46 protein-coding genes (1 of these 46 only partly in view) are annotated in these 57,235 nt (G+C 71.7%); 17 read left to right on the top strand and 29 right to left on the bottom strand.

Features of this window, described 5'->3' with window-relative positions; all coding sequences use genetic code 11:
• Positions 1–421 carry the end of an RDD family protein gene (locus ACFYZA_RS36255; protein WP_388494660.1) on the top strand. 608 nt of this gene lie to the left of the window's left edge, so only the last 421 of its 1,029 coding nucleotides appear in the window; its start codon lies beyond the left edge, outside the window; it ends in the stop codon at positions 419–421.
• A gap of 21 nt (positions 422–442) precedes the next feature.
• On the opposite strand, the gene ACFYZA_RS36250 is transcribed toward ACFYZA_RS36255, so the two are convergent.
• Together ACFYZA_RS36250 and ahcY are read right to left on the bottom strand one after the other, a co-directional pair.
• The gene (locus ACFYZA_RS36250; protein WP_388494659.1) at positions 443–1,063 is read right to left on the bottom strand and encodes a hypothetical protein; all 621 of its coding nucleotides are present in this window, start codon (positions 1,061–1,063) and stop codon (positions 443–445) included.
• Positions 1,064–1,613: 550 nt separating this feature from the next.
• Complete coding sequence (gene ahcY, locus ACFYZA_RS36245) at positions 1,614–3,077, bottom strand: adenosylhomocysteinase (RefSeq protein WP_382599570.1); 1,464 nt, start codon at positions 3,075–3,077, stop codon at positions 1,614–1,616.
• 414 nt (positions 3,078–3,491) lie between these two features.
• On the opposite strand from ahcY, the gene ACFYZA_RS36240 reads away from it, so the two are divergent.
• Entirely contained in the window at positions 3,492–5,585 is a 2,094-nt protein-coding gene (locus ACFYZA_RS36240; RefSeq protein WP_388494658.1) for a fructose-specific PTS transporter subunit EIIC, read from the top strand.
• Between the two features lie 376 nt (positions 5,586–5,961).
• On the opposite strand, the gene ACFYZA_RS36235 is transcribed toward ACFYZA_RS36240, so the two are convergent.
• The 6 genes from ACFYZA_RS36235 to ACFYZA_RS36210 form a co-directional block, all read right to left on the bottom strand.
• Positions 5,962–6,921 carry a cation diffusion facilitator family transporter gene (locus ACFYZA_RS36235; RefSeq protein ID WP_388494657.1) on the bottom strand — a complete coding sequence of 320 codons (960 nt, stop codon included), beginning with the start codon at positions 6,919–6,921 and terminating at the stop codon, positions 5,962–5,964.
• A gap of 79 nt (positions 6,922–7,000) precedes the next feature.
• A complete protein-coding gene (gene manA / locus ACFYZA_RS36230) occupies positions 7,001–8,167 on the bottom strand; it encodes a mannose-6-phosphate isomerase, class I (RefSeq protein WP_382599565.1) in 1,167 nt (388 codons plus the stop codon).
• Between the two features lie 136 nt (positions 8,168–8,303).
• Positions 8,304–9,431 (bottom strand): SIS domain-containing protein, encoded by a 1,128-nt coding sequence (locus tag ACFYZA_RS36225; RefSeq protein WP_388494656.1) that lies wholly within the window; start codon positions 9,429–9,431, stop codon positions 8,304–8,306.
• Between the two features lie 63 nt (positions 9,432–9,494).
• Positions 9,495–9,677, bottom strand: a complete 183-nt coding sequence (locus ACFYZA_RS36220; RefSeq protein WP_053723767.1) for a Trm112 family protein — start codon at positions 9,675–9,677, stop codon at positions 9,495–9,497.
• Between the two features lie 224 nt (positions 9,678–9,901).
• Positions 9,902–11,263 (bottom strand): phosphomannomutase/phosphoglucomutase, encoded by a 1,362-nt coding sequence (locus ACFYZA_RS36215; protein WP_382599561.1) that lies wholly within the window; start codon positions 11,261–11,263, stop codon positions 9,902–9,904.
• A 169-nt stretch (positions 11,264–11,432) separates the two neighbouring features.
• On the bottom strand, positions 11,433–11,852 hold the full coding sequence (locus ACFYZA_RS36210; protein ID WP_382599559.1) for a DUF3499 domain-containing protein: 420 nt from the start codon (positions 11,850–11,852) through the stop codon (positions 11,433–11,435).
• A 243-nt stretch (positions 11,853–12,095) separates the two neighbouring features.
• Between ACFYZA_RS36210 and ACFYZA_RS36205 the strand changes: the two genes are divergently transcribed.
• Positions 12,096–12,635, top strand: coding sequence for a metallopeptidase family protein (locus tag ACFYZA_RS36205; RefSeq protein WP_382599558.1), 540 nt, complete (start codon positions 12,096–12,098; stop codon positions 12,633–12,635).
• Between the two features lie 24 nt (positions 12,636–12,659).
• Here the strand turns inward: ACFYZA_RS36205 and ACFYZA_RS36200 are convergent, their stop codons facing one another.
• The 3 genes from ACFYZA_RS36200 to ACFYZA_RS36190 all read right to left on the bottom strand — a co-directional run bounded on the left by ACFYZA_RS36200 (position 12,660) and on the right by ACFYZA_RS36190 (position 18,556).
• Entirely contained in the window at positions 12,660–14,213 is a 1,554-nt protein-coding gene (locus tag ACFYZA_RS36200) for a DUF5719 family protein (protein WP_388494655.1), read from the bottom strand.
• Positions 14,210–18,031 carry a glycosyltransferase gene (locus ACFYZA_RS36195; protein ID WP_388494654.1) on the bottom strand — a complete coding sequence of 1,274 codons (3,822 nt, stop codon included), beginning with the start codon at positions 18,029–18,031 and terminating at the stop codon, positions 14,210–14,212. The genes ACFYZA_RS36200 and ACFYZA_RS36195 overlap by 4 nt, the downstream gene beginning before the upstream one ends.
• Before the next feature lie 261 nt (positions 18,032–18,292).
• The gene (locus ACFYZA_RS36190; protein WP_053723761.1) at positions 18,293–18,556 is read right to left on the bottom strand and encodes a WhiB family transcriptional regulator; all 264 of its coding nucleotides are present in this window, start codon (positions 18,554–18,556) and stop codon (positions 18,293–18,295) included.
• 718 nt (positions 18,557–19,274) lie between these two features.
• Here ACFYZA_RS36190 and ACFYZA_RS36185 point away from each other — a divergent pair.
• Genes ACFYZA_RS36185 through ACFYZA_RS36175 form a run of 3 tightly spaced genes read left to right on the top strand, consistent with a single transcriptional unit; the run spans position 19,275 to position 22,037 of the window.
• The gene (locus ACFYZA_RS36185; protein WP_382599551.1) at positions 19,275–19,778 is read left to right on the top strand and encodes a cysteine dioxygenase; all 504 of its coding nucleotides are present in this window, start codon (positions 19,275–19,277) and stop codon (positions 19,776–19,778) included.
• 13 nt (positions 19,779–19,791) lie between these two features.
• On the top strand, positions 19,792–20,748 hold the full coding sequence (cofD, locus tag ACFYZA_RS36180) for a 2-phospho-L-lactate transferase (protein WP_382599549.1): 957 nt from the start codon (positions 19,792–19,794) through the stop codon (positions 20,746–20,748).
• Entirely contained in the window at positions 20,745–22,037 is a 1,293-nt protein-coding gene (locus tag ACFYZA_RS36175) for a coenzyme F420-0:L-glutamate ligase (protein WP_382599547.1), read from the top strand. The genes cofD and ACFYZA_RS36175 overlap by 4 nt, the downstream gene beginning before the upstream one ends.
• A 25-nt stretch (positions 22,038–22,062) precedes the next feature.
• On the opposite strand, the gene ACFYZA_RS36170 is transcribed toward ACFYZA_RS36175, so the two are convergent.
• The 3 genes from ACFYZA_RS36170 to ACFYZA_RS36160 form a co-directional block, all read right to left on the bottom strand.
• On the bottom strand, positions 22,063–23,031 hold the full coding sequence (locus ACFYZA_RS36170; protein ID WP_388494653.1) for a DNA-3-methyladenine glycosylase family protein: 969 nt from the start codon (positions 23,029–23,031) through the stop codon (positions 22,063–22,065).
• Positions 23,032–23,378: 347 nt separating this feature from the next.
• A complete protein-coding gene (locus tag ACFYZA_RS36165; RefSeq protein WP_382599543.1) occupies positions 23,379–24,461 on the bottom strand; it encodes a sugar phosphate nucleotidyltransferase in 1,083 nt (360 codons plus the stop codon).
• A gap of 105 nt (positions 24,462–24,566) precedes the next feature.
• A complete protein-coding gene (locus ACFYZA_RS36160) occupies positions 24,567–25,826 on the bottom strand; it encodes a peptidoglycan recognition protein (protein ID WP_382599541.1) in 1,260 nt (419 codons plus the stop codon).
• A 128-nt stretch (positions 25,827–25,954) separates the two neighbouring features.
• On the opposite strand from ACFYZA_RS36160, the gene ACFYZA_RS36155 reads away from it, so the two are divergent.
• The 4 genes from ACFYZA_RS36155 (at position 25,955) to ACFYZA_RS36140 (ending at position 32,127) form a co-directional block, all read left to right on the top strand.
• The gene (locus ACFYZA_RS36155; RefSeq protein ID WP_388494652.1) at positions 25,955–26,707 is read left to right on the top strand and encodes a TIGR03089 family protein; all 753 of its coding nucleotides are present in this window, start codon (positions 25,955–25,957) and stop codon (positions 26,705–26,707) included.
• Between the two features lie 196 nt (positions 26,708–26,903).
• A complete protein-coding gene (locus tag ACFYZA_RS36150; protein WP_388494651.1) occupies positions 26,904–28,325 on the top strand; it encodes an LCP family protein in 1,422 nt (473 codons plus the stop codon).
• A 229-nt stretch (positions 28,326–28,554) separates the two neighbouring features.
• The gene (locus tag ACFYZA_RS36145; RefSeq protein ID WP_388494650.1) at positions 28,555–30,291 is read left to right on the top strand and encodes an LCP family protein; all 1,737 of its coding nucleotides are present in this window, start codon (positions 28,555–28,557) and stop codon (positions 30,289–30,291) included.
• A 99-nt stretch (positions 30,292–30,390) separates the two neighbouring features.
• Entirely contained in the window at positions 30,391–32,127 is a 1,737-nt protein-coding gene (locus tag ACFYZA_RS36140; RefSeq protein ID WP_388494649.1) for an LCP family protein, read from the top strand.
• 97 nt (positions 32,128–32,224) lie between these two features.
• Here ACFYZA_RS36140 and ACFYZA_RS36135 read toward each other — a convergent pair whose 3' ends face one another.
• Positions 32,225–33,241: a glycosyltransferase family 2 protein gene (locus ACFYZA_RS36135; protein ID WP_382597214.1), complete on the bottom strand. Its 1,017-nt coding sequence runs from the start codon at positions 33,239–33,241 to the stop codon at positions 32,225–32,227.
• A gap of 204 nt (positions 33,242–33,445) precedes the next feature.
• Between ACFYZA_RS36135 and ACFYZA_RS36130 the strand changes: the two genes are divergently transcribed.
• Entirely contained in the window at positions 33,446–34,861 is a 1,416-nt protein-coding gene (locus tag ACFYZA_RS36130; protein ID WP_382597301.1) for an LCP family protein, read from the top strand.
• Between the two features lie 106 nt (positions 34,862–34,967).
• On the opposite strand, the gene ACFYZA_RS36125 is transcribed toward ACFYZA_RS36130, so the two are convergent.
• Entirely contained in the window at positions 34,968–35,492 is a 525-nt protein-coding gene (locus ACFYZA_RS36125) for an acyl-CoA thioesterase (RefSeq protein ID WP_388494648.1), read from the bottom strand.
• Between the two features lie 118 nt (positions 35,493–35,610).
• Between ACFYZA_RS36125 and ACFYZA_RS36120 the strand changes: the two genes are divergently transcribed.
• Together ACFYZA_RS36120 and ACFYZA_RS36115 are read left to right on the top strand one after the other, a co-directional pair.
• On the top strand, positions 35,611–36,918 hold the full coding sequence (locus ACFYZA_RS36120) for an LCP family protein (RefSeq protein ID WP_388494647.1): 1,308 nt from the start codon (positions 35,611–35,613) through the stop codon (positions 36,916–36,918).
• Positions 36,919–37,237: 319 nt separating this feature from the next.
• Positions 37,238–38,515: an LPXTG cell wall anchor domain-containing protein gene (locus ACFYZA_RS36115; protein ID WP_388494646.1), complete on the top strand. Its 1,278-nt coding sequence runs from the start codon at positions 37,238–37,240 to the stop codon at positions 38,513–38,515.
• A gap of 74 nt (positions 38,516–38,589) precedes the next feature.
• Here ACFYZA_RS36115 and ACFYZA_RS36110 read toward each other — a convergent pair whose 3' ends face one another.
• The gene (locus ACFYZA_RS36110) at positions 38,590–39,765 is read right to left on the bottom strand and encodes an acyl-CoA dehydrogenase family protein (protein WP_267895393.1); all 1,176 of its coding nucleotides are present in this window, start codon (positions 39,763–39,765) and stop codon (positions 38,590–38,592) included.
• A gap of 192 nt (positions 39,766–39,957) precedes the next feature.
• Here ACFYZA_RS36110 and ACFYZA_RS36105 point away from each other — a divergent pair, with 192 nt between their 5' ends.
• On the top strand, positions 39,958–41,283 hold the full coding sequence (locus ACFYZA_RS36105) for a UDP-glucose dehydrogenase family protein (protein ID WP_382597222.1): 1,326 nt from the start codon (positions 39,958–39,960) through the stop codon (positions 41,281–41,283).
• Between the two features lie 9 nt (positions 41,284–41,292).
• On the opposite strand, the gene ACFYZA_RS36100 is transcribed toward ACFYZA_RS36105, so the two are convergent.
• The 4 genes from ACFYZA_RS36100 to ACFYZA_RS36085 all read right to left on the bottom strand — a co-directional run bounded on the left by ACFYZA_RS36100 (position 41,293) and on the right by ACFYZA_RS36085 (position 45,981).
• Positions 41,293–42,438 (bottom strand): dipeptidase, encoded by a 1,146-nt coding sequence (locus tag ACFYZA_RS36100; RefSeq protein WP_382597224.1) that lies wholly within the window; start codon positions 42,436–42,438, stop codon positions 41,293–41,295.
• A gap of 581 nt (positions 42,439–43,019) precedes the next feature.
• Complete coding sequence (locus tag ACFYZA_RS36095) at positions 43,020–44,216, bottom strand: dipeptidase (RefSeq protein ID WP_388494645.1); 1,197 nt, start codon at positions 44,214–44,216, stop codon at positions 43,020–43,022.
• A 5-nt stretch (positions 44,217–44,221) separates the two neighbouring features.
• Positions 44,222–44,755, bottom strand: coding sequence for a 5-(carboxyamino)imidazole ribonucleotide mutase (gene purE / locus ACFYZA_RS36090; protein WP_388494644.1), 534 nt, complete (start codon positions 44,753–44,755; stop codon positions 44,222–44,224).
• Complete coding sequence (locus ACFYZA_RS36085; RefSeq protein ID WP_382597230.1) at positions 44,752–45,981, bottom strand: 5-(carboxyamino)imidazole ribonucleotide synthase; 1,230 nt, start codon at positions 45,979–45,981, stop codon at positions 44,752–44,754. The genes purE and ACFYZA_RS36085 overlap by 4 nt, the downstream gene beginning before the upstream one ends.
• 79 nt (positions 45,982–46,060) lie before the next feature.
• Here ACFYZA_RS36085 and ACFYZA_RS36080 point away from each other — a divergent pair, with 79 nt between their 5' ends.
• On the top strand, positions 46,061–46,564 hold the full coding sequence (locus ACFYZA_RS36080) for a GtrA family protein (protein ID WP_382597232.1): 504 nt from the start codon (positions 46,061–46,063) through the stop codon (positions 46,562–46,564).
• Between the two features lie 31 nt (positions 46,565–46,595).
• Here the strand turns inward: ACFYZA_RS36080 and ACFYZA_RS36075 are convergent, their stop codons facing one another.
• Complete coding sequence (locus ACFYZA_RS36075; RefSeq protein ID WP_382597234.1) at positions 46,596–47,867, bottom strand: ATP-binding protein; 1,272 nt, start codon at positions 47,865–47,867, stop codon at positions 46,596–46,598.
• A gap of 13 nt (positions 47,868–47,880) precedes the next feature.
• Positions 47,881–48,558 carry a response regulator transcription factor gene (locus tag ACFYZA_RS36070; protein WP_053725082.1) on the bottom strand — a complete coding sequence of 226 codons (678 nt, stop codon included), beginning with the start codon at positions 48,556–48,558 and terminating at the stop codon, positions 47,881–47,883.
• A 469-nt stretch (positions 48,559–49,027) separates the two neighbouring features.
• Between ACFYZA_RS36070 and ACFYZA_RS36065 the strand changes: the two genes are divergently transcribed.
• Positions 49,028–50,548 (top strand): peptide MFS transporter, encoded by a 1,521-nt coding sequence (locus tag ACFYZA_RS36065; RefSeq protein WP_388494643.1) that lies wholly within the window; start codon positions 49,028–49,030, stop codon positions 50,546–50,548.
• Between the two features lie 72 nt (positions 50,549–50,620).
• Here ACFYZA_RS36065 and ACFYZA_RS36060 read toward each other — a convergent pair whose 3' ends face one another.
• From ACFYZA_RS36060 to ACFYZA_RS36035, 6 genes are all read right to left on the bottom strand, one after another.
• Positions 50,621–52,039 (bottom strand): hypothetical protein, encoded by a 1,419-nt coding sequence (locus ACFYZA_RS36060; RefSeq protein WP_388494666.1) that lies wholly within the window; start codon positions 52,037–52,039, stop codon positions 50,621–50,623.
• A 41-nt stretch (positions 52,040–52,080) separates the two neighbouring features.
• Positions 52,081–53,163, bottom strand: coding sequence for a hypothetical protein (locus ACFYZA_RS36055; RefSeq protein WP_388494642.1), 1,083 nt, complete (start codon positions 53,161–53,163; stop codon positions 52,081–52,083).
• Positions 53,160–54,098, bottom strand: a complete 939-nt coding sequence (locus ACFYZA_RS36050; protein WP_388494641.1) for a hypothetical protein — start codon at positions 54,096–54,098, stop codon at positions 53,160–53,162. Before ACFYZA_RS36050 ends, ACFYZA_RS36055 begins: the two co-directional genes overlap by 4 nt.
• A gap of 86 nt (positions 54,099–54,184) precedes the next feature.
• Positions 54,185–54,850: a peptidase gene (locus ACFYZA_RS36045; protein WP_382597242.1), complete on the bottom strand. Its 666-nt coding sequence runs from the start codon at positions 54,848–54,850 to the stop codon at positions 54,185–54,187.
• 279 nt (positions 54,851–55,129) lie between these two features.
• Positions 55,130–55,639: an ATP-binding protein gene (locus ACFYZA_RS36040; RefSeq protein ID WP_382597244.1), complete on the bottom strand. Its 510-nt coding sequence runs from the start codon at positions 55,637–55,639 to the stop codon at positions 55,130–55,132.
• A 64-nt stretch (positions 55,640–55,703) separates the two neighbouring features.
• Positions 55,704–56,072 carry an STAS domain-containing protein gene (locus tag ACFYZA_RS36035; protein WP_382597246.1) on the bottom strand — a complete coding sequence of 123 codons (369 nt, stop codon included), beginning with the start codon at positions 56,070–56,072 and terminating at the stop codon, positions 55,704–55,706.
• A gap of 245 nt (positions 56,073–56,317) precedes the next feature.
• Between ACFYZA_RS36035 and ACFYZA_RS36030 the strand changes: the two genes are divergently transcribed.
• Positions 56,318–57,220 (top strand): RNA polymerase sigma factor SigF, encoded by a 903-nt coding sequence (locus ACFYZA_RS36030; protein ID WP_382597248.1) that lies wholly within the window; start codon positions 56,318–56,320, stop codon positions 57,218–57,220.
• The last annotated feature ends 15 nt before the right edge of the window (positions 57,221–57,235 follow it).

The following is a 57,235-nucleotide window of genomic DNA, read 5'->3' as shown; positions in this document are numbered from 1 at the left end:
GACGATGTCGGTCCGCCTTGCCGAGGACATGGTGGCCTGTACGGGGGCGCCGCTCCCGGAGGGTGTGCCGCCTGCCGCGTACCTGGCCGGCGTGGTGGGTGAACGTCAGGCCCGTGAAGCGCGGCGGGCGTTCGGGGAGCACGGGCCGGCTGTGGGCATTCCGTCGGGGGCTCGGGGCGCGGGTCCTGGGTCGGCTTGTCCGCCGGTCCACGGGCCCGTTCACCACCCCGCTCACGGCCCGATGCACGGCCCTGCTGAGGGGCCGGTGCACAGCCCGGCTCAGGGCCCGGTGAGCAGTCCCGCTCAGGGCTCGGCGCAGGGGCGGATTCACGAGCCGGTGCATGGTCCCGCCGCGGCTCCGGCTGCCGGGGCCGCGCCTGCGGAACCGGTGCGTTCGACCGGGTTCGCGCCGCCCGCCTAGGCCTGACGGCCCGTCAGCCAGCTACGGCGTGGGGAACGTCGAGGGCGGGGATTCCAGGGACTCCAGCTCGATTCCCGGGGCCGCGAGGACCACGTCGCCGGCGATGTGCACGGTGTGCTGCTCCCCCGTGTCCAGGGCGCTGACCTGGTACTCGTCCACCGTCAGGGGGCCGTTGTCAGTGGCGTGCGCTTCACTTTTCAGCAGGGCCCAGGACTGGTCGATCGTGCGGGGGGCGAGGACCGGGTCCGTGAAGGTGACGAGGCGGACGCGCGTCGTCGTGGACTGGGGGGTGAGGCGGAGCAGACGGGAGGTGGCGACGAGAAAAGCGGGGGAACTGCCGGCGAAGGCGTGGGCGCGCACATTGCCTTCGGTGGCGTGGGTCCCGGAGGGGTCCGTACGGACCCAGGTGACGCCGTCGATCGCGGCGCCTCGTACCTGCCAGGCGGCGGCGTGGAGTTCGAGGCGGATCGGGCGGCCGAGTTCGTCCAGTGCGAGGTCTACGGAGCCCGCGTGGTCTCCGGAGGGGGTGGTGGTCTGGGAGACGTAGCGCCAGCCGGAAGGTCCCGGCGCGCAGTGGAAGTGTTCTTCGCCGAGAGGGGTGTGGTCGTGGGGATCGTGAAGCGAATATCGGCCGCGGGGCATGGGATCTCGGGGTCCTCGGGAGTCAGGTGCTGACTCGGTGTGGAGCGGTAGGAGCAGGCCCCCGTCACGGGGGTGCGGGGGCCTGCCTCAGTACCGATGTCGTGCCGGGTGCCGGTGCCGTGCCGAGACCGAGAGAGCCCGAGCGCCGGCCGGAGCCGCGTGCTCATGCGCCGGCCTCCACGGGCGCCCGTGGAGGCCCGGATGCCCCGGCGGCGCTGCGCGCTCCGGGAGGATGCGCGCTCCGGCCGATGCTGGATGCTCGCGCGGAAGCCCCTCGCTCCGAGCGAAGCGTCTCGCTCCGGTCGGAGCTGCGAGGCTCGGCTGGCGGGCGGTCGCTCCGGCCGGAGTTGAGGGGGCTCGGCTGACAGGCGGTTACTCCGGTCGCAGCTGGGCGCCCCGGCGGAAGCCGCTTGCTGCGGCTGACGCCGGGTGCTCCCGGTGCGGCTGGGTTGCCGGTCGGTGCCGTGCCGGACGCTTGGCGGCCGCGCCGTCAACTCCGGGACTACAGGGGCCAGTTGGGCCCGACGCCCTGTAGTCCTCGGGGTTCGGCTCAGTAGCGGTAGTGGTCCGGCTTGTACGGGCCGTCGACCTCGACGCCGATGTACGAGGCCTGCTCCGGGCGGAGCTCGGTGAGCTTCACGCCCAGCGAGTCCAGGTGCAGGCGGGCGACCTTCTCGTCGAGGTGCTTGGGCAGCACGTAGACGTCGGTCGGGTACTCGGACGGCTTGGTGAACAGCTCGATCTGGGCCAGGGTCTGGTCCGCGAAGGAGTTGGACATCACGAAGGACGGGTGACCGGTCGCGTTGCCGAGGTTCAGCAGACGGCCCTCGGACAGGACGATCAGGACCTTGCCGTCGGCGAAGGTCCAGGTGTGCACCTGGGGCTTGACCTCGTCCTTGACGACGCCAGGGATCTTGGCCAGGCCGGCCATGTCGATCTCGTTGTCGAAGTGGCCGATGTTTCCGACGATGGCCTGGTGCTTCATCTTGGCCATGTCGGCGGCCATGATGATGTCCTTGTTGCCGGTCGTGGTGACGAAGATGTCCGCCTTGTCGACGACCTCGTCCAGGGTCGTGACCTGGTAGCCGTCCATCGCCGCCTGGAGCGCGCAGATCGGGTCGATCTCGGTGATGATCACGCGGGCGCCCTGGCCGCGCAGGGACTCGGCGCATCCCTTGCCGACGTCGCCGTAGCCGCACACGACCGCCGTCTTGCCGCCGATGAGGACGTCGGTGGCGCGGTTGATGCCGTCGATCAGGGAGTGGCGGCAGCCGTACTTGTTGTCGAACTTCGACTTCGTCACGGCGTCGTTCACGTTGATCGCCGGGAAGAGGAGGTCGCCGTCGCGCATCATCTCGTACAGGCGGTGGACACCGGTGGTGGTCTCCTCCGTCACACCACGGATCTCGGAGGCCAGCTGCGTCCACTTCTGGGGGTTCTCACCCAGGGTGCGGTTGAGCAGGGTGAGGATGTGGGCGTACTCCTCGGAGTCGGCCGTCGCCGGGTCCGGGGCCGCGCCGGCCTTCTCGAACTCGACGCCCTTGTGCACCAGGAGCGTGGCGTCGCCGCCGTCGTCCAGAATCATGTTCGGGCCGCCGGTGGGGGTGTTCGGCCAGGTCAGCGCCTGCTCCGTGCACCACCAGTACTCCTCGAGGGTCTCGCCCTTCCAGGCGTAGACCGGGACGCCGGCGGGGGCGTCCGGGGTGCCGTTCGGGCCGACCGCGATGGCGGCGGCGGCGTGGTCCTGGGTCGAGAAGATGTTGCAGGAGGCCCAGCGGACCTCGGCGCCGAGGGCGACCAGGGTCTCGATCAGCACGGCGGTCTGCACGGTCATGTGTAGCGAGCCGGTGATGCGGGCGCCGGCCAGCGGCTGCGTGGCGGCGTACTCCTTGCGGATCGACATCAGGCCGGGCATCTCGTGCTCGGCGAGGTTGATCTCCTTGCGGCCGAAGGCGGCGAGGGAGAGGTCGGCGACCTTGAAGTCCTGGCCGGCGCCGGTGGCGTCAGTCGTCATGGTGAGCTGCTCCTCGTGGGTTGGTTTCGAGGGTGGGTACGGCCGGTCTGCGGGCGCGGCGATGGGCATGGGAGTGCCCGAACGCGCTCGCAGCGCAGTCCGTCGGAGGCCCTCTCTCCCTCGGCCGGATCCACACGGGACCGACCGACCGCCATCAGCAGCGACGTCTGGCTCTGGTCACGAATCTACACCGATCGGCCGAGTGAACCCATGTGTGCCTGGTGAAAGGCACCACCGGAAAACAGCCGGGAGTCGGGACCACAGTCCGGGCCAAACCGGGCCTTACGGACTTTTGATCTGACCCTTACCTCAGGGAAGATGCTTGGGTCGGCCGCGCTCGGGAAACGAGCCGACCGTACGCACCATCCGCGTGACGAGGCGCGAACGAGGCGCGAAGCGTTAGGAGACCCCCACGTGACCAGTCCGGCTAGCGACGGGCAGCGGAAGTTGAAGCTGCTCGCGGTGACCGCCTGTCCGACGGGCATCGCCCACACCTATATGGCCGCCGAGAAGCTGGCCCAGGCAGCGGCGGCGCTCGGCATCGAGATGAAGGTGGAGACGCAAGGTTCCATCGGGGCCGAGAACGTGCTCGATGACAACGATGTCAGAGAGGCCGACGGGATCATCATCGCGGCCGACAAGGACGTCGCGCTCGATCGGTTCGCCGGCAAGAAGGTGCTGAGCGTGCCGGTCGCCGACGGCATCCACCGGCCCGAGGAGCTCATCGAGCAGGTGCGGAGCGCGCCCGTGCACGAGGGCGGCGCGGCCGGCGGTGGGGGCGCCGGGAGCGGCGGCGGGGGTGGCAAGGAGCGCAGTGCCGCGTACAAGGCGCTGATGAACGGTGTCTCGCACATGATCCCGTTCGTGGTGGTCGGCGGTCTGCTGCTGGCCGTCTCGATCGCGCTGGGCGGGCACACGACGGCGAAGGGGATCGAGTTCGACAAGGACTCGTTCTGGTTCTACGTCAACGCGCTCGGTGGGCTCGGCTTCAAGCTGATGCTGCCGATCTTCTCCGGGTACATCGCGTTCGCGCTCGGCGACCGGCCCGCGCTGGTGCCGGGCATGATCGGCGGGTTCCTCGCGTACGACGGGGTCAACATCTACGGTGCCGACGCCAACGCGGGGTTCCTCGGGGCCATCGCGACCGGCTTCCTCGCCGGATACCTGGTGGTGTGGATCCGCAAGGTCAAGGTGCCCAAGTTCGTCCAGCCGATCATGCCGATCATCGTGATCCCGATCCTGTCGACGCTGGCGCTGGGCCTGTTCTACATCTACGTGATCGGGCAGCCGATCTCCTGGCTGTTCACGCATCTCACCAGCTGGCTGAACGGCATGACGGGGTCGAGTGCGATCGTGCTCGGTGCGCTGATCGGTCTGATGATCGCGTTCGACATGGGCGGACCTGTCAACAAGACGGCGTTCCTTGTCGCCGTGGGCCTGATCGGCACGAACAACGCGGTCATGGGTATGGCCGCGGCGGCGATCCCGGTCATGCCACTCGGTCAGGGGCTTGCCACGTTGCTGCGGCGCAAGCTGTACAGCGACCAGGAGCGGGAGACCGGTATCGCGGCGCTGTTCATGGGCTTCTTCGGCATCTCGGAGGGTGCCATCCCCTTTGCCGCGGCGCGGCCCGCTCAGGTCATCCCCGCGAACATGCTGGGTGGCGCGGTGGCCGGTGCGGTCGCGGGCGTGGCCGGGGTGACGGATTCCGTTCCGCACGGCGGACCGATCGTCTCGCTGTTCGGGGCCGTCGGAGGCGCGGCGATGTTCTTCCTCGCCATCGCCATCGGTACGGCTGTCACCGCGTTGACCACGAACGCGTTGATCGACCTCAAGGGGCGCAAGGCTTCTCGACGGGGTGACGTCGCGGTCGCGGCGGGTGCCGGCTCCGTTGCGGGTGGCTCTGCCGGTGGTTCGTCGGTTCCCGAGCCGGTTCTGGCGGGGGTCGGTTCTGGGGCTGGGTCCGGGTCGGGTGTCGGGGCGGGAGCGCTCGCCCCTGTCGCGGAGCCTTCCGCGGAAGCTTCCGCCGAGCCGTCCAGTGCGGTCGCGCCCGAGGTGCTGTCCGGGTATCTGACCGAACGGACCGTCAGGGTTCGGCTCGCCTCGCACGACAAGGAGGCCGCGATTCGGGAGATGGCCGAGATGCTGGCCTCCACCGGGAACGTGCGGGACGTCGACGAGCTCGTACGGGTCGCGCTCGCGCGGGAGGCTCAGGGGACGACCGGGCTCGGCGAGGAGATCGCCATTCCGCATGCCAAGACGGATGCGGTGTCGTCGCCGACGGTGGGGTTCGCGCGGTCCGCCGAGGGCATCGAGTGGGGGTCCCTCGACGGGACTCGGGCCAAGCTCATCTTCATGATCTCCGTACCGGAGGCCGCGGCGGGGGACGAGCATCTGCGGATCCTGGCGTTGCTGTCGCGGAAGCTGATGGATCCGGGGTTCCGGGGGCGGCTGGTGGAGGCGCCGGACTCGGCGGCGGTCCTGGAGGTGCTGGGCGAGATTCGGTAGGGGCCGAGGTGGGGGTGGGGAGTTCTTTGCCCCACCCCCGCCCCGCCCCGCCCCTTCCCTGGACCCTTCGGGGAATGGTGGGCTCCCGGGGAAAGGTGGGGGCCTTCCCGGAGATTGTCGGGCGGGCTCCGCCCGGTGGTCCCAGGCGGGTGGGAGCCCCGGCAGCGATCGGGCGGAGCCCCCATTCGCACACCCACCGGGCGAAGCCCCGGCCCAGCACCCCCTGAGGGACCGTCTCCGGCCCCCGGAGGGCAGGGCGGCCCCCGGAGCCGGTTCCGGAAATGCCGACGGGCCCGGGCTCTTCCGGCGCTTGCCGGTCGGGCCCGGGCCCGTCAATGCGTCGGGCCCCAGGCCCGTCGAGGTGCTGCTCGGAGGGTCACTGGCCGCCGGGGGTTGCCTTCGGGTCGGGGCCCGCCGCTGCTTCTTCCGCGCTGTAGATGTCCGGTTCCAGGTAGATGACGCGCGCGATCGGGACCGCCTCGCGGATTCGGGTCTCCGCCGCGTTGATCGCCGTGGCCACCTCCTGGGCCGTGTCGTCGTGCTGGACGGCGATCTTGGCGGCCACCAGGAGTTCCTCGGGGCCGAGGTGCAGGGTGCGCATGTGGATCAGCGAGGTCACCGTGTCGCCGTCCACGATGGCCGCCTTGATCTTCTCCACGTCGTCCGCGCCGGCCGATTCGCCGAGCAGCAGGGACTTGGTCTCCGCCGCCAGGACGAGGGCGATGAGGATCAGCAGGATGCCGATGCACAGCGTGCCGATGCCGTCCCAGACGCCGTCGCCGGTGGCCAGCGCGATGCCGACGCCCGCGAGGGCGAGGACCAGACCGACCAGGGCGCCGAAGTCCTCCAGGAGGACCACCGGGAGTTCGGGGGCCTTGGCCCGGCGGATGAACTGCTTCCAGGAGAGGCCGCCCCTGGTGACGTTCGACTCCTTGATCGCCGTACGGAAGGAGTAGCCCTCCGCGATGATGGCGAAGACCAGCACGCCGACCGGCCAGTACCAGGCCTCGATCGCGTGCGGGTGCTTGATCTTCTCGTAGCCCTCGTAGACGGCGAACATGCCGCCGATCGAGAACAGGACGATCGAGACCAGGAACGCGTAGATGTAGCGCTCGCGGCCGTAGCCGAAGGGGTGTTGGGGCGTCGCCTCGCGCTTGGCCTTCTTGCCGCCGAGCAGCAGCAGGCCCTGGTTGCCGGAGTCGGCGACCGAGTGGACGCTCTCCGCGAGCATCGACGACGAACCGCTGAACAGGAACGCCACGAACTTCGCCACCGCGATGGCGAGGTTGGCGCTCAGCGCCGCCACGATGGCCTTGGTTCCGCCTGACGCGCTCATGGAGTTGCCGTCTTCCCTTCGTCGGTGGCCGTCTGCGGGGGCCGGCCAACGCCGGACCCCGCGGCGGCACATTGTTACATCAGGCAACCACGGTGGCGCGGAACACCGTTCCCGTACCGGACAGTTCGGACTTTTCCTCTGCTGGCACGAATACGGCCGCGCCCGGGGTCAGTGTCAATCCCCCGACCGAGGGGCTGCCCGCGGTGCACAGGACGATCTGCGGGGTCGCCGCGGTCAGTTCGGTGGGCGCCGCGCCTTCCGCCCGTACGAACCGGGACAGGCGGAACTCGTCGATCGGGGTCTCGTACAGCTCCTCTCCCGACGGCGAGGCCTCGGGGCGCAGCACGCCCGGGTCGGTCGGCTCGAAGCGTACGACGCGCAGCAGTTCGGGTACGTCGACGTGCTTGGGGGTCAGGCCGCAGCGCAGCACGTTGTCGGAGTTGGCCATGATCTCCACGCCCATGCCGCTGAGGTAGGCGTGCGGCACTCCGGCGCCGAGGAACAGGGCCTCGCCAGGCTGGAGTTGGACGTAGTTGAGCAGCATCGCCGCCAGGACGCCCGGGTCGCCGGGGTAGTGGTGCGCGAGGGAGGCGTACGCGCTGTACTGGGCGCCGCCGAGGCGTTCGCACGCGGCGGCGGCCTCGGCCACCGTCGCCGCCATCTCCTCGCGGTCCGCGGTCAGTACGGCGGTGAGGACCTCGCGCAGGGCCGCCTCCACGGGGTGGGCGAGCAGCAGGTCGGCGTACGGCTTGAGCGAGTCGACATCGAGGGCGGCGAGGGTGCGCGCGGCCTCCTCCGGGGTGCGGAAGCCGCACAGGCCCTCGAACGGCGTGAGCGCGCAGATGAGTTCGGGCTTGTGGTTGGCGTCCTTGTAGTTGCGGTGCGGGGCGTCGAGGGGGACCCCTGCCCGCTCCTCGGCCTCGTAGCCCTCCTTGGCCTGCGCGAGGTCGGGGTGGACCTGGAGGGAGAGGGGGGCGCCGGCGGCCAGGAGCTTGAGGAGGAAGGGCAGCCGGGGGCCGAACCGGGCCACCGCGGCGCGGCCGAGCTCGCCCGCCGGGTCCGCCGCGATCACGTCCGACAACGATGTCGCGCCCTGGCCGCGGTCGAGCCGCGAGGGGGCTCCGGGGTGGGCACCCATCCACATCTCGGCCTGCGGCTCGCCGGTGGGATCGGTGCCGAGGAGGTCCGGGATCAGGGTGGTGGAGCCCCAGGCGTAGGGACGGATGGTGTTGGTGAGACGGTCCATGGGTCGTCCTGTGTTCGCTTTCAGTTTCCGGTTCGTCCGGTTCATCCGGTTCGGTTCGCGTCGGCTCGGACTGAACCGTTCCGGTTCGGACCGAACCCGGCCCCGCCCGGTTCGCGCGAGCGGGGCCGGATCGACGTCAGGTCGACGCGATGGTCAGATAGACCGTCGCGAAGTCGGTGATGGCGAGGAGTTCGGCGAGGCATTCGAGCTCGGTGCCCTCCTCGGGTTCGAGCTCGCTGATCGGGGTGTCATGGCTCAGCGCGAGTTCGCGGGCGGCCGGGGCGGCGGAGAGGCCGCCGGTGGGGCGGTCGCGCAGCAGGACGACCCGGGCGTGCAGCCGCTCGCGCTCGTCGACGCGGTCGCGGAAGAAGTCGTCCGGGTCGGCGCCGGCGGCGAGCGAGCCCGCGAGCAGCACTCCGTGCGCGGGCAGCGCCTCGGGCAGTGCGGCGGCGAGCGCGGCGTGGCCGGACAGCTCGCTCAGCACGGCGGCGAACCGGCGTCCGGCCGGGGCCGCGCCCACGCCCTCGGTCCAGATCAGCGGCAGCGACTCGGCGAGCTCGAAGGCGAGCATCTTCGCGGGGTTGCTGTACATGGCGATCGCCGGGCCGCAGCGCTCGGCGGTGCGGTCGAGGCGGGCGGCGATCTTCTCGATGGTCTCGGGGGGCGCGCTCAGCAGGCCGACCCGGTCGAGCAGCGCGAGCAGGGGGGTGAAGAGCGACCACAGCGCGCCCGGGCTCGCGGCGGACATCTCCGCCTCGTCGGGCTCGAAGGGCGCCGACGCCATGGGGACGACCAGGCCGTGCACACCGTCCACGGCCTCCGCGAGCGGGGAGCGTCGGGGGGCCACGGCGACGACGTTGCAGCCCCTGCGGTAGGCCTGCTCGGCGAGGAGGGCGAGGCCCGGTTCGCTGCCGTCGGTGGTGGTGACGAGCAGCAGGTCGACGGAGCCGGCCCAGCCCGGCAGGGTCCAGCGCAGGGCGCCTGCGGCGGGCGCGACGCCGGTGGATTCGAGGCGGGTGACCGGGGCCGAGGCGCCCGCGAGCGCCGTGACCAGGTCGGCCACGCCGGCCGCCGCGGTGCCGGGTCCTGCGATCAGTACGGACCGGGGGCGGCCCTCCGGCTTCAGCTCGGCGATACCGGCCTCCGCCGCGTGCCGGGCCGCGGTGCGGACGCGGGCGCCCGCCTCCGCGGCGCCGCGGAGCAGTCCACGGCGGTCGGCCCGTGCGAGGGCTTCCGGATCGTCGAGCAGCGACTCGTCGAGCATGGGGGTCGGCCTCCGGCTCTGCTGGGGTGTACCGGGACTGCGCGGGCGGGGCTCGTACCCGGCTCAGGCGGGGCGGCGGGCCTCGTCCACCAGAAGGACCGGGATGCCGTCGCGCACGGGGTAGGCGAGGCCGCAGTCCTTGCCGGTGCAGATCAGCTCGGGCTCGTCCGCCGAGGTCGCGTCGCTGAGCGGCGCGTGACAGGCCGGGCAGGCGAGGATCTCGAGGAGGCCGGCTTCGAGCGGCATGGGGTTCCCTTCGGCGGTACTTCGTTCCGTGGTGCCGCGTTCCGTACGCGTACGGAACGCGCGCGGGGTCTGGCCAGGTCAGCCTACCGCCGGGGTCGGCGGGTTGCGTGTCCGGTGAAGGGGGTGACTCCTGGGGGTCGCCGCCCCGTGCGGGCGGTGGGGCGTGGGCAGCCCGGCCGCCCACGCCCCACCCTTACGGCCCGGCCCCCGAAGGGCGGTCCGGGTCAGCCCCGGACGATCGCCAGGACCTCGTCCCGCACCTTCGCCGTCGTCGCCTCGTCCCGCGCCTCGACGTTCAGGCGCAGCAGCGGCTCGGTGTTGGAGGCGCGGAGGTTGAACCACCAGTCCTGGGCGGTGACGGTCAGGCCGTCCAGCTCGTCCAGGGTGAGGCCCTCTTGGCCCTCGTAGGCGGCGCGGACCGCGGCCGCGCGGCCGGCCTGGTCGTCGACCGTGGAGTTGATCTCGCCGGAGCCGGCGTAGCGGTCGTACTGGGCGACGAGCGCGGAGAGCGTGCCCTCCTGGCCGCCCAGCGCGGCCAGGACGTGGAGCGCGGCCAGCATGCCGGTGTCCGCGTTCCAGAAGTCGGCGAAGTAGTAGTGCGCGGAGTGCTCGCCGCCGAAGATCGCGCCGGTGGCCGCCATCTCCTGCTTGATGAAGGAGTGGCCGACGCGGGTGCGGACGGGGGTGCCGCCGTTCTCGCGGACGACCTCGGGGACGGACCAGGACGTGATCAGGTTGTGGATCACGGTGCCGCCGGGGTGGCGGGCGAGTTCGCGCGCCGCGACCAGGGCGGTGATCGCGGAGGGCGAGACCGGCTCGCCCCTCTCGTCGACGACGAAGCAGCGGTCGGCGTCGCCGTCGAAGGCGAGGCCCAGGTCGGCGCCCTCGGCGATGACGCGGGCCTGGAGGTCCACGATGTTCGCCGGGTCCAGCGGGTTGGCCTCGTGGTTGGGGAACGTGCCGTCGAGCTCGAAGTACATCGGGACCAGGTCCAGGGGCAGGCCCTCGAACACGGTGGGCACGGTGTGCCCGCCCATGCCGTTGCCCGCGTCGACCACGACCTTCAGGGGGCGGATGGCGGTGAGGTCGACGAGGGACTTGAGATGGGCCGCGTAGTCCGTCAACGTCTCGCGCTCGACGATCGTGCCCGCCTTCGGCGCGACGGCCGGGGCGCCCTGCTCGGACCACCGCTCGACCAGTTCGCGGATCTCGGCGAGGCCGGTGTCCTGGCCGACCGGGGCGGCGCCCTTGCGGCACATCTTGATGCCGTTGTACTGGGCCGGGTTGTGCGAGGCGGTGAACATCGCGCCCGGCAGGTCCAGCGCGCCGGAGGCGTAGTACAGCTGGTCCGTGGAGCAGAGGCCGATGAGGGTGACGTCCGCGCCGAGGGCGGCCGCGCCGCGCGCGAAGGCCGCCGAGAGGCCGGGCGACGAGGGCCGCATGTCGTGGCCGACGACGATGGCGTCGGCCTCCGTCACGGTGACGAAGGCGGCGCCGAACAGCTCGGCAAGCGACTCGTCCCACTGATCCGGCACCACTCCGCGGACGTCGTACGCCTTCACGATCTGCGACAGATCAGCAGCCACGGCCCAACCTTCCCTGATGTCGTCGCCGACGCCCTCCGTGGGGCGCCGACCGGGCTCCCAAACTACCCGGCGCCGGCTGGGCGCAGGCCATAGCTTCGGTGGACCGGCGGCCGACTGTGCCAACTCGGCCGCGATACCTGTGGGGTTGACGGCGGCGACGGGTGCCGGGTCAGGAGTCGGGCGAGCGCAGGACGCGCAGATGCCCTCGGCGGCCGACCTCGACGGGGTCCGCCGCGCGCGCTCCGCCGGCCTCGGCGGCACGCTCCTGGGGGCGGGCGGCCTCCCGCACGGCGTTGGCAAGCGCTTCCAGATCGTCGCCGCTGGGGCGGGCCGGGGCGGAGGCGTCGGTCAGGCGGACGACCTCCCAGCCACGGGGCGCGGTCAGGCGCTCGCCGTGCTCGGCGCACAGGTCGTAGCAGTGGGGTTCGGCGTAGGTGGCGAGCGGACCGAGAACTGCGGTCGAGTCCGCGTAGACGTACGTCAGTGTCGCGACGGCAGGGCGGCCGCACGCGGTGCGCGAACAGCGACGTACAGGGCTCACGACGTTGGACGGTACCGCACTCTTGACCGGGCCGCGACGACTCCCCACCAGCTCACTCCCCCGTGTCGCGGTGTGAGCTCGGGCACAGGGGCCGCCGGAGCAACTGCGCTGACCTGCACGGGAACAGAGAGCCACGAGTGGTTACCGGCCTTCTGGCGGGCCCCACTTGGGAACGATTCGGTCAAACCACGCCAAATGCCAGGTGTCGCACGGGCCGGTAACCGCTCTCACGCGTGGCCGAAACGGTCATCCGGCGACATGGCCCGGACCCGGGGTACCCAGGGCCCCGACATGGGGCCCGCGAGGCCGTCGCCGCGATCCCCGACGGGCCCGGAGAGCTACGCTGCGTCAGTGATGGACAGCTCCAGCTCAGCCGAAGGAACTGGCTCCCGATCGGGGCCCCGGCGCCGCGACCGGCACGGCCGTGGCATGCGCGGGCCCGTGGCTCCGCCCCAGGTGCCGCTGTCGGCCAGCAGGGCCGAGACCTTCCGCGATCTCGTACTCGACTCCGTGGAGCGCCTGGAGCGGCGCTGGCCGCAGCTCGCGGAAGTGGAGTTCCTGGTCACCGACGTACCGTTCAAGGAGTCCGCCGGCGGCGCCGACGACGACGGGGACTCGGCCTGGAGCGACGAGGCGGTGCCGCTGGGGCGCGCCCTCACGGCCGGCAAGGACCACCCGGCGCGGATCCTGGTCTACCGCAGGCCGGTCGAGATCCGCACCAAGAGCAGGGACGAGCGGGCCCTGCTCGTCCACGAGGTCGTGGTCGAGCAGGTCGCCGAACTCCTGGGCCTGGCACCGGAGTCGGTGGACCCCCGGTACGGCCAGGACTGACTCCTCCTACGACTCCCGCGCCCGCTACTTGCCCAGGACCGTGAGGTCCTGGGAGGCGGCCGGCACCGCGACCGTGCCCTTGTCGTCGGCCAGTGTCTGCACCGTGAACATCGGCACGCCGTCCTGGGGGATCGCCAGGGTGCGCGCGGCGTAGACGGGGCCGCCGGCCGGATCGGGCTCGACGGTCAGCGCGTACGAGCCCTTGAGGCCGGACGGCACCTGCGGGTCGACCGCGAGGGTGGTGCCGGCCTTCACGGTGTACGTCTTGGACTGCGGCTCGCCGCCCTCGGTACCGGCCGAGGAGGTGACCTTCACGGTGGCGTCCTTGGTGCCCGGCGCCGTGAGCGCGAGCGTGGACGCCTTGTCCCGGTTGTCGGTGACCGTCGCGCGGGTGCCGACCGGGGCCGCCGCCTGGATGAAGCCGATCTCCTGCTTGTCGCCGGTGCCCCGGACCACGCGCAGCGCGGCGACCACCGGAGTGCCGCCGTCCGCATTCGGGGTGAGGATCAGGGAACCCGGCTCGCCCCGTGTGACGTTCTTCAGATCGAAGGACGCCGTCATCCCCGACTTCACGTGGATGGTGTCGAGGCCCGCCGGTGTGAAGCTGCCCCCCTTGCCCGCCAGCTTCACCTTGAGGTCCGCGTCGTCCGCGCCCGGGGCGTGGACGATCAGGCGGACGTCGGTGGCGTCGCCCGGGATGCCCGGAAGCACCTGGGAGGCGGCCGGTTCCGCCGAGGCGGGCAGCCAGTCCGCGCCCGCCTTCGCGTCGGTGGCCTGCACCACCGCGCCGACCCGGCCGGCCCGGGTGGTGACGTGCACCGTCAGATCGTCGGCCACCGTGCCGGTCAGCGTGGAGAGGAGAACGGGAACGCTCGACCTGGCGGGGATCGTGATGCCCTCGCCGGTGTCGGCCTTGATGGCGCCGTCCTTGCCGAAGAGCTCGATGTCGGCCACGGCCGCGGTGTCGTCCGGGTTGGTCAGATGGACGTAGTCCTGACGGTCCTTGGCCGTGGAGGCGCCGGGGAACCAGAAGTCGGCGTCCGGCGCGGTGCAGTTGGTGCCGAGCAGGGCACGCCCGACTCCCCCGGTGATCTGGGTGGTCTGCTGGGCGGCCCAGCCCGGCGCGAGCGGTCCGTCGGCCGAGCCGGTGAGGGCCGGTGCGTCGGCGCCGTTCACGGTGGCGGAGGCCGGCTTGCCGGGCTCCTTGAGGGTGATGACGGGCTTGTCGGACGCGGGCTTGTCGGAGGCCTTCTTGCCCTTGCCGTCCTTGCCCTTGTCGGTGGCGGGCGCGCCGGAGTCGGCGGGCGGCGGCACCGCCGGGGTCAGCACCGCCGTGCCCGGCTTGCCCGGCGAGCCGCCCTGGGCCGCCCCCTTGGGCGTGAACGCCGTGTACGTCGTCTGGGCGAGGTCGGAGGTGCTGGGCGCCGGGCACAGCAGGCTGGAGCGTTCGACGGGCAGCCGGGCCGGGGCCTTGGCCCCGGTGTCGGCCGAGCCGCCGGGCGCGGTGAGCGAGGCGAAGCCGGTCAGGGCGGCGAGCGCGACGGCCCCCGCGGCGAGGGAGAGGGTGGTGCTCTTCACTGCTGGCTCCCGTCGGGGCGGTGCGGCGGCTGCTGCTGTTGCTCGGGGTGCTCGGGCGGATACCCGTAGCCGTACGGGTCGTACTGCTCATCCGGCGGCAACTGCCCGGCCCCCGGCTGCCGGGGGTCGTAACCCTGCTGGGGCTGCCCGTCGGCGTACTGGCCCTGCCCGAACTGGCCGTCCGCGCCCGGGACTTGGGGATAGCCGCCGTCGGGGTAGGGCTGCTGCTCGGGGTAGGGGGCCTGGGCGTACTGGCCGTCGGGGTACTGGCCTTCGGAGTGTCGGCCGTCGGAGTACTGACCCTCCGGGTACTCGCCCTCGGAGTACTGCCCGTCCGAGTACTGGCCCTCGGGGTACTGCCCGTCGGGGTACTGCTGATAGCCGGGGTACTGCTGCTGGTACGGGTCGTAGCTCTGCTGGGCCTGTTGGCCGTGCTCGGCGGCGTCGGCCGGGGAGGTGGTGGCGTACTGCGCCGCGTCCCACTCCCCGTACGCGGGCTGCGCGGGCACCTCGGCCCCCGGGGCGGCCTGTTCAGCGTCCGGGGCCTCGGCGGCCTCGGCCTGGGCGCGGAGCCTGCGGGCCCGGCGGCCCTCGCCCGCGACGGGCTGTGCGGGGACGGCCGCGAGGGCCTCCTCCGCCTCGGGCAGGTCGTCGTCGATCTGGCGGCGCCGGCCGGGCAGGGCGAGGACGAGCAGGACGAGGGCGAGCGCGGCCTGGGTCCAGATCCACAGGGTGTGGATGAACGGGGCGTCGTAGGTGACGTCCAACTTGCCCGCGTCCGCGGGCAGTTCGAAGCCCTGGGCCCAGCCGTCGACGGTGGTCTTCTTGAGCGCCTTGCCGTCGAGGGTGGCGGTCCAGCCGGGGGCGGCCTTGTCGGCGATGCGCAGGACGCGGCCCGCCTCGCCGGCCGGGACCTTGGTGTGGATGTCGACGGGGTCGGCGGCGACCGGCAGGCTCTCGCCGCCCTTCGCCGGGACGATCACGGCACGGGCGACCTGGCGGTCCACCCGCCACAGCGCGCTGCCGTCGAGCTGGCTGAGCCGGCTGAGGCCGGGCGTGGCGTCCAGGGTGCGGCCGAACGACCGGGGGGCGCCGTCGCGCACCAGCACATAGCGCACGGCGAATCCGCTGAGCTGGCTCGACTGGTCGGCGCCGGAGCCCGCGACGAGGTTGGAGACGACCTTGCCGAGCCCGGCGTCACCGGCCCCGGACGCGGCGAGTTCGGCGTCGCCGAGCTGTCCGCCCGAGCCGCGCACCAGGGTGTAGGCGACCTTGGCGGGCGAGGTGCCGCCGAGGACCAGGGTGCGGGCCTGGTCGCGGGTGCCGCTCTCCTCGGCGACGAACGCCGGCACCTGCACCGGGTCGCGCCGCTTCAGCGGGCCGTCGGCGCCGCCGATCATCCAGTTGGCGGCGGAGTAGACGGGGCCGAGCGCGGCCGCGAGCGCGATGAGCGCGGCGACCGGCTGGCGCCAGCCGAAGCCGTGCCCGGCGACCCGGGTGCGGCCGTTCTCGGCGCCGAGCGCGCCGGCGGCGAGCAGCGCGAGCCCGTAGACGAGGGTCGCGGGGCCCGCCCAGGCGCTGCGGTTGGACAGGATCGCGAAGAGGAAGCCGGTGAGCGCGACCACCCAGGCGGTGCGGATCGCGAAGGTGCGCTCCGAGCGCAGCAGGGCCGCGAGCGCCGCCCCGACGAGCCCGATGAGCACGAGCCCGCCGACGGTCTTGGCCCCGCCGGGGCTGGCCCCGAGCAGGTCGAGCGCGCCGGCCGAGCCGTCGCCGTACTCCAGGCCCGCTTCCCGCAGGAAGCCGGACGGGCCGGTCAGGAGGGTGAGCGACCAGGGCGCGAGCATCAGGACCGGGGTGCCGACGGCGGCCAGGAAGCGCAGCCCGTACGCCGTGATGTCACCCCGGCGCAGCGCGAGCACCCCGATGCCGAGCAGCACCGCGACCGGCCACACCACGGGGGTGAACGCCATGGCGATGGTCAGGAGCAGGGCGTACGTCCAGGTGGCGCGCCAGCTGCCGCGCGCCCCCTCGCCGCGGAACCCGGCGGCGCTCACGCCGGCCCGGGCGATCAGCGGCAGCAGGACGGCCAGGACGGCGGTGCCGAGGCGGCCCGTGGCGAGCGCGCCGGTCGCGGCGGGCAGGAAGGCGTAGGCGATGGCGGCCCAGGCGCGCAGCTGGCGCGACGCGACGAGCGGGCGGGACGCGAAGTAGGCGGTGAGTCCGGCCAGCGGGACCGAGCAGACCAGGAGCAGGGTCAGCGCGAAGCCGGTCGAGCCGAAGCACAGGGCGGAGAGCACCGCGATGATCGCGAGGTACGGCGGCGCGGTCTGGGTGCCGCCGGCGCCGACGGGGTGCCAGGCGTCGGCGTACCGGCCCCACAGGCTGCCGATGGCGTCGGGCGCGGGCAGCAGGGCGCCGCCCATGAGGGTGCCGCCGCCGAGCAGGTTGCGGCAGGCGACGAGGGAGACGAGCAGGAGGAGCGCGAAGAGGACCGGCGCGGGTTTACGGGCGATCTTCTTCAGGCGGGCGAACTGCTCGATCTCCAGGAAGTCGGCGTCGTCGCCGCCGGGGCCCGACTCGACGGCTCCGTGCCGGGAGCCGCCGGTGTCCTCGGTGCCGGCGCCCAGGCTGCCCGCCACCGATTCGACGGTGGCGCGGATGGTGGCGCCGGGCGGCGGGAACAGCGGGCGCAGCTCGCTCGCCTCGACGCCGCTCCTGCCGCGCTGTTTGCGTGCGGCGAGGATCCGGCCCGGCCGCAGCAGGGTGCCGAAGAGGCCCATGACCTCGTCGACGGCCTGGCCCGGCACCTTGCCCACGAGGTAGGCGACGGTCCGCAGGAGCGTGCCGACCACGATGCGCAGCAGCACGTAGGGGAGCAGCGCGGGACGGGAGTTGACGAGCATGGTGTAGACGGCGCCGGCCTTGTCGACCCGGTGCGGGTTCACGACCGAGCGGCCCGCGCAGTCGACGGTGCGGCGCTCGCGGGCGGCGGCCTCGGCGTGGCGGACCGCGGCGTCGGGGGCGACGAGCACGGTGTGCCCGGCGGCGTGCGCGCGCCAGCACAGGTCGACGTCGTCGCGCATCAGGGGCAGTCTGCGGTCGAAGCCGCCGAGCTCCTCCCACACGTCGCGGCGGACCAGCATGCCCGCGGAGGACACCGAGAGGACGGGGCGCACCTGGTCGTGCTGGCCCTGGTCCTGCTCGCGCCGGTCCAGGCCCGTCCAGCGGCGCCCGCTGTGGGCGATGGAGACGCCCACTTCGAGGAGTTGCTTGCGGTCGTACCAGCCGCGCAGCTTGGGGCCGACGATCGCGGCGTGCTCGTTGGAGTCGACGACGCGCAGCAGTTCGGCGAGCGCGTCGGGCTCGGGCGCGCAGTCGTCGTGCAGCAGCCAGAGCCACTGCACGGGCTCGCCGTAAGGGAGTTCGGGCAGGTCGTAGCTGTCGTCGCGCCAGGTGCGCGAGACGGGGTCCCAGCCGCTGGGGCGCTTGAGGTAGGGCAGTTCCTCGGGGCCGAGCACGGGTGCGGTGCGGGCGGCCTCCTCGACGGCGGCGCCGAACCCGGTGCGGCGGGCGAGGTGCAGGACGCGTTCGGCGCCGAGCGCCTCGGTGACCAGGCGCGCGGAGTCGTCGGCGCTGCCGGTGTCGGCGGCGTAGGCGTTCTGCACGGGGCGTTCCTGGCCGAGGAGTCCGGCCAGGACGTCGGGGAGCCAGCGCGCCCCGTCGTGCGAGACGACGACGGCGGTGACGACGTGTCGGGGGAACTCGGGAGTCGCGGCCGCCTCGTACGGGGCCGTCGACTGACTGTGCACGGACATCGAGGTACGGGCCCCTCCGCCCCAAAAGGCTGCTGTGCTGACTGCGGTCGGCGCGGCCGGTGTTGCGAGACGGGCTCTGACGTGAAACCGGAGTGCCGTGGACAGCGCCCCACACTAACGGCTGCCACACAAACGGTCCGCCGCCTGCGGACGGGACGCAGGGGGCGGACCGTTGGTTGTGTACGGAGTTGGGCGGTTTGGTCGCCCGAGGGGAGGTCGCCGGGGGTCAGGCGGCGGACCTCCGCGGACCGCGAAGCGGACTCAGACCGCGGCCTTCTTCAGGCGGCGGCGCTCACGCTCGGACAGGCCGCCCCAGATGCCGAACCGCTCGTCGTTGGCGAGTGCGTACTCGAGGCATTCCGAGCGGACTTCGCAGGCGAGGCAGACCTTCTTGGCCTCCCTGGTGGAGCCGCCCTTTTCGGGGAAGAAGGATTCGGGGTCGGTCTGGGCGCAGAGGGCCCGCTCCTGCCAGCCCAGCTCCTCTTCGGCCTCGTCGACCAGCAGTTCCTGAAACAGCTCGGTCATGTGCGCCCCTCGTCTGTCTTTGCTGCCCCGTGATGTTGCCGTTACCGAATCCGGCCGAACGACACGAGTGAAATTACAAGTGCGCGGATCCGGGCCAGTCAAGCCGAGATCTGCTATTGGGCCCCGTATTCACTCTGCGGAACCAAGGCTATGCGGAAAGTGTTCAAATCGGCAAAAAGGTGACACATGCCACCGGCCCACGCCACCGTCGCTTCCCGCCGATCCACTCGACTCCGGCTCGACTGTGACTACAGAGGAGGACGAGACGAGTGTTGATCTTGTTGCGCCAGTACCCAGAAAGCGGCCCGGATCACATTCCGATCACGAGAAGACAACGGCGTTTAATACGCGGTTGCTGCGCCACATCTCCCGCCCCGCGACTGCACAAACCTTTCTCCGGGCCCAGTAACCGGATGAGGTGAAACAATGCCGCCAAATCGGTCATTGGGTTGACAACGCACCCACCGACCCGGTCTCCTGGATCGCATGTCAGCCACCTCAGCGCACCGAGCGACCCACGTCCGTGGGTTCCGCAGCGCTGTCCAGGCTCGCTGTTGCTGTTCCAGCTGTTGATCGCGCACCTCGTCCTTCCCGTGCGCTCCAGCTCCTCCCCACGCCTTCCCTGAGACGCCCCGCGTCCGGGCGGCCGCCGTCTCCGCTCTCCGCGGGACATCTCATCTGCGACACCCCAGCACTTCTGCCGAGGAACCCCCGCACCATGAACAGCAGCCACAGCGACCTCCAGATCGCCGGCGACATCCTGGAGGTCCAGCACCTCCTGCAGCCCGCCCGCGAGCACCCCGCCACGGTCGCCGAGTTCGTCGGGCTCGCCCGCGCCATCGCCGCCGACCGCTCCCAGTGGGAACACCTGGTCCAGTACGACGCGGTCTCGCGCTGGTACCACCGGCTGCGCACGGGGCCCGGCTACGAGGTCTGGCTGCTCTCCTGGGTGCCCGGGCAGGGCAGCGGCGCCCACGACCACGGCGCGTCGTCGGGCGTACTGACCGTCCTGAACGGCGAGTTGACCGAGCGCACGGACCGTGGCGTACGGCGGCTGGCCGGGGGGTCCCAGCGGGTGTTCGCGCCGGGTTACGTCCACGACGTCGTCAACGACTCGCTGGAGCCGGCCGTCAGCCTGCACGTCTACTACCCGGGCCTGACCGACATGGCGATGTACGCCGGCGAGGCCTCCCCGGCGGCCCAGGATGTCGTACCCGCCTGACAGACTGCTGTTCATGCGCATTGTGGTCTTGGCAGGCGGCATCGGTGGTGCCCGCTTCCTCCGTGGTCTCAAGTCCGCCGCCCCCGACGCGGACATCACCGTGATCGGCAACACCGGTGACGACATCCATCTGTTCGGGCTCAAGGTCTGCCCCGACCTCGACACCGTGATGTACACCCTGGGCGGTGGCATCAACGAGGAGCAGGGCTGGGGGCGTACGGACGAGTCCTTCACGGTGAAGGAGGAGCTGGCCGCGTACGGCGTGGGCCCCGAGTGGTTCGGGCTCGGCGACCGGGACTTCGCGACCCACATCGTCCGTACGCAGATGCTCGGCGCGGGCTACCCGCTGAGCTCCGTCACCGAGGCGCTGTGCGCCCGCTGGCAGCCCGGGGTCCGTCTCATCCCGATGTCCGACGACCGCGTCGAGACGCATGTGGCCGTCGACGTGGACGGCGAGCGCAAGGCCGTCCACTTCCAGGAGTACTGGGTGAAGCTGCGGGCCTCCGTGGACGCGCAGGCCGTGGTGCCGGTCGGCGCCGAGCAGGCCAAGCCCGCGCCCGGCGTCCTGGAAGCCATCGCCGCGGCCGACGTCATCGTCTTCCCGCCGTCCAACCCGGTCGTCTCGGTCGGCACCATCCTGGCCGTGCCCGGCATCCGCGAGGCGATCGCCGAGGCGGGCGTGCCGGTGGTCGGGCTCTCCCCCATCGTCGGAGACGCCCCGGTGCGCGGCATGGCCGACAAGGTGCTCGCGGCGGTCGGCGTGGAGTCCACGGCGGCGGCGGTCGCCGAGCACTACGGCTCGGGGCTGCTCGACGGCTGGCTGGTCGACACGGTGGACGCCGGATCGGTCGCCCGGATCGAGGAGGCGGGCATCCGCTGCCGGGCCGTGCCGCTGATGATGACGGACCTGGACGCGACGGCCGCGATGGCCCGCGAGGCCCTCACGCTGGCGGAGGAGGTCCGCGCGTGAGCCCCGCTTCCTTCCGGGTCTGGGCGCTGCCGGGTCTGCCCGAGGTACGGGCCGGCGACGACCTCGCCAAGCTGATCGCGGCGGCCGAGCCGGGCCTCGTCGACGGCGACATCCTGCTCGTCACCTCGAAGATCGTCTCCAAGGCGGAGGGCCGGATCACCGAGGCCGCCGACCGCGAGGCGGCGATCGACGCCGAGACGGTACGGGTGGTGGCGCGGCGCGGCACCCTGCGCATCGTCGAGAACCGGCAGGGCCTCATCATGGCCGCGGCCGGCGTGGACGCCTCCAACACCCCCGCCGGGACGGTCCTGTTGCTGCCCGAGGACCCGGACGCCTCGGCGGCCGCGATCCGCTCCGGGCTGCGCGACACGCTCGGCGTGGAGGTCGGCGTGATCGTCACGGACACCTTCGGGCGGCCCTGGCGCAGCGGTCTGACGGACGTGGCGATCGGCGCGAGCGGCGTACGCGTCCTCGACGACCTGCGCGGCGGCACCGACTCGCACGGCAATCCGCTGAGCGCGACGGTCGTCTCGCTCGCCGACGAGCTGGCCGCCGCGGGCGACCTCGTGAAGGGCAAGGCCGGCGGCTTCCCCGTCGCCGTAGTGCGCGGACTCGGGCACCTCGCGGGCGAGGGATCGGCCCGCGAGATGGTCCGCTCGGCCGCCGACGACATGTTCCGCCTCGGCACCTCCGAGGCGGTACGGGAGGCGGTCACCCAGCGGCGTACGGTACGGGCGTTCACGTCCGAGCCCGTCGACCCGGGCGCGGTGCGGCGCGCGGTGGCGGCCGCGGTGACCGCGCCGGCCCCGCACCACACGACGCCCTGGCGGTTCGTGCTGCTCGAATCCGAGGAGTCCCGCACCCGGCTGCTCGACGCGATGCGGGACGCCTGGATCGCGGATCTGCGCCGCGACGGCAAGTCCGAGGAGTCGATCGCCAAGCGGGTCGCCCGGGGCGAAGTCCTGCGCGCAGCGCCCTACTTGGTGGTCCCCTGTCTGGTGATGGACGGCTCGCACAGCTACGGCGACGCCCGCCGGGACGCTGCCGAGCGCGAGATGTTCGTGGTCGCCATGGGCGCCGGCGTCCAGAACTTCCTGGTGGCCCTCGCGGGCGAGCGGCTCGGCTCGGCGTGGGTGTCCTCCACGATGTTCTGCCGCGATGTCGTACGCGACGCCCTCGGCCTGCCCGAGGGCTGGGACCCGATGGGCGCGGTGGCGGTGGGCCGTGCGGCCGAGCCGCCACGCGAGCGGCCGGGGCGGGAGGCCTCGGCGTTCATCGAGGTGCGCTGAGCACGCCCCTTTGCCCTCAACTCCCTTACAGCACCGCGATGTTGTTGGGCTGAAGACGCGGGGCCCGGCGCGCCGGGGTGCGTCCGCTGAGCAGGATCAGCCGGGCGGCCCGGTGGCGCTGGCCCGCGTACGGTTCGAGCAGGGCCAGCATCTCGTCGTCGTCGGCGTGGCGGTTGCCGCCCAGGGCGTGGCCGATGATGCCGGGCAGGTGAAAGTCGCCGACCGTCACCAAGTCGGGCGCGCCGATGGCCCGTTGGAGGGTTTCGGCGGCCGTCCAGGGGCCGATGCCGGGGATCAGCCGGAGCCGCTCGGCGGCCTTGTACTGGTCCATCGTCGCGGCCTCCTCCATGCGGCGGGCCACCCGCACCGCGCGCATGACGGTGTCGGAGCGCTTGGAGTCGACGCCGGCCCGGTGCCACTCCCAGGACGGGATCAGCGCCCACGTCCTGGTGTCGGGCATGACGTACATGCCCTCGGGGGCGCCGGGAGCGGGCTCGCCGAACCCGCGCACCAGGAGCCGCCAGGCGCGGTACGCCTCGGTCGTGGTGACCTTCTGCTCCAGGACCGAGGGGATCAGGGACTCCATGACGAGTCCGGTACGGGTCAGGCGCAGGCCGGGGCGGTCGCGGTGGGTCTCCGCGAGGAAGCGGTGCCGGGGGGTGAAGGCGTCCGGGTCGTCCAACTCGCCCAGGAGAGCCGGGAGTTGGTCCAGGACCCACTCCGCGCCCTCGCCCCACGCCTCGGCGTGCGCGGTGCCCTGCGTGGCGGTCACCCTCAGGGTGGCGGGGCCGGCGGGGGTCCTCGATGTGCGCCAGTGCGCGCCGTCGGGGGTGGTGCGGTAGGTGGGGTCGCCCTGGCCGCGCCGGAGGGGGCCGAGCGTCAGGGCAAGGTCGAGCGGGCCGCGTCGTGGGGCCCAGGTCCGCGTGCTTCCTGCGGGGCGGGGGGTGGGGATGCGGCTGCCGTTGCCGGTGCGGGGGGTGAATCGTCCTGCCACGTCTTCGAGAGTACGGGGTCCCTCCGGGGGAGGCTCTTGGGGCTGCGCCCCAGACCCCCTGCGGGGGCTCCGCCCCCACACCCCCGTTCGCGCCTTGAGGGCGCTCGTCCTCAAACGCCGGACAGGCTGAAATGCCCTGGTGCGGGCCCGCACCAGGCATTTAGGGGCGCGGGGAACTGCGCGAACGGCCCCCACCGGCCCGCAGCCGACGAACTCTCCCCCGGAGGCCACGCGGCGGAGCCGCAAAGTGTCACAGCGGGAAGGGGCGGGGTGGGGAAAGGCTCACGAGCGCACCCCCGCGTGCCAACCGCGGAGCGGTGTCGGGGCTGGGCGGAGCCCGGTGGGGGCTACTGGTCCGAGGAGAAGCGGACTGATGCCGCGGGGAGCAGCGCGTCGCACCACACCCGCACCCCCGCGCGGAGCTCGTTGTCGGGGCCCACCCTCGCGCCGTCCCCGACGACCGCCCCGGACAGGACCGTCCGCGCCCCGACCACCGCCCCGACCCCGACCAGCGAGTCCGTGATCACCGCTCCGGGTTCGACGACCGCGTCGGACAGGATCGTGCTGCCGTCGATGCGCGCGCCCTCGCCCACCACCGCCCCGTGGCCCACCACCGTGCCGCCCGTCAGCTTCGCGCCGGGGGCGATCCGCGCGGTCGGCAGGACCAGGCGGTCACCGCAGCGGCCCGGGACCGCCGGGGAGGGGGCGCGGCCGAGGACCAGGTCGGCCGAGCCGCGGACGAAGGCCTGGGGGGTGCCGAGGTCCAGCCAGTACGTCGAGTCGACCATGCCCTGGAGGTGCGCGCCCCGCGCCAGCAGGCCGGGGAAGGTCTCCCGCTCGACGGAGACCGGCCGGCCCGCCGGGATCTCGTCGATGACCGAGCGCCGGAACACGTACGCCCCCGCGTTGATCTGGTCGGTGACGATCTCCTCCGGCGTCTGCGGCTTCTCCAGGAACGCCGTGACCCGGCCGGTCGGGTCGGTGGGGACCAGGCCGAACGCCCTCGGGTCGTCGACCCGGGTCAGGTGCAGGGAGACGTCCGCGCCGGACGAGCGGTGGGTGTCCACCAGGGCCCTGATGTCCAGGCCCGTCAGGATGTCACCGTTGAAGATCAGCACCGGCTCGTCCGGCCCGGAGCGGAGCCGGGAGGCCACGTTGCGGATCGCCCCGCCGGTGCCGAGCGGCTCGTCCTCCGTGACGTACTCGATGGAGAGGCCGAGCGAGGAGCCGTCCCCGAAGTACGGCTCGAACACCTCGGCCAGGTACGACGTCGCCAGCACGATGTGGTCGACGCCCGCCGCGTGGGCCCGGGCCAGCTGATGGGTGAGGAAGGGCACGCCCGCCGCGGGGACCATCGGCTTGGGCGTGTTCACGGTGAGCGGGCGCAGCCTGGTGCCCTTGCCGCCGACCAGGAGGATCGCTTCTGTCACCTGTCGTCTCTGCTTCCTGCTGGGGCCGGCCTTGGCATCGCGTCGGGATTTCCGCGGAACGCCCGGCCGGCCAGTGTATGCAGACTGCCAGACCGCTCATACCGGTCAGCGCCGGCCCTGGAAGTGGGCCGCGGTGACCCGCGCGGAGCCGAGCCTGCTGTACAGGCGCGCCCCCGGGCAGTCGGTGGCGAAGCCGTCGCGGTGGCCGGCGATGGCGTTGAACCTGACGCTGCGCCCCTTCTTGTAGCGGTTGCCTCCGCCGGAAACGAGGGTGCTCTTGCCCGCCGGGTTCAACCCGTACAGACCGAGTTTCCAGGCTGCGAGTTGCTCGACGGCCTTGAGTGCGGCGGCCGACGGGTTGGTGTTGCTGTAGGTGCCGAGGACCGCGATGCCCGTGCTGTTGGTGTTGAACCCGAGCGTGTGCGCGCCCATCACCGCCTTCGCCACGCCCCCGGCCCGGCCTTCGTAGATGTTTCCGCACTTGTCGACCGCGAAGTTGTAGCCGATGTCCCGCCACCCGCTGCTCTTGACGTGGTAGCGGTAGATGCTGCGCAGGACGGAGGGTGCCTGGGCGCAGCTGTATCCGTTGCCCGACGCCGTGTGGTGGACGAAGGCGACCTTGACGCTCTTGGTGTAGACGTAGCCGCTCTCGCGCAGCCGCTCGTCCGCGCCCCAGCCCTTGCGCGTGATGATGCGCGGCCGGGCCCCGATGTACGGGCGGGCGGCGGACTCGGCGCCGGTCGCCTCGGCCGCCTCGGCCCGGCTCGCGGTGCTGTCGAGGGCGGGCAGCACGTCGGGGGCCCGCAGCGCGCGGCCGGTGTCGCCCGCGTCCGGCCCTGCTGGGTCGGCGCCCGGGTCGACCAGGTCGAGGCGCAGGCCCCTGGGCAGCGGCTCGCCCTCGGCGTCCTCGGCCCGTACGCGTGCCTCGACGGCGTCCGAGTCGCCCACCCACAGCGGTGCGGTGGAGCCGTGCAGCGGGCCGGCGGCCTCGGCGGTGCCGGGGTCGGCGCCGTGGTCGTGGTTGTGGGTCTCCAGGTCCTGCCAGTCCGACCAGCTGCCGGCGGCGCGGGTCCTGGTGCGCACCTGGACGCTGCCGTGCAGCTCGTCCTCGGCGTTGTCCCAGACCACCCCGACCAGCGAGAACGGCCGCACCTCCCGCCTGGCCAGGCCCTCTTGGGAGGTGTCGCCCCCCGCTCGGTCCTGGCCGGGCAGCGGCGCCATCGGCAGCGACTGGGTGGAACCGGCGAGTTCGGCCGTGGCCGGCGGCGCGGCGGGCGAAGCCGCGACGGGCGCCGTGGCCGCCAGAGGAAGGGCGAGGGCCGCGACGGCGGCCACTCCGATCGAAGACGCAAGGAAGCTACGCATGCTGACGATCGTGGACATAGGTGTACAAATCTGTCCATAGCTAATCTGACGGGCCGTCGGCCAACCGGTGTACGCGCCCGGCTCACCCGCGCCGGTGCCGCGCGGCCGGGCCACGTAGCCTTGCCCGCGTGAACGCCAGCGACCGCACCCCTGCCGACCTGCTGCGATCCGCGCTCGCCGCGGACCCGGGCCGCCCCTTCATCACGTTCTACGACGACGCCACCGGCGAGCGCGTGGAACTGTCCGTCGCCACCTTCGCCAATTGGGTGGCCAAGACCGCGAATCTGCTCCAGGGCGATCTCGCCGCCGCACCCGGCGACCGGCTCGCGCTGCTGCTCCCCGCGCACTGGCAGAGCGCCGTGTGGCTGATGGCCTGCCACTCGGTGGGCGTGACCGCGGAGATCGGCGGCGACCCGGCCGGGGCCGACGTCGTCGTCAGCGGCCCCGACACCCTGGAGGAGGCCCGCGCCTGCACCGGCGAGCGGGTGGCGCTCGCGCTGCGCCCGCTCGGCGGCCGCTTCCCGCAGCCGCCCGCCGGGTTCGCCGACTACGCCGTCGAGGTGCCCAGCCAGGGCGACCGTTTCGCGCCGTTCTCGCCCGTCGACCCGGACGCCCCCGCGCTCGTCGTGGACGGCGAGGAGCTGAGCGCGGCGGACCTCGTGACCCGGGCCGGCGCCGGGGCCGCCGAACTCGGGCTCGGCACCGGTTCGCGGCTGCTCTCGGCGCTTTCGTACGACAGCTGGGCCGGACTCGCGAGCGGCCTGTACGCCCCGCTCGCCTCGGGCGGCTCGGTCGTCCTGTGCCGCAACCTGGCCCAACTGGCCGACGGCGGGCTCGAGAAGCGGGCCGAGAGCGAGCGGGTCACGCACCGCTCGCTGTGACGACGGGCCCGCTGCCCACGCACTGATCTCCACCCTTGTGGCCCACCCCGGGCCCGGCCCCCGGGCTCCGGCGGCACCCGCGGTAGATGATCGACCGTACGCACAACCATGCGCGCGATTCGGCCGTCTACCGGGGTGCCCGGCGGCGCGATGCGCCCGCCGACCCCCGTGATGGCCCGTGAGGATGGACGCCGACGTGACCGACAGTGCTGGGACGCCCCCCGAACCGGAGGACCGGGCCGGGGCCGAGCAGCCACCGCCGGACACCGAGTCGGTGGCGAGCGGCGCATCCGAGCCGGACCCCGAGCCTGCCAAGGACGGCGAGCCGTCCAAGGACAGCGGCGCGACGGCGGCCGAGGACGGGGACGCGACGCCCGAGCACGGCGACGCGACGGCGGCCAAGGACAGCGGCCCGACGCCCGAGGTCGGCGACCAGACGGCGGCCAAGAACAGCGACCCGATGCCCGAGGGCGTCAAGGGCCGCCGCCACTGGCTGCGTTGGACCGCGCTCGGCGTGTCCGTCGTCGTTCTCGCGGCGGCCGGCACCGGCTGGTGGTTCTACCGGAAGCTCGACGGCAACATCCAGACGGACACCACCGCCGCGCACGAGCTGGACAAGTACGAGCGCGACCGCCCCGCCTCCGTCGTGCACGACGCACAGAACCTGCTGCTCATCGGCTCGGACTCGCGCGCGGGCAACAACTCCGCCTACGGCAGGGACGACGGCGGCAGCCAGCGCTCGGACACCACGATCCTGCTGCACCTCGCCGCCGACCGGCGCAGCGCCACCGCCGTCTCGCTGCCGCGCGACCTGATGGCGGACATCCCCGCCTGCGGCCGGCCGGACGGCACCGACACCAAGGCCCAATTCGCCCAGTTCAACTCGGCGTTCGAGATCGGCGGCGCCGCCTGCACGATCCGTACGGTCGAGAAGATGACCGGGGTGCGGATCGACCACCACGTGGTCGTCGACTTCAGCGGGTTCAAGGACATGGTCGACGCGGTGGACGGCGTCGAGGTCTGTCTGAAGGAACCGGTCGACGACCGCCAGGCCCACCTCAAGCTCCCGGCCGGACGCCAGACCCTGCACGGCGAGCAGGCGCTCGGCTTCGTACGCTCCCGGCACGGCTTCGGGGACGGCAGCGACACCCAACGCATGGACCGCCAGCAGCAGTTCCTCGGCTCGCTGATGAAGAAGGTGCAGAGCAACGGGGTGCTGCTCAACCCGGCCCGGCTCTATCCGGTCCTGGACGCGGCGACCAAGTCCCTCACCACCGACGCCGGGCTCAACACCTTGCGGGACCTGTACGACCTGGTGCGGTCGATGCGTGACATTCCGACCGAGAACATCCACTTCCTGACCGTTCCGCGTCAGCCCTACGCCTACGACGGCAACCGGGACGAGCTCGTACAGCCGGACGCGGACCGGCTCTTCAAGCAGCTGCGCGACGACCGGCCGATCAAGGTAGCGCCGGCGGCGGACGTGGCCAAGAGCAAGGAGGGAACGACGAAGGGGAACGGTCAAGATGACAAACCAGACGATCCGGATCCCTCGTCCTCCCCTTCGGCCCCGCCCGTCTACTCGGGCACCGATGCTGCCTCCGGCATGTGCGGCTAGGAGGCGCGCGGGTGCGAGACCTGTGAATTCCACGTGCCCATCAACGAATTGAGGCCAAATGCCCGGTTATAAAGGGCGTGGAATTTGTCACGGCCGTCGCTGACGGACGAACTGGCCAGATAGTGTGACGCGATCCGGTGCTACGGGCCGACGGGCCGCGCACCGCAGGAGCGAACGATTGAGCGCTTTGGGGGAAGCGACTCGGCACCGACGGAGGACAGAAGCAACCGTGGATGCGCAGAGCCGTGGGCGGGCCGATGAAGTCGACCCCGCAGACCAGTGGGTCCTCAACCCGGAAACCGGCACTTACGAATTGCGACTGAATCCTTCCGGAACGCAGTCGAATTCCGCTCCGAGCCGGTCAGCCACGGGTCCCGGTTCCCGCAGAAAGTCCAGCCAGCCGGAACGTTCCGGACGCCGAGAGGTGCCCGGGCAGCGCAACCGCAGGGCCGGCAAGGCCCCTGCCGAGGAGTCCCCCGACGCCCAGGGCCGCCGCAAGCGCAAGCCCAAGGCGACCCGCAAGAAGAAGGCGCTGCTGTGGACGGGCGGCGTGATGGGGTTCGTCCTCGTCGTCGGCTCGGGCGGCGCGTACTGGCTCTACCAGCACTTCAACGGGAACATCAACACCGTCGACGTCGGCGACGCGGGCAGCAAGAGCTCGGTGCCCGACGGGGCGTTCAACATCCTGGTCATCGGCACCGACAAGCGCACCGGCGCGGGCAACGAGGGCTACGGCGACGCGGGCAGCGAGGGCCACGCCGACACCAACATCCTCTTCCACGTCTCGGCGGACCGGACCAACGCGACCGCGATGTCCATCCCCCGCGACATGATCACCGACATCCCCGCCTGCCCGACCAAGCAGAAGGACGGCACCACCAAGACGGTGCCGGGCGAGAAGAAGGTGCGCTTCAACACCAGCCTGGGCCAGGAGGGCCGCGACCCGGGCTGCACGATGCGTACGGTCAAGGAGCTCACCGGGCTCACCGTCGACCACTTCATGATGGCCGACTTCAACGCAGTCAAGCAGCTGTCCGCGGCCGTCGGCGGCGTCAAGGTCTGCCTGGAGAAGCCGGTCAACGACCCCAAGTCGCACCTGAAGCTGCCGGCCGGCCAGAGCGTCGTGAAGGGCGAGCAGGCCCTCGCGTTCGTCCGGACCCGGCACAGCTTCGGCAACGAGAGCGACCTCGACCGGATCAAGCAGCAGCAGCAGTTCATCGGCTCGATGATCCGGCAGATGAAGTCGGACGACACCCTCGGCAGCCCGACCAAGATGTACGGGCTCGCGGACGCGGCTACCAAGGCGCTCACGGTCGACTCGGGGATAGGCAGCATCAAGAAGCTGACCGACCTCGCGCAGGTGGTCGGCAAGATCGACGCCAAGAACATCACCTTCGCCACGCTGCCGGTCATCGACAATCCGGCCGAGGGCAAGAAGCACATCACGGTCGTGCCCGACCCGACGAAGGCCGACGCGCTGTTCGCGATGATGCGCGCCGACACCTCGCTCACCGAGGTGAAGAAGAAGGAGGCGGACGCCAAGAGCGCGGCCGCCGCCGAGGAGGCCGCCCGCCTCAACGGCCCGCGCGCCAAGGCCTCGGACGTACGGGTCACCGTGCTCAACGGCGGTGCGGCGGCGGGCTCCGCCGGGGAGATGGTCACCTGGCTGCAGAACCAGCAGGGCGTCCTGAAGTCGAGCAACGGCTCGAACGCGCCGCAGAAGGTGCCCGCCACGGTCCTGGCCTACGCGCCGAACCAGGCCGACCAGGCCCGCAAGCTCGCGGACATGCTCGGGCTCCCGGCGTCGGCCCTGAAGCCGGGCACGAAGGACGCCGTGGGCAAGGAGCCGATGGTGCTGACCCTCGGCCCCGACTTCAAGCAGACGGGATCACCCATCGCCGCTCCGGCCAAGGCACCGGAGGGCATCCAGAAGGTCGAAGCCGACAAGTCGGTGTGCGCCAAATAACAGACTCACGGCCCGACCGGGCCTCAGGGGGAGTCTGCAAGACAGGGGGGTATCGGGGTGGGCAGAAACAGCGTGCGCGGGGAGGGGACGCACGGACGCGTGGAACACGCGGGCGAACTCGGCTGGGACGAGAGCCTGTACGGGGACGACGCGTCCGGCAGCGCACCCCGGGACCGCGAATCCGGCGGTCCCGGGGAAGCCACAGCGCCGGGCGGCTCCGGCACGTCCGGGGGCTCGACGGGTTCCGGTGACACGGGTTCCGGTGACGCGGTGCCGGGCGGCGCGGACTCGGGCGGTGCGGCGGCCGGCAGCGGGCACCGCAGGGGCGGCTCGCGCAGACGGGGCAAGAAACGCAAGCACCGAATACTGAAATGGACCGCGATCACCCTCGCGGTCCTCATGGTCGGCACGGCCACCGCCGGATACCTCTACTACCAGCACCTCAACGCCAACATCCGCAAGGGCGACCGCAGCGCGGGCGGCAGCGACGCCAAGAAGGCCGCGCCCAACGCCCAGGGCCAGACCCCGCTGAACATCCTTCTCATCGGCTCCGACAGCCGGAACTCCGACGAGAACGTCGCGCTCGGCGGCGCCAAGAAGGACCGGGGCGGCGATCCGCACGCGGACGTACAGATGCTGCTGCACGTCTCCGCCGACCGCAAGAACGCCTCGGTCGTGAGCATCCCGCGCGACACCCGGGTGGACGTGCCCGAGTGCAAGGACACCGAGAAGAACAAGGTCAACCCGCCCACCAACGCCATCATCAACGAGGCGCTCGGGCGCGGCGGCGCGGGCTGCGTCCTGGACACCTGGGAGAAGCTCACCGGCATCTACATCGACCACTGGATGATGGTCGACTTCGCCGGTGTGGTGGCCATCTCGGACGCGGTGGGCGGCGCGGACGTCTGTGTGAAGCAGAACATCGACGACCACCCCACGAGGGCCCAGCCCGGCGGCTCGCATCTGCACCTCACCGCGGGCACCCACAACGTGAAGGGCGAGCAGGCCCTCCAGTGGCTGCGCACCCGGCACGCCTTCGGCAGCGACATCGGCCGCTCCCAGGCCCAGCACATGTACATGAACTCGGTGATCCGCAACCTCAAGGACCAGAACGCGTTCACCGACACGGGCCGTCTGATGGACATCGCCGAGACCGCGACCAAGTCGCTCAAGGTCTCGGCGGAGCTCGGCACCGTCAAGAAGCTGTTCGACCTGGGCATGGAGCTCAAGGACATCCCCATGGACCGCATCAACATGCTGACCATGCCGCGGCTGCCCGACCCCAAGGACCCGGACGCCCATGTGATTCCGGACAAGGCCAAGGCCGACCCGCTGTGGGCGATGCTGCGCGACGACAAGCCCCTGGACAGCAAGGACGACGGCAAGCCCGCCGCCCCGCCGGCCAAGGGCCCGGACGCGGCGGCCCCCGGCTCGCTCGCGGTGAGCGTGGTCAACGGCACCGGCACCGACGGCCGCGTGGCGGCCAGGGGCCGCGCCACCGAGGTGGTCAACGCCCTCAAGGCCAAGGGCTTCGCGAAGGCGGCGACGAGCTCCAGCGCCCCGGCCCAGACCAGCGAGGTCGACTACCCCAAGGGCGCCGGCGCCCAGGGCAAGGCGGACGCGGAGTCGGTCGCCACCGCGCTCGGCCTGCCCGTCGGCGCGGTCAAGGCCTCCGACGTGAAGGGCCTGACCCTGGTGGTCGGCGGCGACTGGCGCACCGGCACCAGCTACCCCAAGCAGGACCCGAAGGCCAGCGACCCGCTCAAGGACACCGAGACGGTCAACGGCGCCGACAAGGGCGCCTGCATGGACGTCTACGCGCCCTACCGCTTCTAGCCCGCGTACGGGACCGCTTCCGGCCCGCGTCCGCACACGAAAGGGGCGCCCGGTGCCATCAGGCACCGGGCGCCCCTTTCCCGTTCCCGCGTACGGGTCAGACGGAGGTCGTCCGCACGGCCGGGCGGCGGCTCGCGATGACCTTCCGCGCCAGCGCCTTCGGGCTGGTGAGGAAGCCGAAGCCCCACGACATGTGCATGGTGGCGAGCGCCACCGGGATCTGGGCGCGGGCCTTGAGCGGGAGCCCCTTGCCGGCCGGCAGCGAGCCCGCGGCGATCGCGGCCAGGTAGCCGGCCGGGACCACGAAGCCCCAGGGGGTGACGAGCGCGCCCACCACGACGCCCGCGGCGATCGCGCAGACGGCGGTCGGCGGCGCCAGATAGCGCAGGTTGATGGAGCCCTCGTGGTAGCGGGCCACCACATGGCGCCAACGCCCGTAATCCTTGTACTGCTTGGCGAGCGCCTTCACCGAGGGGCGCGGCCGGTACTGGACCTTGAGCTCGGGCGAGAACCAGATGAGGCCGCCGGCCTCCCTGATCCGGAAGTTCAGCTCCCAGTCCTGGGCGCGGATGAACTCCACGTTGTAGCCGCCCTGTTGCTCAAGGGCCTCGCGGCGGAAGACACCCAGATACACGGTTTCGGCGGGTCCGGCCGCGCCTCCGGTGTGGAAGGCCGCGTTGCCGACGCCGATCTTCGAGGTCATCGCGGCGGCGACCGCGTCCTCCCAGGCGTTCTCGCCCTCGGCGTGCATGATGCCGCCGACGTTCTGCGCGCCCGTCTCCTCCAGGAGCCGTACGGCGGTGGCGATGTAGTTCTGCGAGAGCATGCCGTGGCCGTCGACGCGTACCACGATCGGGTGGCGGGACGCCTCGATGGCGGCGTTCAGGGCCGCGGGCGTGCGCCCGGTGGGGTTGGGCACGGTGTGGACGCGGGGGTCCTCGCGGACCAGCTCGGCGGCGATCTCGTCGGTGCGGTCCGTGGACGGGCCGAGCGCGATCACCACTTCCATCTCGCCCTCGTACTCCTGCGCCAGGATGTGACGGACCGAGTTGCGCAGATGCCGCTCCTCATTGAGAACCGGCATGATCACGGAAACAGCAGGCGTGGCGTTCATCGGTCGTCACGTTACCGCGAACGGGGGACAAGGTCGCGCGGCGGCCGGGGCGGTGCACGGGGTAGCTGATCGTATGGGCCTACGGTGCTCAAGATCCCCCTGTCGCACCCGCGGAGGTCCCCCGTGCCCACGCCGCCCCGCCCGCGCCCCGTACGACCCGGCAAGCCCCGCAGCAGACAGCAGGACGAGCGCCCCCGCTGGGGCATGCGGCTCGCGACGACCCTGTCCGTCCTGGTGCTCGGCGCGGGCGGGGTCGGCCACGCGGTGGTGACCAGCCTGGACGGCGGCATCGGCCGGGTGGACCCGTTCCGGGACATGAAGAACCGGCCTCAGGGCAGCCGGGGCACCAACATCCTCCTGGTCGGCACCGACGGGCGGGACAAGATCACCCCGGAGGAGAAGCAGAAGTACCGGCTCGGCGGGGCGCCCTGCCACTGCACCGACACGATCATGATGGTGCACGTGTCGGCGGACCGGGACCGGGTCAGCGTGGTCAGCCTGCCGCGCGACTCCTACGCCGAGGTCCCCGAGCACACCGACGAGGCCACCGGCCAGCACCGCCCCCAGCACCCGGTGAAGCTGAACGCGGCCTATGCCGAGGGCGGGCCCTCGCTGACCGTGCGCACCGTCGAGAACATGACGGGTCTGAAGATCGACCACTATCTGGAGGTCGACTTCACCAGCTTCATGAAGACGGTCGACGTGGTCGGCGGCGTGCAGATCTGCACGGCCCGCCCCATGAAGGACTCCTACACCGGCCTCGACCTGACCGCCGGCACCCATCAGCTGGGCGGTGGCGAGGCGCTCCAGTACGTGCGCTCCCGGCACACCGACGGCTCGGCCGACCTCGGCCGGATGCAGCGCCAGCAGCGCTTCCTCGCCGCGCTCCTGGAGAAGGCGACGAGCAACGGGGTGCTCCTGAACCCGGTGAAGTTCCGCGAGGTCGCCCAGTCCCTGCTCTCCTCGGTACGGGCCGACGAGGGCTTCGGGGTCGAGGAGATGCTCAGCTTCACCGCCGCGATGAAGGGCTTCTCGCCCTCGTCGTCCGACTTCACGACGGTGCCGCTCGGGCAGCTCGGCGTGCAGATCAAGGGCATCGGCTCGACCGTGAAGTGGGACGAGGCGAAGTCCAAGAAGCTGTTCCAGCTGCTCCACGACGACCAGCCGCTGACCCCGCACGCCCCGCCGAAGCCCGCGCCGAAACCGGCCGCCAAGGACGCGAAGCCGCCGCAGCCGCAGAAGGCGGCCGGCTCGATCGTCGAGGTCGCCCCGGACCAGATCAAGGTGCAGGTCTACAACGGGACCCGCACCGACGGGCTCGGCCGCCGGGTGGACGACGCGCTGCACGCGACCGGCTTCAAGACCACCGGCTCGCCCCGGGCCGGCGCCAACCTGGACATGCGCCGCACGTTGATCGAGTTCGACCCGCGCTGGGACCGCTCCGCGAAGTCCCTCGCGCTCGCCCTGCCGGGCAGCGAGCTGCGCGCGGTCAAGGGCCTCGGCCCCACGATGAAGGTGACGGCGGGCGCCGAGTTCAAGGACGTCGTGCCGGTACGGGCCGAGGAGCAGCCGCAGGGCGACTTCGGCACGGTCACCGGCGACCGGGTGGTCTGCCCCTGACCTGCGGGTCCGGTGGGCTTGGCGTACTTCCCGGCCAGTCGCCAGGCCCTGGGCCGTCCGGCGCACTTCCCGGCCAGTCGTCCGGGCCCTTCGCCCGTCGGCCCCGCTAGTCGTCCAGGCCCTCCGCGGCGCGCTTCTCGCGCAGGTCCATGATCGCGCGGCGCCGGGCCAGCCGGTGGGTGCGGCGGATCTGGGCCTCCTGGTAGCGGCGCTCGTCGCGCTCGGTCTCCGGGACGACCGGCGGCACCCGGCGGGGCTTGCCGTCGGCGTCCACGGCCGCGAAGACGAGGTAGGCGGAGCCCACCTGCTGGGCCGGGGTGGACTCGTTCCAGCGCTCGGCCAGGACCCGTACGCCGACCTCCATGGAGGACCGGCCCGTCCAGTTGACCTGCGCCTTCACATGCACCAGGTCACCGACCCTGACCGGCATGAGGAACGCCATCTCGTCCATGGAGGCGGTGACGGCCGGCCCGCCCGAGTGGCGCCCGGCGACCGCGCCCGCCGCGTCGTCCACCAGTTTCATGATCACGCCGCCGTGCACCGTGCCGAGGAGATTGGTGTCGTGGGTGGTCATGATGTGACTCAGGGTGGTTCGGGAGGCCGAGGTCGGCTTGCCCGGAAGATCAGTCATGCGTTCTACTTTAGGCGCCGTACGATTTCCGGCTCATTGCATCAGCTGTGCAACAGCCCTGCCCCGAATTCCCCCCTGCCCTGTCAGGCGCCGGGGGGTGCCGTGCATGCTGGACCGCATGAACGAATGGCCCGACGCCCGCAATGGCAACGCCCGCGGAAACGGTGAGGACGCCTACGGCCGCGGCAGCTCCGCCGCGCAGCCCGAGGGCGCGCGCCGGATGCGGCACGTCCAGCGGCCCGCCCCCACCCACCCGCCGCAGCGGCCGGTCCCCCAGCAGCAGCCCGCGTACGACGACGGCTACGGCCAGGGCGCCCCGGGCGTGCCCGGCCAGGGCTCGTACAGCGGCTACAGCGAGGGCCACGTCTACGGCAGCCCCGCGGGGCGCGGCCCGGCCGGGCCCGGCGGCCCCCAGGGCCCTCGGCGCGGCGGCGGCCGCCGCCCCGGTGCGGCGCCGAACTGGCGCAAGCGGATCACGGTCGGCGTGCTGACCCTGGTCGCCGTGCTCCTGGTCACCTCGGTCGCCACGTACTTCTGGGCGGACGGCAAGGTGCGCCGCGAGGTCGACCTGTCCAAGGTCATCGACCGGCCCGCCGAGGGCAAGGGCACCAACTACCTGATCGTCGGCTCCGACTCCCGCGACGGCATGTCCGCCGACGAGAAGAAGAAGCTGCACACCGGCTCTGCCGAGGGCAAGCGCACGGACTCGATGATCCTGCTGCACGTCGGCGACAACGGGAACACGATGGTCTCGCTGCCGCGCGACTCGTGGGTGACGATCCCCAGCTTCAAGGGCTCCGATTCCGGGAAGTCGTTCCCGTCCAAGGGCAAGGACAAGCTCAACGCGGCGTTCTCCATCGACGGCCCCGAACTCCTCGTACGCACCGTCGAGGCGAACACCGGGCTGCACATCGACCACTACGCGGAAATCGGCTTCGCGGGATTCGCGAACATCGTGGACGCGGTCGGCGGGGTGGAGCTCGACATTCCGCAGGACATCAAGGACAAGGACTCCGGCGCGGACTTCAAGAAGGGCAAGCAGACCCTCGACGGCCAGCAGGCCCTCGCGTTCGTCCGCAACCGGCACGGATATGCCGCCGGTGACCTGGAGCGCACGAAGAACCAGCAGAAGTTCCTCGCTGCCCTCGCCAGCCAGACGGCGACCCCGACGACGATCCTCAACCCGTTCAAGCTGTACCCGGTGATGGGCGCGGGCCTGGACACCCTGATCGTCGACAAGGACATGAGCCTGTTCGACCTGGGCTCGATGTTCTGGGCGATGAAGGGCATCACCAGCGGCGACGGCATCTCGATGAACATGCCGGTCGCGGGCGACGGCCCCCAGACCTCGCTCCTGTGGGACAAGCCGAAGGTCACGCAGCTGGTGAACGAGCTGAAGAACGACGACACGGTGACGGTCAAGTAGACGGTCCCGCACGGCATTTGGGCCCGGCCCCCCGCATTCCGACGCGGCGGGCCGGGCCCATTCGCGTACGCCTTCACCGGCGCCGGCCGGCCGGCGCCACGGACACATGACATGCCTCACAGGAAAAACACAGAGAACGAGGGCAACTGTCCCGTTTCGCGGTGATTGATTCCGTACGGAGTACGGCCCACCGCTTTCCGGTCCCGCCCAATTGCCTTTCTCGCTCCCTATTCCGGCCATACGATCACTGCTCGTCGCGCTGCGTGAAAACAACCGCGGCGCCGACGACACAGCCTTTCGGACCCAGAAAAGGGCTCACTTGAATATCCGTCGCATTCTCGCCACCACCGTCGCCGCCGCCGTGACCGCCCCGGCCGCGCTGCTCTCGGTGTCCCCCGCGTTCGCCGCCGAGGCGAAGCCCGCGGCGCAGACGCAGAAGTCCACGTTCGAGGAATTGAAGAAGGCCGCCGCCGATGCGGCGAAGGCCTATGACGCGGCCGCCAAGGCGTACGCGGAGCAGCGGGCCATCATCAAAAAGGTGATGGCGGACGACGCCCCCGAGGCCAAGGCGTACCACGACGCCATGGCCGCCGCCACGAAGGCCGGGGAGTCCAAGACCGCCGCCGACAAGGCGGTCACCGAGGCGAAGGCCAAGCTCGCGGCCCTCCCCGAGACCGCCGGCGCCGACGAGACGGCGGCAGCGCAGAAGGCGGTCGCAGACGCCGAGGCCACCGCCAAGGAGGCCGCCGCCGCACTGGCGACGGCCGTCGCCAACCGGGCGAGCGCAGGGGACGCGCTCGACGACCTCCGGGTGGCCGCCACGCGCAAGTACAGCATCGCGGACAACGCCAGGACTGCCGCGCTGAAGACCAAGGACGCCGCCGACGCGGCGCTCAGGAGCGCCAAGGAGTGCGTCCGGCTGCCCGCGCTCTCCGCGCAGTTGAAGGGGCTCCCGGCGCAGGTCGTCGCGGGCACCTCGGTCGACTTCTCGTTCCAGGTGCACAACGGCACCGACCGCACCCTCGACGCCCTGCACCCGCTGTTCTTCGTCCACGCCGCGCAGGCCAAGGCCCAGTGGCTCGACGGTTCGGTGTGGAAGGAGCTCAAGGACGAGCCCGACTACGTCGCCTCGCAGAGCAACGTGAAGCCCGGCTCCACGGTCGAGGTCAAGATCCGTCTCACCGTCGACGCCAAGAGCCCGGCGACCCACGGCGACGCACTGATCGCGGGCGACGCCTCCGACCAGTACAACCCCTGCATCGAGGGCCCGATGAAGGGCTACAAGTTCAAGGTGCTCGCCGCCGGCAGCAAGCCGGACGGCGACACCGCGAAGCCCGGGCCGACCGACGGCAAGGACCGGCCGGAGCCGACCGCCAAGCCCGCCGGAGGCGGCTCGACGCCCACCGCGCAGGGCGGGGCGGCGGCCACCCCGCTGAAGACCACCGGCACGACCACGGGCGCCACCACCGGCGCGCTGGCCAGCACCGGTTCCTCCTCCGCCGTGCCGCAGCTCGCCCTCGCGGGCGGGGCGGCCGTGGTTCTCGGCGCCGGCGCGGTCTTCGTCACCCGCCGCCGCAAGGCCGCCGACCGGACCTGACGGTCCCAGCAGAGCCGAAGGGCCCGCATCCGTGGCATGCGCCGGATGCGGGCCCTTCCCCAACTCGCCTTCGGTTACGGCAGGTTGCGGGACATCACGATCCGCTGGACCTGGTTCGTGCCCTCGTAGATCTGGGTGATCTTGGCGTCACGCATCATGCGCTCGACCGGGTAGTCGCGGGTGTAGCCGTAGCCGCCGAGGAGCTGGACGGCGTCGGTGGTGATCTCCATCGCGACGTCGGAGGCGAAGCACTTGGCGGCGGCGCCGAAGAACGTCAGGTCCGAGTCGAGGCGCTCGGACTTGGCGGCGGCCGAGTAGGTGAGCTGGCGGGCGGCCTCCAGCTTCATGGCCATGTCGGCCAGCATGAACTGGATGCCCTGGAAGTCGGCGATGGCCTTGCCGAACTGCTTGCGCTCCTGGACGTAGCCCTTGGCGTAGTCGAGGGCGCCCTGCGCGATGCCGAGGGCCTGGGCCGCGATGGTGATGCGGGTGTGGTCCAGGGTCTTCATGGCGGTCGCGAAGCCGGTGCCCTCCTCGCCGATCATGCGGTCGGCGGGGATGCGGACGTTGTCGAGGTAGACCTCGCGGGTCGGCGAGCCCTTGATGCCGAGCTTCTTCTCGGGGGCGCCGAAGGAGACGCCCTCGTCCGACTTCTCCACGACGAAGGCGCTGATGCCCTTCGAGCGCTTCTCCGGGTCGGTCACGGCCATGACCGTGTAGTACTCGCTCTCACCGGCGTTGGTGATCCAGCGCTTCACGCCGTTGAGGACCCAGAAGTCGCCGTCGCGGACGGCCTTCGTCTTCATGCCGGCCGCGTCCGAACCCGCGTCGGGCTCGGAGAGGCAGTACGAGAACATGCCCTCGCCCTTGGCGAGCGGGCCCAGGTACTTCTTCTTCAGCTCCTCGGAGCCGGAGAGGATCACCGGCAGCGAACCGAGCTTGTTGACGGCCGGGATCAGGGACGAGGAGGCGCAGACGCGCGCGACCTCCTCGATCACGATGACGGTCGCGAGCGCGTCGGCGCCCGCGCCGCCGTACTCCTCCGGCACGTGCACGGCGTGCAGGTCGTTGGCGACCAGCGCGTCGAGCGCCTCCCGGGGGAAGCGGGCCTGCTCGTCGACCTCCGCCGCGTACGGGCCGATCTTGGCCTCGGAGAGCGAGCGGATGGCGTCGCGGAGCATGTCGTGCTCCTCGGACGGGCGGTACAGGTCGAACCCTGCGTTTCCTGCGTTTCCAGCCGTTCCGGCCAAGGTCTCTCACTCCCCAAGGGATGCTAACTACCGTTAAGTAACCTAATTTTAGGGGGCAGGGCCGCCCCAGGCATACGTGAGCTTGGCGACAGCCCGCACGGGGGGCCCACCCGGGCCCGACTATGCTCGGGCAGCGCGTTTGTCGCCCGCAGCCCGAGCCCGCCTCCCGAGCCCGTATTCCAGGAGCACCGCATGGCCCTCAAGATCACCGTGATCGGCACCGGATACCTCGGGGCCACCCATGCCGCGGCGATGGCGGAGCTCGGATTCGAGGTGCTCGGCCTCGACGTGGTCCCCGAGAAGATCGAGATGCTGAGCCAGGGCCGCGTCCCCATGTACGAGCCCGGCCTGGAGGAGCTGCTCGCCCAGCACGTCGCGGGCCTTGAGGGCGCGAGCGGCCGGCTGCGCTTCACCACCTCCTGGGAGGAGGTCGGCGCGTTCGGCGACGTCCACTTCGTCTGCGTGAACACCCCGCAGAAGCACGGCGAGTACGCCTGTGACATGAGCTACGTCAACGCCGCCTTCGGCTCGCTCGCCCCGCATCTGCGCGACGGCGCGCTCGTCGTCGGCAAGTCCACCGTGCCGGTCGGCTCGGCGGCCCGGCTCGCGGCCGCCCTGCCCGAGGGCGTGGAGCTGGCGTGGAACCCGGAGTTCCTGCGCGAGGGCTTCGCCGTCGACGACACCCTGCACCCGGACCGGCTCGTGGTCGGCGTGGAGAGCGAGCGCGCCGAGAAGCTGCTGCGCGAGGTGTACGCGGGCCCCATCGGCGAGGGCTCGCCGTTCGTGGTGACCGACTTCCCGACGGCCGAGCTGGTGAAGACCGCGGCCAACTCCTTCCTCGCCACCAAGATCTCGTTCATCAACGCCATGGCGGAGGTGTGCGAGGCCGCGGACGGTGACGTGGTGAAGCTGGCCGAGGCCATCGGCCACGACGAGCGGATCGGCAAGAAGTTCCTGCGGGCCGGCATCGGCTTCGGCGGCGGCTGCCTGCCCAAGGACATCCGGGCCTTCATGGCCCGGGCCGGCGAGCTCGGCGCCGACCAGGCGCTGACCTTCCTGCGCGAGGTCGACTCGGTCAACATGCGCCGCCGCGGCCACATGGTGGAGCTGGCCCGCGAGGCGGTGGGCGGCGAGACCTTCCTCGGCAAGCGGGTCGCGGTGCTCGGCGCCACCTTCAAGCCCGACTCGGACGACGTACGGGACTCCCCCGCGCTGAACGTGGCCGGGCAGATCCACCTCCAGGGCGGCCAGGTCACGGTGTACGACCCCAAGGGCATGGAGAACGCCCGCCGCCTCTTCCCCACGCTCGGCTACGCGCCGACCGCGTTCGACGCGGTGCGCGGCGCCGATGTCGTCCTGCACCTGACCGAGTGGCGCGAGTTCCGCGACCTCGACCCCGCCGAGCTGGCCGGGGCCACGGCCACCCGGATCATCCTGGACGGCCGCAACGCCCTCGACCCGGCCAAGTGGCGGGAGGCGGGCTGGACCTACCGCGCGATGGGCCGCCCGCGCGCCTGAGGCCGGGCCTCACGGTCCGTCGAGGTCCTCGATGGTGGCGCTCGAAGGGGCCCTGCGGGGTGCGGTCGCCCGGGCCGTGAACTCCACGTCCCGGATCACCCGGGCAAGGTTCTCCCAGGTCAGCGCGGCGATTTCGGGCTCGGTCCAGCCCCGGTCGAGGAGCTCGGCGATCAGGGTGGGATAGCAGGACGCGTCCTCCAGGCCGGTGGTGCGCGGCGCCCCGGTGATCAGCCCGTACGTGCCCGAGAGCCCCACGTGCGTGGGCCCGGCCACATCGCGCACCCGCTCGATGTGGTCCGCCACATCGCGCACGGAGACGGCCGGGCCGCCCCGCTCGATCTGCTCCGGGGCGAAGCTCACCAGACAGACCCCGCCGTGCGCACCGAGTGCGGCCAGCAGGTCGTCGGAGGCGTTCAGGGGGTGCTGGGTGAGGGCGGACGCCGCCGAGCGCGAGAGCAGCGCGGGGGCCTTGGAGGCGTCGATCGTGCGGCGCCAGGTGGCGGGGGCGGCGCCGGAGAGGTCGAGCAGTATCCCCAGCCGGTTCGACTCGCGCACGACCTCCAGGCCGAAGCGGCTCAGGCCCGGCTCGGTCCACGGCGTGCCGGGGGTCAGCGCGAGGGCTCGTACGCCCAGGACGTGGTACGCCCGCAGGGTGCCGAGGGAGTTGCCGAGTGCGTGCGCGGCGACGGGGCCGAGGAACGAGGCGATTCGGCCGCAGTTGCGGGCGTCGGCGAGGTCCCCTGCGGTCAGGGCGAGGCGCAGCCACTCGGGGGAGGCGGCGACCAGGGTACGGATCCGGTCGAGCCGTTCCAGGGTGGCGCCGGCCGGGTCGGGGCAGTCGCGGTCGGCCGTCAGCGCCCAGAACTGCGCGCCGACGCCGCCGGCCCGCAGCCGGGGCAGATCCGTGTCGAGCGAGCTCTCGCCGACCTCCAGGTCGTGCCAGGGGGCCTGCGCGAGGGCCTTCGCCAGGGTGTTGTGCCCGTCCGCCACGGGGTACGCGGCGAGCAGGTCGCGGGCGCGGTCGAGGCGGTCGTCGTCGGCGTCGACGTTGGTGTCCGGGGCGGGGGCCGGGGCCGGGTCGGGGGGTGCGGAGGCCGGCGGGTCGAGTTCGCCGACCGCCGAGGCGTTCTCGGGGTCGTCCTGCAGATCTGCCATGACGGGCTCCCGGTTTCGGCGGTGACGGCAGTATCGACACCGTGTCACGGCGGGGCGGGCGGGTCGCGGCGGACGGAGCGTTCGGGGGACCCGCGGGGCTCCGCCCCGGGCCCCTTGAGGGCTCCGCCCCCGCCCCGGGGTTCACCGACAGGCCCCTGGGGCTCCGCCCCAGACCCCGTATCGCGCCTCAAGGGCGCCCGTCCTCAAACGCCGGACGGGCTGAAACCCCCTCATGCCGACCCGCACCGGTACGGGTAGGAGCGCGAGGAACGGGCACGGTCCGCAGCCGAAAAGGGGGTTGGGGGCGCGGGGAACTGCGCGCTCAGCCACGCACGGCTCGCAGCCGATGCACCTCTCCCCCGGAGGGTCTCGGGAAGGGGCGGGGTGGGGGAGGAACAAGCCCGAGGGGACGCGAGAAACTGCGCACCCCGGCGAAGCCGACCCCCACAACACCCCCGGGCGGCACGGGCCCGAAAGCCAGCCACCCCCGGGCACGGGCGGGCCCGAAAGCCAGCCACCCCCCGGGCACGGGCGGGCCCGAAAGCCGCCCCCCGGCGGAGCCGGCCCGCCCCCCGAGAGGGCTAGCCGTCCAGGGACGGCAGGGTCGCGTTGGAGGGGCCGCGGCGGGCGGACAGGTCCGCCGAGACGGACTCCGCGTCGCGCAGGACCCGTACCGCGTTGGACCACGTCAGCTTCGACAGGTCCGCCGAGGACCAGCCGCGGGACAGCAGCTCGGCCACCAGGTTCGGGTAGCCCGAGACGTCGTCCAGGCCGGCCGGGGTGAAGGCGGTGCCGTCGAAGTCGCCGCCGAGCCCGATGTGGTCGACCCCGGCGACCTCCCGCATGTGGTCGAGGTGGTCCGCGACCGTAGAGGCCGTCGCGACCGGCCGCGGATTCGCCGCCTCGAACGCCTCGTGGAGCTTCATCGCCTCCGGCGAGGTGTCGAGGTGGTGCAGCCCGTGCGCGCGCAGGTTCTCGTCCGCCGCCTGCGTCCAGGCGACCGCCGCCGGCAGGATGAACTTCGGCACGAAGGTCGCCATCGCCACCCCGCCGTTGCCGGGCAGCTGGGCGAGCACGTCGTCCGGGATGTTGCGCGGGTGGTCGCAGATCGCCCGCGCGGACGAGTGCGAGAAGATCACGGGCGCCGCCGACGTCGAGAGCGCGTCCCGCATCGTCGTCGCCGCCACGTGCGAGAGGTCCACCAGCATGCCCACGCGGTTCATCTCGCGGACGACCTCGTGGCCGAACGGCGAGAGCCCGCCCACGTTCGGCTCGTCCGTCGCCGAGTCCGCCCAGGCGAGGTTGTCGTTGTGGGTCAGGGTCATGTAGCGCACGCCGAGCGCGTACAGCGCGCGCAGCGTGGCGAGGGAGTTGTTGATCGAGTGGCCGCCCTCGGCGCCCTTGAGCGAGGCGATGCGGCCCTCGGAGCGGGCCTTCTCCATGTCGTCCGCCGTGCGCGCGGGTGCCAGGTCGCCGGGGTAGCGCGCCAGCATCTGGTCGACGCAGTCGATCTGCTCCAGGGTCGCGCTGACCGCCTCGTCACCGGCCAGGTCGGTCCGTACGTACACGGACCAGAACTGCGCCCCGACCCCGCCGGCCCGCAGCCGCTCGAGGTCGGTGTGGGTGCGGCCGGTCAGGTCGGTCGCCAGGTCGCAGCGGTCCAGGTCGTAGCGGGCCTTGGCGCGCAGTGCCCAGGGCAGGTCGTTGTGGCCGTCGACCACGGGGTGCGCGGCGAGCAGCGCGCGGGCTTCGTCGAGATGAGGCGTGGCAGGTGTCATGGCACTCACTTTCCGAATCCGAAGGCGCCCGAACCCTCGACCTTCGCCCGCAGCCGCTTGCCCTTCTCGGTGGCCTGGTCGTTCAGCTCCTGCTGGAACTCCCGCATGCGGGCGAGGAGTTCGGAGTCCTGCGTGGCCAGGATGCGGGCCGCGAGCAGCCCCGCGTTGCGCGCCCCGCCGACCGAGACGGTGGCGACCGGCACGCCCGCCGGCATCTGCACGATGGAGAGCAGCGAGTCCATGCCGTCCAGGTACTTGAGCGGGACGGGGACGCCGATGACCGGGAGCGGCGTCACGGAGGCGAGCATGCCGGGCAGGTGGGCGGCTCCCCCGGCGCCCGCGATGATCGCCTTGAGGCCGCGGCCCGCGGCCTCCTCGCCGTACGCGATCATCTCGCGCGGCATCCGGTGCGCGGAGACGACGTCGACCTCGTAGCGGATCTCGAACTCGTCGAGCGCCTTGGCGGCGGCCTCCATGACCGGCCAGTCGGAGTCCGAGCCCATGACGATGCCGACGACGGGGCCAGTGCTGGTGCTCATTCGGTGATCGTTCCCCTGAGGTAGTCGGCTGCGTGGCGGGCCCGCTCGCGGACCTCCGCGAGGTCGTCGCCGTAGGTGTTGACGTGGCCCACCTTGCGGCCGGGCTTCACGTCCTTGCCGTACATGTGGATCTTGAGCTGCGGGTCGCGGGCCATGCAGTGCAGGTACGCGTAGTACATGTCCGGGTAGTCGCCGCCGAGCACGTTGCACATCACGGTCCACTTCGACCGCGGGCGCGGGTCGCCCAGGGGGAGGTCGAGGACGGCGCGGACGTGGTTGGCGAACTGCGAGGTGATCGCGCCGTCCTGGGTCCAGTGGCCGGAGTTGTGCGGGCGCATCGCCAGCTCGTTGACGAGAATGCCCGGCACACCGTCGGCGTCGCGGGTCTCGAAGAGCTCGACCGCGAGGTGGCCGACGACGCCGAGCTCGGACGCGATGCGCAGGGCGAGCTGCTGGGCCTCGCCCGCCAGCTCGTCGTCGAGGCCGGGCGCGGGGGCGATCACCGTGTCGCAGACCCCGTCGACCTGGATCGACTCGACGACCGGGTAGGCCACGGCCTGGTCGCTGGGGGACCGTACGACGTTGGCCGCCAGCTCCCGCACGAAGTCCACCTTCTCCTCGGCGAGGACGTCGACGCCCGCCTTGAAGGCGTCGGCCGCGTCCGCCTCGGAGCGCACGAACCACACGCCCTTGCCGTCGTAGCCGCCGACCACCGTCTTGAGGATGACGGGGTAGCCCCCGCCCTCCTCGGCGAACGCGCTCACGTCCGCGGGGTCGGCCACGATGCGGTGGCGGGGGCAGGGCGCGCCGATCGCGCTGAGGCGGGCGCGCATCACCCCCTTGTCGTGGGCGTGCACCAACGCGTCGGGCCCCGGTCGGACGACGACGCCGTCCGCTTCCAGGGCCCGCAGGTGTTCGGTCGGCACGTGCTCGTGATCGAAGGTGATCACGTCACAGCCGCGCGCGAAGTCACGCAGCGTGTCCAGGTCGCGATAGTCGCCGACGACGACCTCGCTCACCACCTGGGCCGCCGAGTCCTGCGGGGTGTCACTGAGGAGCTTGAATCTGATGCCGAGGGGGATGCCCGCCTCGTGGGTCATGCGGGCGAGCTGACCGCCGCCGACCATGCCGACTACCGGGAACGTCACGCCTCCAGGGTATCCGCCGCCCCGGCGGGCCCTCCAGGGCCCGGTCGCGCGGGGCGGAACCCGGGTGCCCACGGGCATTGCACAGGGGGGGTGGTTAGCATGGGCGGGTTGACTGGCACGAAAAGCACACCGACTCGGACGGGGCTGGGCGATCACCATGAGTGCACAGGGCGCGTCGCCATCGCGACTGCGACTGCTCGTCCGCGAGGTCGCCAAGTTCGGCGCCGTGGGCGGTCTCGGGGTGCTCGTGAACATGGGCGCCTTCAACCTGCTGCGGCACGCGACCGACCTCCAGGTGGTGCGGGCCAGCCTGCTGGCCACCGGGATCGCGATCGCGTTCAACTACGTGGGCTTCCGCTACTTCGCCTACCGCGACCGCGAGAAGAGCGGCCGGGCCCGTGAGCTCACGCTGTTCCTGCTGTTCAGCGTGGTCGGCGCGGTGATCGAAAACGGCATCCTGTACGTGGCCACGTACGGCTTCGAGTGGAACAGCCCGTGGCAGAACAACTTCTTCAAGTTCCTCGGCATCGGGCTCGGCACCCTGTTCCGGTTCTGGTCCTACCGCACCTGGGTGTTCCGCGCACTCCCGGCCCGGGAGGCAGTACAGACGGCCGAATCGTTTCTCGACGCCCCCCGGCCCGCCGTCCCCGCCAAGCACTGACCGCCTCCGCTGAGCGGGCCCCTTCCGGGCCTCAGCGGATCGTCTCCGTACGCTCCGGCTCCCGCCGCCCGCGCGCCTCGCGGCTGAGGAACAGCGCGAACACGGCGGGCTGCTGCTGCAGCATTTCGAGCCGGCCCCCGTCGGCCTCCGCGAGGTCGCGGGCGACCGCCAGGCCGATGCCCGTGGAGTTGCGGCCGCTGATGGTCCGCTCGAAGATCCGCGCGCCCAGGTCGGGCGGCACTCCGGGGCCTTCGTCGGTGACCTCGACCACGGCCTGGTTGCCGGTGACGCGGGTGCGCACCGCGACCGTGCCGCCGCCGTGCATCAGCGAGTTCTCGATCAGCGCGGCGAGCACCTGGGCGACCGCGCCCGGGGTGCCGACCGCCTTGAGGCCGGTCTTGCCGGAGCGCACGATCGCGCGGCCCTCGCCGCGATAGGCCGGCCGCCACTCCTCCAGCTGCTGCTTGACGACCTCGTCGAGCGAGAAGACCACGGCCGAACCGGTGCGCGGGTCACGGTTGTTGGTGAGGAGGCGCTCCACCACGTCGGTGAGCCGCTCGACCTGCGTGAGCGCGATCGTGGCCTCCTCCTTGACCGTGTCGAGGTCGTCGGTGAGGGCGATCTCCTCCAGCCGCATGGAGAGCGCGGTCAGCGGCGTACGCAGCTGGTGCGAGGCGTCCGCCGCGAGCCGCCGCTCGGCCGTGAGCATCCGGCCGATCCGGTCGGCCGACGAGTCCAGCACATCGGCGACCCGGTCCAGCTCGGGCACCCCGTACCGCTTGTGCCGCGGGCGCGGGTCGCCCGAGCCGAGGCGCTCGGCGGTCTCGGCGAGGTCGGTGAGCGGGGAGGCCAGCTTGTTGGCCTGGCGTACGGCCAGGAGCACCGCGGACACGATGGCGAGCAGGGCCACCGCGCCGATGATGAGCAGGGTGCGCCCGACCTCCTTGGTGACCGTGGAGCGGGACTCCTCGACGAGCACGGACTCGCCGCGCTCGCCCACGGCGGTGCCCTTGATGACGGTGCCCCCGGGCTTCTGCCCGATCTCTATCACCGGGCGGCCCGGGATCGCGATGCGGGCGTACCGCTTGGGGTCGATCTGTTCGTTCAGGACCTGCGCGTTGATCGTCTCGTTCGCCAGTGTGCGGCTGTCGACGACGGAGACCAGCCGCAGCGCCTCGGAGTTGACGCTCTCCTGGGCGCTGCTGCTGATGGTCCGCGTCTCGACGATGACGAGGGAGACGCCGAAGACCGCGATCACCACGAGAACGACCGCGAGTGTGGAGTTGATCAGCCGACGGCGCATGTGCGGAGGTGCTCTAACTCTTCTCGAAGCGGAAGCCGACTCCGCGGACGGTGGCGATGTAGCGCGGGTTGGCCGCGTCGTCGCCGAGCTTCTTGCGCAGCCACGAGATGTGCATGTCGAGTGTCTTGGTCGAGGACCACCACGTGGTGTCCCAGACCTCGCGCATCAGCTGATCGCGGGTCACCACCCGGCCCGCGTCCCGGACCAGGACGCGCAGCAGGTCGAACTCCTTGGCGGTGAGCTGGAGCTCCTCGTCGCCCATCCAGGCGCGGTGCGACTCGACGTCGATCCGCACGCCGTGGGTGGCGGGCTGGGGCACCGGCTCGGTGGCCCCGCGCCGCAGCAGCGCCCGGACCCTCGCGAGCAGTTCGGCCAGGCGGAAGGGCTTGGTCACGTAGTCGTCGGCACCGGCGTCGAGGCCGACCACGGTGTCCACTTCGTCGGCGCGGGCGGTGAGCACGAGGATGGGGACGGTGTGTCCCTCGGAGCGGAGCCTCCGGGCGACTTCGAGGCCGTCCATGCCGGGAAGCCCCAGGTCGAGCACGACCAGGTCGGCGCCCCCCTGCAGTCCGGCGTCGAGGGCGGTCGGGCCGTCCTCGCGCACCTCGACCTCGTAACCCTCCCTGCGCAGGGCGCGGGCCAGTGGCTCCGAGATGGACGCGTCGTCCTCGGCGAGCAGTACACGGGTCATGGGGGTGATGGTAGTCCGCGGCGGCGACAATGCGTCAGGTGATCCACCCGCCCTGCGGGTCTGGGGAGCGATCTTGTTTAACACCTTCGAATCAGGGTGAGTGGTTCCAGGGATGCCTGTGATCCATCTCTCAAGTCCTTCCATATGCCGCAGTGTGGTGACGTATGGTGTCCCGACGCCTATAGCACTACTCAAGGACCTTTGGCTTGCTTGGCGCGCCAAGGGTCTCTTTTCTGCACAAGACCGGCTTTGCCAGTCTTGAGACCAGTGAATGACCTACGGGCCGGGCCCCAGCGCGATGAAGCGCACGGGGTGTGGATCCCGGTGTGGTCCGTCCGTTCCGAGCTCCCCCACGGAGCCGGGCCCCGAAGGCGTCGGGGGGACGGTCCCCATGCCGGTGCCGGCCCTCCCCCACCGGGCGCGACTCAACGCTCACGAAGCGCGCGTCCCGAGCAAGCAAGGATCGACCATGGCGTCCAGCCTGACGAAGGACTCCGCCAGTACCACTGGCACCGAGAAGACCTTCTTCGGCCACCCCCGCGGCCTGGCCACTCTGTTCATGACCGAGATGTGGGAGCGGTTCTCCTACTACGGCATGCGTGCGCTTCTCATCTACTACCTGGTCTCGGGCGGCGCCGACGCCGCCACGGGCAGCCAGGGTGGCGGCCTGGCGATGACCACCGCGACGGCGACGGCGATCTACTCCGTCTACGTCTCGATGGTCTACCTGATGGCGATGCCGGGCGGATGGTTCGGCGACCGCGTCTGGGGTGCCCGCAAGACCGTGGCCATCGCCGGCTTCGTGATCATGGCCGGCCACTTCTCGCTCGCGATCCCCGGCCAGGCGATGTTCTTCGTCGGTCTGATCCTGGTAGCGGTCGGTTCCGGTCTCCTCAAGGCCAACATCTCCACGATGGTCGGCCACCTCTACGACGGACCCGAGGACCCGCGCCGTGACGGCGGCTTCACGCTGTTCTACGTCGGCATCAACCTCGGTGCGTTCGTGGCCCCGTTCGTGGTCGGCACGATCGGCAAGGAGCACAACTGGCACCTGGGCTTCGCGCTCGCCGCGGTCGGCATGGGCCTGGGTCTGACCCAGTTCCTCATCGGCACGCGCAACCTGAGCGAGAAGAGCAGCGTGGTCCCGAACCCGCTGAGCGCCGCGGAGCGCAAGAGCGTCCTCACCAAGGTCGCCCTCGCCATCGTGGCCGTCGTGGTCTTCTACGGTGCCGTCGTGGGCCTGGGCGCTTACACGCTGAACTGGGCGCTGGTCCCGCTGACCCTCGCCGGTCTGCTCATTCCGCTCGCCGTCCTGACGCGCATCAAGCGCGACAAGGACCTGTCGGCGACCGAGCAGACGAAGATGAGCGCCTACATCTGGTTCTTCATCGCCGCCGCCGTCTTCTGGATGATCTACGACCAGGGTGGTTCGACCCTGTCGCTGTTCGCCGACGGCAAGACCGCGGACTCGGTGTTCGGACTCGGCTTCTCGGCCACCTGGTACCAGTCCCTCAACCCGCTGTTCGTGATGGCGCTCGCGCCGGTCTTCGCGTGGCTGTGGCTGTGGCTCGCGCGCAAGAACCAGGAGCCCAACACCATCGTGAAGTTCGCGATGGGCCTGGTCCTCGTCGGCGCGTCGTTCTTCGTCTTCATCGTGCCGATGAACATGGCGGGCGACGGCACCAAGGTCAGCCCGATGTGGCTGGTGTCGATCTACATGATCCAGACCATCGGCGAGCTGTGCCTGTCGCCGGTCGGCCTGTCCGTCACCACGAAGATGGCGCCGCAGAAGTACGCCTCGCAGATGATGGGCATCTGGTTCCTCGCCGTCACCGCCGGTGACTGCGTCACGGGCCTGCTCTCGCTCGGCGGGGTGAGCCTCAACGGCATCGGGGTCATCGGCCTCGAAGCGGCCGCGGCGGTCGTCGCGGGTGTGGCGGTCTACATGTACCGCAACAAGGTCAAGGCCATGATGGGCAGCGTCCACTGACGCGTCCCGCACACGGTCGAAGGGCCGCCGCACCGGGAAGGTGCGGCGGCCCTTCGCGTTGCCCGGAGGGTGTCAGCGCGTGCCGCGCAGGCGCTTCCACGGAGTGAAGGTGAAGATCGCGCCGCCGAGCAGCAGCACGGTGCCCGCGACCAGGCCGAGCGCCCGCAGGGCGCCGTTGTCGCTCGCGCCGGTCTGGGCGAGACCGCCCGAGCCGGCCGTGGAGGCGCTGGAGCCGCCCGTGGCCGCCGTACCGCCCGCCGAGCCGCTGCCGCCCGCCGCGCCGCCCGGCTGGGCCGCCGTGTCCAGTTCCAGGGAGACCGGGGCCGAGCCGGAGACCTTGCACGGGATGTGAATCGGGGAGCCGCCCAGGGTGACGTCGATGGACAGGTCGCCCGGGCTCAGCGTCGACTTCCCGGAGGCGCCCGGCTTGTAGGTGCCCGTCATGTCGGTGAGGCTGACCGGCGCGCCCGACTTGACCGGGTCGGGGTTGGCCGGGCCCGTGACGGCCACCGAGCCCTTGTCGGCGCCGCCGACGGTGACCTGCATGGACGGCTTGAGCGCGCCCGCCGGAAGGTCGGCCGGGCTGTTCATGACGCCCTTGGCCGTCTTGACGGTGAGGGCGTAACTCCCGCCGTTCTTCTTGGCGTTGATGGTCACCTTGGACTGGATGCTGGCCGGTCCTGGCGAGGTGCAGGCGAAGTTGACGGCGACCTCCTTGCCGGGGAAGTCGGTCTGGCCCCCGCTGCCGCCGGTGGTCCCGCCCGAGGTGGATCCCCCGCTCGTGGTGCCGCCGGACGTGGACCCGCCGGTGGTGCCGGACGTCGTGGTGCCGCCCGAGGTGGTCGAGCCGGTGGTGCCGCCGGACGTCGTGCCTCCGGACGTGGTCGAGCCCGTGGTGCCGCCGGACGTCGTGCCCCCGGACGTGGTGGTGCCCCCGGTGGTCGAGCCGCCGGTGGTGCCGCCCGCGTCCGTCACCTTGATCGTCGCGGAGACGCCGACCGTCGCCTTCGGCGTGCACTTGGTGTCCGTCGACATGATCTGGTTGACGTTGATGTTGTACGCGTCCGGCGTGAGGGTGACGTCACCGGCCTTGGTCAGCTTCAGCTTGGCCGTCATGTCCGAGAGGACCATCGGGCTGTTCTTGGGGATGGGCGGGTTCTGCCGCGGGCCCTTCATGGCGATGTCGGCGCTCTGCGCGCCCGCCGCCTTGAGGGTGCCGGTCGGCTGGACGACGTCCTTGTTGAGGTCGAGGACGTTGGGGTTGTTCGAGGCGGCCTGGGTGAACTTCCAGACGACGTCCACCTCGTCGCCCACCTTGGCCGTGGCGGGCGCGGTGATCTGCACCTTCGTCGTGCCCTCGACCGGCGGCAGACCGGAGATGGACGGCGGTATGCACTCGGTGGCGTACGAGACTTCGGCTGCTTGTGCGGGACCTGCGGCCAGCATGATCCCCGCGCCGCCGAGCATCAGCGCGAGACCGGCCGCGCTCATCCTCCGTTGCGTGGTCACGGATTTCCCTTCGTCGTGGAACGTTACGGACGGTTGGGGTGGTTCTCGGACGGTGCGGAGTCGGGGGTGAACCACGGCAGCGCGGCCGCGGTTCCGTGCGGGGCGGCGCCCGGGCCGGGCCCCGGCGCGGGCGGCGGGCCTTCGGCGGGCGCCCGGCCGGCCCTGGGCAGCCGCACGGTCACATCGGGCAGCCGTACGCTCCGGTGGCGGGCCTGGTCGGACCGCCCGGGGGTGCGCGGACGCAGCCGGTCGACGACGACCATGCCGATGCGGAAGACGGCGGCCGGCACCACCAGGCAGAGCAGGATCCAGAAGAGGGTGACGCCCCAGGGGCGGTCCACCCCCCACGGCTCGGTGGCGAGCAGCTTCTTGGCGTACTGGAGCGAGACCTGGTAGTCGCCGTGGGCGCCGGGCGACAGCTCGAAGTCGAGTTTGATCTCGGCCTTCTGGCCGGGCTGGATGGTGCCCTTCCACTGCCGGTCCTCCCACTGCGGCGCGAACACACCGTGGGCGGTGCCGAGTTGGAAGACGGGATCCTTCACGGGGCCCGAGCCCAGGTTGCCGACGGTGAAGACCAGGGTGCGGGCGGGCGGCGCGCCGAACCAGGTCAGCAGGGAGCCGCTGCCGTCCAGGCGCGGCTCGGTGAGCACCGCGAGCTTGCCCGCGCCGGTGGCGGGCAGCGGCTCCTCGGGATGCCCGGTGATCTTCAACTCGGTGTCCAGGACGGCCTGTTCGCCCTGGACGGTCGCCACATGGACGACGCACGGACAGGGCTTGGGCGGCGCCGCGGCCGACAGGACCTTGCTGAAGGAGCCCTTGGCATCGGTGGTGACGGCCTGACCGTCGGCGTTGGAGCAGGAGTTGGTGCCGCCGATGACGCCGAGCTCGGGGGTGGACTGCCCGCACACGAGGAGCATGAGCAGCGCCCCGGGCCGCCACCCCTTGCCGGTGACGGTCACGTCCGCCCCCTTGGCGGCCTCGCTCCGGGAGAGCGCGACGCTGGGCGCGGGCTCCTCGGGGGCCGCGTACGAGGGGCCCGCCAGCAGCACGGCGAGCAGACCGGACAGCAGCAGGGCGAGGGCCGCGCCCCCGGGACGTGGCTTCACTGACGGGCTCCTGTCTGCGCCAACTCGCGTTCCGGCAAGGGCATTTCGACCGGCTCGCCAGCGCGCCGCCGACGGCGCCGGACCAGCCGGAGGGCGGCGGCCGCGCCGCCGAGCACCACCAGAGCCGCCCCGGCGACCGCGCCCCACGGCACGAAGGCGGCGCTCGTCCCGGCGGTGGCGTGGGCGCCGCCGTCCGCCGTCACGTCGAGCCGCACGGTGACCCGGTCGAGGGCGGGCGGATGCGCCCAGGGTTCGCTCAGCTCGACCCGCTGACCGGGCAGCAGCTCGACGGGCAGCGCCTTGGCCGGGCGGTCCAGGGCGCGGCCGAACACCCCGTCGACGCGCAGCGCCAGACGCGGGGCCAGGGTGGTGTTGCCCCGGTTGACCAGGGCGTAGCGGATCAGCCCGTGGGCCTTGTCGACGCGTAGGGACTCCACGGTGAGCGCGCTCAACGTCGGCCCCGACACACGGAGTTGGAGTCGTACGCCCACCTCGCGGCCGCCCGCTTCGGCCACCAGGGCGGCGGGGTGGTCGCCGGGCTGCGCGCCGGGCGGGACGGTGACGGCGAACGGCACGTCGGCGCGGGTGTGTGGCGGGATCTTCACCTCGGGTGCGGCGAGGGCGATCCAGGGGTCGGGGGTCCGGCGTACGGCGAAGCCGCCGTCGGTGGCGTTGTAGGCGGCGGCGCCGCGCAGCCTCAGGGTGAGGGGGGCGCCGGAGGGATTGCTCAGCGAGACGGTGTCCTGGAGGACCGTGCCGGGCGGACCCTCCAGGTAGAAGTAGGGCCGCCCGTCGGAGCTGGGGCGGGTCCCGCCGCCGGATGCGGGTGCGGCGGTCCAGTCCCCGCTCGCTGTCGGCGCGGCCGCGGCGGCGGGCGCCGCGAGGGCGCACAGCAGCAGGGCCGTGACCGGCAGGACCAGGCGGATCGGACGCATCGGCGGCTCCTCGGGCGCGAGGCGGTTCCTTGCGGGGTTTCCGTACGGGTGCGCGGGGTTTCCGTGCGGGTGCGCGGAAGGCGGGGTCAGGCCCGCTGGTTGCGGCGGGTCAGCCAGAGCACCCCGGCCGCGCCGACCAGGACGACCGTGCCGCCGAGCGTGCCGAGAGCCACGGCCGAGTCGAGCGGGCCGGTCTTGGGCAGGGCCGCCGGGGCGCCACCACTGCTGCTGCCGCCCGAGCCCGCGGCCCCGGTGACGTCCAGCTCCAGGGAGGGGCCGGGGCTGTTGCCGGCGGTGCAGGTCGTGACGGTGCCGAGCGCCTTGATGGTGAGCACGCCCGCGGTCAGCGTGACCTTGCCGTTGGCCTTCGGTACGTAGGTTCCCGACAAGTCGCTGATCTTGATGGGGGCGTTGGCGGGTATCTCCGCGGTGTTGGCGGGGCCCTTGACCGCGATGGTGCCCTTGTCCGCGCCGCCGAGGTCGATCACCGCGCTGGGGTTCATCGCGCCCGCGCCGAGCGCGACCGGGCTGGAGGAGACGCCCTTCTGGAAGGACATCGTCACGTTGTAGGAGCTGCCGCTCTTGACCGCCTTGATGTCGATGGGCGAGACGGCGCTCTTCGCCCCGATCGGGGTCTTGCAGTTGTAGTTGACGTCGACGACGGACGCCTGGGCCGCCGGGGCGGTGATCAGCACCACCGAGCCCGCCACCGCCGTCGCCAGCGCGAGAGCTGTCCTCTTCCGGTACGACACCTCTGGTTCCCCTTATGCCGGTTGAGCCGGAGGCCGCCAAGTTACTGACGGCACATCAGATTGGGCGCTCAAGGTACGCCGGGGAGGTTGTCGAGGGAAGACAAAGAACAGGGTCGGATCGGCGTCCGGACATGCGTGTGGCCCGGCGGTAAGAACCGCCGGTAACCATGAACGGGAGTTACGCGGGTGCCACGGGTTGCGCCCGGCCGCGGTCGCGCGGGCGCCGAGGGGCGGGCCCGGCCGGAGCCGCGCGCAGGGCGCGCGCCCGGCCGGCCGGGGTTACGCGGGTGCCGCGAGTTCCGCCCAGACCGTCTTGCCGGTCACGCCCGGCGTGCGCGTCACGCCCCAGTCGAGGCACAGCCGCTGCACGATGAACATGCCGTGCCCACCGGGCCGCCCCGCGCGGTGCGGGGTGCGGGGCGCGGGCTGGCCCGAACCGAGGTCGCTGACCTCCAGGCGCAGCACCTTCGCGGTGTGCGAGACGCGCAGCCCCTCGGGCCCCTCGGCGTGCAGGCACGCGTTGGTGACCAGCTCGGAGACGACGAGCAGCACGTCCTCGCAGGCGGCGCGGCCCTCGGCCGTCGCCGCCGGGAGCCAGCCCCAGTCGTAGAGGGCCTGCCTGGTGAAGTCGCGGGCCATCGGCACGATGCCGCTCGCCCCGGTCAGCGCCAGGACGCGTGCGGATACTACGGGGGCCGGGCCGTCGTTTTCCGACAGCCCGGCGTTGGGCCCGGCACCTTGGGATTCGGGCCCACGGTCGCCCGGAGCCTGCTCCCGGGTGGTGCTCATCAGCGCTTCACCTCACCGATTCGCCAATGTCTTCAGTCTGGTCTCCTGCCCGGACGAATCCGGGTCAGTCACTCAGAGCGGTATCGAGCGAATCATGCACGGTGAAGACTGCCTCCGCGCCCGTGATCTCGAATACCCGAGCCACCACGGGCTGCATGGCCACCAAGTGCACCCCGCCGCCCAGCTCCTCCGCCTTGAGGCGGGCGCCGAGCAGCACGTTCAACCCGGTGGAGTCGCAGAACTCAAGCTGCGAACAGTCCACGACGAGCCGAATGCGCCCCTGGTCGAGGGCTTCCTCCAGCGGCTCCCTGAGCAGATCCGCGGTGTGGTGATCGAGCTCACCCGCGGGTGTCAGGACCTCGCTGTGACCAACGGTGCGGACTCCGACCCGGAGCCGGCCCCGATTCGTGCTGCCGACCGTGCCGCGGTCCATGCCGTCCCTCTTCGCCGATTCGTCGTAACTTCCCAGGAACACTACGCCTTCCCTACGTCTTCTGGAACCCGAACATCGCACCAAAGCGGACATATACCAACAAAGAAGCCTTGCAAGTGCCTACATAAAGCGGGTAGGGGTAGTAGAGACAGCTATTCAACACGACCGGCCACGGAGGCGCCGCACACCGCGGACAACACGTATGGGCATCGGCAGCCATATGCCGAGAACGATGGAGGAGACCCATGTCACCCCGGCTCGACGAATCGCTTGCGGATACGTCGATCAAGCAGGAACCGCAGGACATCCGCCCCCCACATGCACGATCGCACGAAACCGCTGGACTTGAGGGACTTCCCCAGATCCCGCCCTACACCGAGGTCGGCCCGGTCGACGCACGGGCGCTGTCGAAGACGCTCTTCGCCCGCCTGCACGCGCTCGAAGAGGGCACTCAAGAGCACGCCTACGTGCGCAACACCCTGGTCGAACTGAATCTCGCCCTGGTCAAGTTCGCCGCATCGCGCTTCCGCACCCGCAGCGAGCCGATGGAGGACATCATCCAGGTCGGCACGATCGGCCTGATCAAGGCGATCGACCGGTTCGAGTTCGACCGCGGAGTGGAGTTCCCCACCTTCGCGATGCCGACCATCGTCGGCGAGATCAAGCGCTTCTTCCGCGACACCTCCTGGTCGGTGCGGGTTCCGCGCAGGCTCCAGGAGCTCCGTCTGGACCTCGCCAAGGCGGGCGACGAACTCGCCCAGCAGCTTGACCGCTCGGCCACGGTGGGCGAGCTCGCCGAACGCCTCGGCATCACCAAGGAAGAAGTCGTCGAAGGCATGGCGGCGAGCAACGCGTACACCGCGAGCTCGCTGGACGCCCAGCCCGAGGAGGACGACTCCGAAGGCGCCCTGAGCGACCGCATCGGCTACGAGGACCACGACCTCGAAGGCATCGAGTACATCGAGTCGCTGAAGCCGCTGATCGCCGAACTGCCCTCGCGGGACCGGAAGATCCTCTCGCTGCGCTTCGTCGCCAACATGACGCAGTCCGAGATCGGCGAGGAGCTCGGCATCTCCCAGATGCACGTCTCCCGGCTGCTCTCGCGCACCCTGCGCAAGCTCCGCAAGGGGCTGACCGTCGAAGAGTGAGCACAGCTGTCCGAG

It is taken from the genome of Streptomyces sp. NPDC001828 (assembly GCF_042892175.1).
Classification (GTDB): Bacteria; Actinomycetota; Actinomycetes; order Streptomycetales; family Streptomycetaceae; genus Streptomyces.
Note: the sequence above shows the minus strand (reverse complement) of the source record. Positions and strands in the feature narration are given on the sequence as shown.

Excerpts from the sequence above, each read along its gene's own strand:
- ACFYZA_RS36250 (WP_388494659.1), bottom strand. The coding sequence starts at position 1,063 with ATGCCCCGCGGCCGATATTCGCTTCACGATCCCCACGACCACACCCCT.
- ahcY (WP_382599570.1), bottom strand. The coding sequence starts at position 3,077 with ATGACGACTGACGCCACCGGCGCCGGCCAGGACTTCAAGGTCGCCGAC.
- ACFYZA_RS36235 (WP_388494657.1), bottom strand. The coding sequence starts at position 6,921 with ATGAGCGCGTCAGGCGGAACCAAGGCCATCGTGGCGGCGCTGAGCGCC.
- manA (WP_382599565.1), bottom strand. The coding sequence starts at position 8,167 with ATGGACCGTCTCACCAACACCATCCGTCCCTACGCCTGGGGCTCCACC.
- ACFYZA_RS36225 (WP_388494656.1), bottom strand. The coding sequence starts at position 9,431 with ATGCTCGACGAGTCGCTGCTCGACGATCCGGAAGCCCTCGCACGGGCC.
- ACFYZA_RS36220 (WP_053723767.1), bottom strand. The coding sequence starts at position 9,677 with ATGCCGCTCGAAGCCGGCCTCCTCGAGATCCTCGCCTGCCCGGCCTGT.
- ACFYZA_RS36205 (WP_382599558.1), top strand. The coding sequence starts at position 12,096 with ATGGGGCCCGCGAGGCCGTCGCCGCGATCCCCGACGGGCCCGGAGAGC.
- ACFYZA_RS36195 (WP_388494654.1), bottom strand. The coding sequence starts at position 18,031 with ATGTCCGTGCACAGTCAGTCGACGGCCCCGTACGAGGCGGCCGCGACT.
- ACFYZA_RS36190 (WP_053723761.1), bottom strand. The coding sequence starts at position 18,556 with ATGACCGAGCTGTTTCAGGAACTGCTGGTCGACGAGGCCGAAGAGGAG.
- ACFYZA_RS36185 (WP_382599551.1), top strand. The coding sequence starts at position 19,275 with ATGAACAGCAGCCACAGCGACCTCCAGATCGCCGGCGACATCCTGGAG.
- cofD (WP_382599549.1), top strand. The coding sequence starts at position 19,792 with ATGCGCATTGTGGTCTTGGCAGGCGGCATCGGTGGTGCCCGCTTCCTC.
- ACFYZA_RS36160 (WP_382599541.1), bottom strand. The coding sequence starts at position 25,826 with ATGCGTAGCTTCCTTGCGTCTTCGATCGGAGTGGCCGCCGTCGCGGCC.
- ACFYZA_RS36135 (WP_382597214.1), bottom strand. The coding sequence starts at position 33,241 with ATGAACGCCACGCCTGCTGTTTCCGTGATCATGCCGGTTCTCAATGAG.
- ACFYZA_RS36130 (WP_382597301.1), top strand. The coding sequence starts at position 33,446 with ATGCGGCTCGCGACGACCCTGTCCGTCCTGGTGCTCGGCGCGGGCGGG.
- ACFYZA_RS36125 (WP_388494648.1), bottom strand. The coding sequence starts at position 35,492 with ATGACTGATCTTCCGGGCAAGCCGACCTCGGCCTCCCGAACCACCCTG.
- ACFYZA_RS36120 (WP_388494647.1), top strand. The coding sequence starts at position 35,611 with ATGAACGAATGGCCCGACGCCCGCAATGGCAACGCCCGCGGAAACGGT.
- ACFYZA_RS36105 (WP_382597222.1), top strand. The coding sequence starts at position 39,958 with ATGGCCCTCAAGATCACCGTGATCGGCACCGGATACCTCGGGGCCACC.
- ACFYZA_RS36100 (WP_382597224.1), bottom strand. The coding sequence starts at position 42,438 with ATGGCAGATCTGCAGGACGACCCCGAGAACGCCTCGGCGGTCGGCGAA.
- ACFYZA_RS36095 (WP_388494645.1), bottom strand. The coding sequence starts at position 44,216 with ATGACACCTGCCACGCCTCATCTCGACGAAGCCCGCGCGCTGCTCGCC.
- purE (WP_388494644.1), bottom strand. The coding sequence starts at position 44,755 with ATGAGCACCAGCACTGGCCCCGTCGTCGGCATCGTCATGGGCTCGGAC.
- ACFYZA_RS36085 (WP_382597230.1), bottom strand. The coding sequence starts at position 45,981 with ATGCCCGTGGGCACCCGGGTTCCGCCCCGCGCGACCGGGCCCTGGAGG.
- ACFYZA_RS36080 (WP_382597232.1), top strand. The coding sequence starts at position 46,061 with ATGAGTGCACAGGGCGCGTCGCCATCGCGACTGCGACTGCTCGTCCGC.
- ACFYZA_RS36075 (WP_382597234.1), bottom strand. The coding sequence starts at position 47,867 with ATGCGCCGTCGGCTGATCAACTCCACACTCGCGGTCGTTCTCGTGGTG.
- ACFYZA_RS36070 (WP_053725082.1), bottom strand. The coding sequence starts at position 48,558 with ATGACCCGTGTACTGCTCGCCGAGGACGACGCGTCCATCTCGGAGCCA.
- ACFYZA_RS36065 (WP_388494643.1), top strand. The coding sequence starts at position 49,028 with ATGGCGTCCAGCCTGACGAAGGACTCCGCCAGTACCACTGGCACCGAG.
- ACFYZA_RS36060 (WP_388494666.1), bottom strand. The coding sequence starts at position 52,039 with ATGAGCGCGGCCGGTCTCGCGCTGATGCTCGGCGGCGCGGGGATCATG.
- ACFYZA_RS36050 (WP_388494641.1), bottom strand. The coding sequence starts at position 54,098 with ATGCGTCCGATCCGCCTGGTCCTGCCGGTCACGGCCCTGCTGCTGTGC.
- ACFYZA_RS36040 (WP_382597244.1), bottom strand. The coding sequence starts at position 55,639 with ATGAGCACCACCCGGGAGCAGGCTCCGGGCGACCGTGGGCCCGAATCC.
- ACFYZA_RS36035 (WP_382597246.1), bottom strand. The coding sequence starts at position 56,072 with ATGGACCGCGGCACGGTCGGCAGCACGAATCGGGGCCGGCTCCGGGTC.
- ACFYZA_RS36030 (WP_382597248.1), top strand. The coding sequence starts at position 56,318 with ATGTCACCCCGGCTCGACGAATCGCTTGCGGATACGTCGATCAAGCAG.